The organism is uncultured Xylophilus sp. (assembly GCA_913776965.1).
In the GTDB taxonomy this organism is placed as follows: domain Bacteria; phylum Pseudomonadota; class Gammaproteobacteria; order Burkholderiales; family Burkholderiaceae_C; genus Xylophilus.
Genome location: CAJYQL010000007.1, coordinates 1 through 55,150, shown reverse-complemented (window position 1 = coordinate 55,150; position 55,150 = coordinate 1). Strand labels below are relative to the sequence as shown.

Below are 55,150 nucleotides of genomic sequence, written 5' to 3'. Positions count from 1 at the left end.
CGCGCGCTCGGCTGGTACGCCAAGCTGCAGCCCGAGCCCACCGGCATCGCCGACCAGCTCGCGCCGTTCGAGGCGCAGCCGGACATCCCGCTGCTGCTCGACCACATGGGCCGAGCCGATCCGGCACGCGGCGAGGACGACCCGAGCCTGCGCCGCATCCTGCACCTGCTCGATGCGCGCGACAACGTCTGGGTGATGCTGTCGCTGTCGGAGAAGCTGTCGCGGCAGGGCGCGCCGTGGGACGACGTGGTGCCGCTCGCGCAGCGCCTGATCGCCGCGGCGCCCGACCGCTGCGTCTGGGGCAGCGACTGGCCGCATCCGGTCTCGGTGAAGCAACCGCCCAACGAAGGCGAGCTGCTGGAACTGCTCTGGCGCTTCGCGCCCGACGACGCGACCCGTCGCAGGATCCTCGTCGACAACCCTGCCCGCTTCTTCGGATTCGAAAGCGCTCCCGCATGAAACTCGTCAGCTACCTCCACCAGAACCGCGCCGCCTGGGGCGCCGCCACCGACGCCGGCATCGTCGACCTGGGGCGCCGATTGCCCGCCTATGCCTCGGTCGCGGGCCTGCTCGCCGGCGGCCCCGCGGCGCTGGCGGCGGCCCGGCAAGCTGTCGCGGGCACGACCGCCGACCATGCGCTGGACGACGTGCGCCTGCAGCTGCCGGTTCCCGCGCCGCGCAAGATCTTCTGCATCGGCGTCAACTACGCCGACCGCAACGCCGAATACAAGGACGGCAGCGCGCTGCCGAAGTACCCCAGCATCTTCATGCGGGTGCCCGGCTCCTTCGCGGGCCACGGCGGCGACCTGCTGCAGCCGCTCGAATCGCAGCAGCTCGACTACGAGGGCGAAATCGGCATCGTCATCGGCCGCGGCGGCCGGCGCATCGCTTGCGAGGAGGCACTCGGTCACATCGGCGGCCTGACCTGCATCAACGAGGGCACGATCCGCGACTGGGTGCACCACGCCAAGTTCAACGTCACGCAGGGCAAGAACTTCGAATCCTCGGGCGCGATCGGGCCCTGGATCGTGACGGCCGACGAATTTCCGCAGGGCTACGGCGCGCTGCGGGTGCAGACGCGCGTCAACGGCGAGACCCGGCAGGACGACACCACCGCGCGGCTGATGTTCGACTTCGCCTACCTGATCCACTACCTCTCGACCTTTACCACCCTGGAGCCGGGCGACGTGATCGCCACCGGCACTCCGACCGGCGCCGGCATCCGCTTCGACCCGCCGCGCTTCCTGCAGCCGGGCGACGTGGTGGAGGTGGAGGTGGAGGGCGTAGGCACGCTGCGCAACACCGTTCGCCAGGAGGGCGCATGAGTCTTTCCGCCGAACAGCTCGAACAGGCCGCCGAGCGGCTCGAACAGGCCGAGCGCGACCGCGTGCCCTGCCGCCAGTTCTCGCTCGACCATCCCGGCATGGACATGGCCGACGCCTATGCGATCCAGCACGCCTGGATGCAGCTGAAGCAGCGCAACGGCCGCATCGTCAAGGGCCACAAGATCGGCCTCACCTCGAAGGCGATGCAGCGCGCGGTGAACATTGCCGAGCCCGACTACGGCACGCTGCTCGACGACATGTTCTACCGCGACGGCGCGGTGATCTCGGCCGGCCGCTTCCTGCAGCTGAAGATCGAGGCCGAACTGGCCTTCGTGCTCGCGCGGCCGCTCTCCGGCCCCGACTGCACGCTGTTCGACGTGCTCGACGCCACCGCCTACGTCACGCCGGCGCTGGAGATCCTCGACGCGCGCATCCAGCGGGTGGACCCGGACACCGGCCGCAGCCGCACGGTGCTCGACACCATCTCCGACAACGCCGCCAACGCCGCGCTGGTGCTGGGCGGCCGGCCGTTCAAGCCGGCCTTGGTCGATGCGGACATGCGCCGCATCGGCGCCATCGTCAGCAAGAACGGCGAGGTGGAGGAAACCGGCCTCGCCGCCGGCGTGCTGAACCATCCGGGCTACGGCGTCGCCTGGCTCGCCAACCGGCTGCACCGCTTTGGCGTGACGCTGCAGGCCGGCGAGGTGGTGCTGGCCGGCTCCTTCATCCGGCCGATCGACGTCGCCCAGGGCGACACGATCGTCGCGGACTATGGAGAATTCGGGACCGTGTCCTGCCATTTCGGTTGATGTCGTCGACCCGCCTGCCCATGTCCCTCCCGACCAATACCTTCAAGCACGCCCTGGCCGCCGGCCGGCCGCAGATCGGCCTGTGGTCCACGCTGCCGTCGCCCTATGTGTCCGAACTGGTGGCCGGTGCCGGCTACGACTGGGTGCTGCTCGACACCGAGCATTCCCCGAGCGACGTGCCGCTGATGCTGCAGCAGCTGCAGGCCGTCGCCGCGGCCGTGCCGGGCGGCGCCACTGCCACCGCGCCGGTGGTGCGGCCGCCGTGGAACGACCCGGTGCTGATCAAGCGCTACCTCGACATCGGCGCGCAGACGCTGCTGCTGCCCTTCGTGCAGAACGCCGACGAGGCGCGCGCCGCGGTGGCGGCGACCCGCTATGCGCCGGCCGGCATCCGAGGCATGGGCGGCTCGGTGCGGGCGTCGAATTTCGGCCGCACCGCCGACTACGTGGCCCGTGCGCAGGACGAACTCTGCCTGTTGGTGCAGGTCGAGACTCGCGATGCGCTGGCGCAGATCGAGGCGATCGCCGCGGTGGACGGCATCGACGGCATCTTCATCGGCCCGGCCGACCTGTCGGCCAGCATGGGCTACCCGGGCAATGCGGGCCATCCGGAGGTGCGCGCCGCGATCGACGATGCGATCCGCCGCATCCGCGCCTGCGGCAAGGCGCCCGGCATCCTGATGACCGACGAGGCGCGGGCGCGCGAATGCCTGGCGCACGGCGCGTTGTTCGTGGCGGTGGCGATCGACATGCTGCTGCTGCGCAACGGCGCGGACGCGGCGGTCCGGCGCTTCCGCAGCGCGGCCGGCGACGGGTCGCCGGCCGCGACGAACATCTACTGACCGACGCGCCGCACAGCCGGCGCGGTAGGTTTGTCACCACCGGTAAGGCCGCGCCGCGCCTGCCGGTGCGGCGAAGCGCAGGCTAAACTCGCACATTTTTTCGCCACCCCTTCCCGACTGCATCCATGGCCGCATCCCCAGGTTCCGCCCGCGCCAGCTTCGACCTGAAAAGCGCCACCCTGCCGCTGATCGCGGTGGTGCTGCGGACGGCGGATCTCCGGGCGCTGGCGGCCGAGCTCGACCGGCACCTGCAGGACGCACCCGACTTCTTCGACCAGGACCCGGTCATCGTCGACCTGTCCCAGCTGCCGTCCGAGGAGGCGGCGCAGGTCGATTTCGCGGCGCTGGTCGGCCTGCTGCGGCCGTTGCGGGTGGTGCCGGTCGCCGTGCGGGGCGCATCTCCCGCGCAGCTGGCAGCGGCCCGGGCGGCCGGCCTGGCCGAAGCGCCAGAGATGCCCGCCGCGCCCCGCGACACACCGCGTGCGGCCGCGCCCGTGTCCGCACCGGCGCCCGCACCCGCCCGCCCGCCGACGCCGCCGGCCGCCGGTGCCGCGCCGACCGTGGTCATCGACCGGCCGCTGCGCTCGGGCCAGCAGGTCTACGCGCGCAACGCCGACCTGATCGTGATGGCGGCGGTGAGCAACGGCGCCGAGGTCATCGCCGACGGCAACGTGCACGTCTACGCGCCGCTGCGCGGCAAGGCGATCGCCGGCGCCCGCGGCAACACCCAGGCCCGCATCTTCGTGACCTGCATGCAGGCCGAGCTGGTGTCGATCGCCGGCATCTACCGCACCGCCGAGAACGCACTGCCGGCCGAGGTGGACGGCAAGCCCGCGAAAATCCGGCTCGTCGGCGAGAAGCTCGTGATCGAGCCGCTCTGACCGCCGGCCCCGTTTCCCAACCATTCATCATCCTCCACAGAAGGACAGCATCAACATGGCCAAGATCGTCGTGGTGACATCCGGCAAGGGCGGCGTGGGCAAGACCACGACCAGCGCCAGCTTCGCCTCCGGCCTCGCGCTGCGCGGCTTCAAGACCGCGGTGATCGACTTCGACGTCGGCCTGCGCAACCTCGACCTGATCATGGGCTGCGAGCGCCGCGTGGTGTACGACCTGATCAACGTGATCCACGGCGAGGCCAACCTGCACCAAGCGCTGATCAAGGACAAGCAGTGCGACAACCTGTTCGTGCTGGCCGCCTCCCAGACACGCGACAAGGAAGCGCTGACGCAGGACGGCGTCGAGCGCGTGCTCAACGACCTGGCCGCGCAGGGCTTCGACTACATCGTCTGCGACTCGCCCGCCGGCATCGAGACCGGCGCGCTGATGGCGATGCACTTTGCCGAGGAAGCGCTGGTGGTCACCAACCCCGAGGTGTCGTCGGTGCGCGACTCCGACCGCATCCTGGGCATGCTCGGCAGCAAGACCAAGCGCGCGATGGAAGGCGGCACGCCGATCAAGGAACACCTGCTGATCACCCGCTACAACCCGACGCGGGTGGAAGACGGCCAGATGCTGTCGCTGCAGGACATCCAGGACATCCTGCGCATCCCGCTGCTGGGCGTGATCCCCGAGTCGGAAACCGTGCTGCAGGCGTCCAACCAGGGCACGCCGGCGATCCACCTGCAGGGCACCGATGTGTCCGAGGCCTACAAGGACGTGGTGAGCCGCTTCCTGGGCGAGGAAAAGCCGATGCGCTTTACCGACGCGCAGAAGCCCGGCTTCTTCAAGCGCATCTTCGGCGGGAGGTGAGCGCGATGTCCCTGCTCTCCTTCCTGCTCGGCGAGAAGAAGAAGACTGCCAGCGTCGCCAAGGAGCGGCTGCAGATCATCCTGGCGCACGAGCGCACCAGCAAGAGCGGCCCGCGCCCCGACTACCTGCCGGACCTGCAGCGCGAGCTGATCGCGGTGATCTCGAAGTACGTCGCTATCGACTCCAAGGACATCAAGGTCAACCTGGAGCGGCAGGACAACTTCGACGTGCTCGAAGTGAAGATCGAGCTGCCCGAAGCGGCCGCACCGCGGCCGGCCTGATCTTCTGGCCGGCGGGCCGTTCGTGCCCGCCTGTCGCCGTCACGGCAGCTTCGCCAGCCACTCGTCCAGGCAACGGGCCACACCGGCCTGCATCGCCGGCTGGAAGCGGGCGGTGTCCCGCCGCAGGGTGCCGATGCGCTCCGCCCGGTCCTCGCCTGCGAAGGAGGATTCGACCAGCCAGCCCTCGACGTTTGCGGCCGTCACCTCCGGATGGAACTGGAAGGCGAGCAGGTGGTCGCCGCGGGCATAGGCCTGGGTGGCGCACAGCGCGCTGCGGGCCAGCCGCGTCGTGCCCGCCGGCAGGTCGAAGGTGTCGCCGTGCCAGTGCATCACCGCCGGCGTCGTGTCCGGGGCCAGGTGCCGCACCGGCGACGCCTCCGCGCCGGGCAGCAGTTCGATCGGATACCAGCCGACTTCCTTCTGCGGGGCCGCGTAGACCCGTTCCCCTAGCGCCGACGCGATCAGCTGCGCCCCGAAGCAGATGCCGAGCGTCGGCCGCTCCGCCGCGAGCCGGCGCTGCAGCAGCGTGCGTTCGGCAGTGATGAACGGGAACAGCGCCTCGTCGTACACACTCAGCCCGGAGCCGAGCGGCAGCACCAGATCGGCCGCCAGCGGATCGATGCGCGACAGGTCGTCGTGCGGCGCCTCCACGAAGTCGATGTGCCAGCCGGCATCGCGGAAATAGCCTTCCAGGCTGCCCGGGCCGTCGAGTACCGAGTGGCGCAGGATGAGCAGGGTCTTCGTCGTCATGCCCGCGATTGTGGGCGGCGGCGGGCGGCGCGGCGGTTACAGCGGGTGAGGGCGATGGCCCGTCGTGGGGCCCGGTGTCGCGGCGCTACAGCGGATGCTCGGTATAGAACCGCCCGCCGTGGAACAGCAGCGGCGCGGCGCCCTCGCGGTGCCGGCAGGCCGTGACCCGGCCGACGAAGATGGTGTGGTCGCCTTCCGGGTGGCGGCTGCGGCTTTCGCATTCGAATACCGCTGCCGCGCCGTCGATCAGCGGCACGCCGTGGTGGCCTTCGGTGAAGGCCTGGCCGATCCAGCGTTCGGTGGCGCGGCCGGCGAAACGCTCGGCCAGCGCCCGCTGGTCGGCGGCGAGCACGTGGATCGCGTAGTGCTGGACGGTGGCGAAGGTACGCATCGCGCTGGCGGTGTGTGCCAGGCTCCAGAGCACCAGCGGCGGATCGAGCGACACCGAATTGAAGGAGTTGGCCGTCAGCCCCACCGGCGTGCCGTCGGTCGCCCGCGCGGTCACGATCGTCACGCCGGTTGCGAAGGTGCCGAGCGCCGTGCGGAATTCGCGCAGCGAGAAGGCGGGTGCGGCGGCGTCGGGCGGCGGTACGGGGGATGCGGTCACGGGCAGGCGCGGTGGCAGCCGCGGCGGAAGGGAAAGAGGGGCAGGGCGGAAGGCCGGGTGCAGGCGGTCATTATGGTGGGGACCGTCGTCGCGGGAGCCTCCCACACGGACCTCGGGCCCGGTGTTGGAAAGGAAATCGACGGTTTGCGCTCTACCCGTGAGCGCAGCCAGCTATGGTTTCGATAGCAGATCGGTGTCCAGCAACTGCCAGGGCCGGAACCCGGCCTGCTCGCCCTTGCCGGCGTAGCCGAGCGGATTGGCCACCACCCGGCAGCCGTGGCGCCAGTAGTCGCTGGGTGCATGCAGATGGCCGTGCAGCCAGAGCCGGGCATGGGGCAGCAGATCGTCGAGCGCGTTGCAGAAGCCGGCGGTGCCCGGCACCAGGCCGTAGCGCGGGTCGGCGCTCGCCAGGCTCGGCGCGAAATGGGTGACGACCACCGTCGCGCCGTCGAACGGCGTGGCGAGCGCCTGTCGCAGCCAGGCCTGGCAGTCGAGCGCCTGGGCCCGCAGGCCGTCGGCGAGCCAGGGTGCGCCACCGCGGGTGGTGCCGGTCTTCTGCAGGTAGAAGTTGGCGGCCCGCTAGGCCTTGCCGCGGGCCTTCAGGGCCGCGGCGGGCGTGGCATCGGCGGGCACCAGCGCCTCGAAATCGCTCCAGAGCGTCGTGCCCAGGAACCGCACCCCGGCGTGGACATGCGTCTCGCGCTCCAGCCAGACGATGCCCAGACGGTCGCAAAGCCTTCGCAGCCGGTCGTGGGCGGCGTCGAAGTCCTGCGCGTCGTATTCGTGGTTGCCGGGTACGAACAGCACCGGCTGCGGCCAGCCGCCGAACTGGGGCAGCGGCGAGAAGCGCGTCAGCCCGAAGTCGTCGTCCGGCAGGCGGGAGCCGGCCTGGTACGAGCCGATGTCGCCCGCCAGCACCAGCAGATCGGCGCCCGGGGCGGGCGCCACCGCGATGTCCGGCTGGGTTTCGAGGTGCAGGTCGGACAGCAGCTGGATCTTCATGGAATCGATTGTCGGAGCGTAGGGTTATGCAGGGACGGCATGGAAAGACGGCCCTGATCGGCTTGTGGATCTAGGGTTAACCCTTATTCTTGTATTCCAGTCACTCACACAACGGTATCCATCATGTTCGCCCTCATCGCCCGCCTCCTGTCGTTCGTCTCCGGTCGGAGCGCCGGCGCTCCGGCCGGCGACCTGCCCCGCGGTCTGCTGGAAAGCGCCGAAGCCCGGGCCGGCCGCGACCCGCGCGACGCCCAGTCGCTGCGCACCGCGGCCCAGGCCTACCTGCGCGTCGTGCGCTGAATCCGCGCCGGTTCAGCCGAACTCCGGCCGCTCCGCCGCACGCACGATCGACTGCCGCAGCCAGGCGTGGGCGCTCGACGGCTGCAGCCGTCGGTGCCAGAGCGCATCGACATGCACGCTCGGAACCGCGAACGGCAGCGGCCGCCACACGATGCGGTCGGCCAGCCCGGTCGCCCCGACGAAGTGCCGCGGCAACACGGTCAGCATGTCGGAATGTGCGACCACCCGACCGGCGGTAAAGAACTGGTTGACCGTGAGTACCACCCGCCGCTTGCGGCCCAGCAACGCAAGGGCTTCGTCGATGAAGCCATAGGGCCGGCCAGAAAAGCTCACCAGCATGTGCCGCGACTCGCAGAAGCGGTCGGTAGTGAAGTCCGCTTCGGGCAGTGCCGCCAACGGATGGTCGCGTCGCATGACGCAGACGTATTCGCCGTCATAGAGCCGCCGGTGGTCGTACGAATCCGCTTCCCCGGCCTGCTGGCGCGCGGTCAGGTCGGCCATCACCGCGGGGAAGTGGCCGACCGCCATGTCGGCCATCTCGTCGGCCAGCAGCTTGCGCGGGTCGCGGGTGGCGAGCGGCACCATGCGCAGCTGCACGCCCGGCGCCTCGGTTTCCAGGATCCGTACCAGGCCGGGCACCAGCACCGCGGCGGTCGCATCGGCCATCGCCAGCACGAAGGTCGCCTGTGTGTGGGCCGGGTCGAAGACCTCGGGCGCCAGGGCGACCTGGAGACGGCGCAGGGCCTCGCGCACGTCCGGCCAGAGGGCGAGCGCCCGCGGCGTCGGTTCCATCGCCGACCCCTGGCGGCGGACCAGTTCGTCGCCCAGCGCTTCGCGCAGGCGGCGCAGCGCATTACTGACCGCGGGCTGGGTAAGCGCGAGGTTGTGCGCCGCACGGGTCAGGCTGCGTTCGGCCATCACCTCGTCGAAGATGCGGAGCAGATTGAGGTCGAAGGTGCGGAAGTTGGGCGACGCCACGGCAAGTCCATCACTCCGGTGAATGCCCAGCATCATTCAAATAAAGTGGAATCGCACTGGGGTAAACCCTATTATTCCTTCACGCGCCGATCACTTCCCGGCGCACTGCAGGAGAAATCGCCATGACCAGCTTCGTACACCCCACCTATTCCGCCGAACACGTCGGTGCGCAGCGCGCCGTCAACGCCATCGAAAACGTCTCGTCGCTGTTCGACGGCGTGCGCGGCGTCGCCACCCTGCTGCTGGCCGCCACCGTCGCCGCCATCCTCGTCGCCGCCAATGCCCTGATCGACACCTGGTCGGACCAGCACCTGTTCGCCGGCTGGGTCGTGCTGTGGGCGGTCGCCTTCGCCGCACTGGCCCTCTTCGCCGGCCCGCTGCGCCGGATCGCCGCCCGCCTGCGCGCCGGTGCCGCCGTGCGCCGCGCCCGCAGCCAAGCCGCCGCCGCCGACCGCAAGCTGTGGGATCTTGCGCTGGACGATGCCCGCGTGATGGCTGACATCAACCGCGCCATGGGCAACGCCGCCCGCGGCTGATCGTGCCTTGCTAGCCGGGCTGTGGGCCCGGCTGCCCCGACGCCCGAGGAACCACCGGTTCCTCGGGCGTTGTCGTTGGTGGGTACGGCTCCTCTCGAGAAAGCGCCCCCCGGAAGGTGATCCACCGATGCTCGTGCGGGCGGCACACCGGGATGCCGCGATGACCCGGCATGCACCCGGCATGAGCCTCTACTTACCTGCCACACAGCAAAAAGGCCACCGCTCAGCGGTGGCCTTTTCGACTAGGGCAGCGTGAGGGCCGGATCAGGCGCCGATGCGGGCTTCCAGTGCGGCGCGGGTGTCCTTCAGTTCCTGCGGCAGGCCGGTGGCCAACTGCTGGAACAGGGCGTCGTGCAGCGCCAGTTCATCGCGCCAGGCGGCCGCGTCGCTGCGGGTCACGGTCTCGAACTCGGCCGGCGAGAAGTCCAGGCCTTCCCAGTGTAGGTCGGCATAGGCCGGGCTCAGGCCGGTCAGGTGCTCGACGCCGGCGCCGGCACTGCCTTCCAGGCGGTCGATCATCCATTTCAGGACGCGCATGTTCTCGCCGTAGCCGGGCCAGACGAACTTGCCGTCCTCGCCCTTGCGGAACCAGTTGGTCTGGAAGATCTTCGGCAGCGTGGCGCCGGCGGCTTCCATCTTGCGGCCCAGGTCGATCCAGTGCTGGAAGTAGTCGCTCATGTTGTAGCCGATGAACGGCAGCATGGCGAACGGGTCGCGGCGCACCACGCCCTGCTGGCCGAAGGCCGCAGCGGTGGTTTCGGAGCCCATCGTGGCGGCCATGTAGACGCCTTCGACCCAGTTGCGGGCCTCGGTCACCAGCGGCACCGTGGTGGAGCGGCGGCCGCCGAAGATGAAGGCATCGATCGCCACGCCCTTCGGGTCGTCCCAGGCCGGGTCGAGCGCGGGGTTGTTGGTCGCGGCGATGGTGAAGCGCGAGTTCGGGTGCGCGGCCTTGGCGCCGGTCTGCTTCGCGATCTCGGGCGTCCAGTCCTTGCCCTGCCAGTCGATCAGGTGGGCCGGCAGCGCCTTGCCCGGCACGTCCTGCTCCATGCCTTCCCACCACACGTCGCCGTCGTCGGTCAGGGCCACGTTCGTGAAGATCACGTCGCGGTCCAGGCTGCGCATGCAGTTCGGGTTGGTCTTCAGGTTGGTGCCCGGGGCCACGCCGAAATAGCCGGCTTCGGGGTTGATCGCGCGCAGGCGGCCGTCGGCGCCGGGTTTGACCCAGGCGATGTCGTCGCCGATGGTGGTGATCTTCCAGCCGTTGAAGCCTTCCGGCGGCACCAGCATCGAGAAGTTGGTCTTGCCGCAGGCCGACGGGAAGGCGGCCGCCACGTGGTACTTCTGGCCGGCGGGGTTCTGCACGCCCAGGATCAGCATGTGCTCGGCGAGCCAGCCGGGCGACTGTTCGTCGGCGTCCTGGCGGCCCATGGCCGAGGCGATGCGCAGTGCCAGGCACTTCTTGCCCAGCAGCGCGTTGCCGCCGTAGCCGGAGCCGTACGACCAGATCTCGCGCGTCTCGGGGTAGTGGACGATGTACTTGACCGTCGGGTTGCAGGGCCAGGCGACATCGGCCTGGCCGGCGGCCAGCGGTGCGCCCACGGTGTGCAGGCAGGGCACGAACTCGCCGTCCAGGCCCAGCACCTCGACCACCGCACGGCCCATGCGGGTCATGAGCTTCATGTTCACCGCGACATACGGGCTGTCGGACAGCTCGACGCCGATGTGGGCGATGTCGCTGCCCAGCGGGCCCATCGAGAACGGCACCACGTACATCGTGCGGCCGGCCATGCAGCCATCGAACAGCGGTTGCAGCGTGGCGCGCATCTCGGCAGGCGCCTTCCAGTTGTTGGTCGGGCCGGCGTCTTCCTGCTTCTCGGAGCAGATGAAGGTGCGGTCTTCCACGCGGGCCACGTCGCTCGGATCGGACAGCGCCAGGAAGCTGTTGGGCCGCTTGGCCGGGTTCAGGCGCTTGAAGGTGCCGGCGTCGACCAGCTGCTGGCAGAGGCGGGCGTATTCCTCGTCGCTGCCGTCGCACCAGTAGATGTCCTTCGGCTTGCACAGGGCGGCCATCTCGGCGACCCAGGCGATCAGGCGGGCGTTCTTGGCGTAGGCCGGTGCGTTCAGCGGGGCCAGACCTTGCATGGTGGGGGCGTTCATCGGAGTTCCTGGAAGTTGCAAATCGTCTTGTCGAAAGCGGCAAATGCCTGCCGTACGCAATCACGGCAGGACACGTGTCGGCTTCGACAAGAGGACTTCGGAAGCAGACCGGGTGACGATTTTATGAATCCGCTCACGGAACGCTACCGGGTTTCATTGCTATTCCATGCATAAAAAACATGGGGTTATGCGTCGGGATATGCATCCGCCACGCCGCGACGGTCCGCGCAGACGGCGGCTGGACATACGAAAACCGGGAAAACGCCCCCGTCGCAGCGCCGAACGGCTACGACGCCGGCCTGGTGGCCGGCAGGCGGACAAGGAGAGAAGAAGACGCTCGGTCCGGACGCGGCGTGCGCGTCCGGCGGGGCCGCGTCAGGCCATCGACACGGCGATGAACGCCAGCAGGAACATCAGCACGCCGCCCACGATCGGCAGCACGATCGGCATCAGCGGCACGATCTGCTCGACCGCGTCCTGCGACTGCTCCTCGGCGATGTGGGCGCGGTGGTCGTGCGAATTGTCGGGCGCGGGATCGTTGGTCGAGGCGTGGACGGGCAGGGCCATGGCGGTTCCTTCGGAGGGCGTTCTATGCGGGGAACCGGCGATTTTAGCGGCCGCTGCAGACACGCAGCACCTCGGCGCCGTAGGCCTCGAGCTTCTTCGCGCCGATGCCGCTGACACCCTGCAGGTCGTCCAGCGTGTGCGGCGCCCGCTCGGCGATCGCGGCGAGCGTGGCGTCGTGGAAGATCACGTAGGCCGGCAGGTTGTGCTCGCGCGCCACCTCGGCGCGCCAGGCCTTGAGATCGGCGAAGCGTGCCTGACCCTCCGAATCGAGCGTGGCGGCAGCGGCCGGCGTCTTGCCGGCCGCGCTGCGCTCGCGGCGTGGGCGCCGCTCGGCCGGCGCCGACAGCGACGCCCGCAGCCGCACCGGCACCTCGCCCTTCAGCACCGCGCGAGAGCCGGCGGTGAGCTGCAGCGTGTTGTAGGCCTCGGCGTCGACGTGCAGCGCGCCGGTGGCGATCAGCTGGCGCAGCACGCCGCGCAGCTGCACTTCCGCATACTGCGATCCGCGCCCGAAGGTGGACAGGCCGTCGTGGCCGTGCTGCCGCGTCTTCTCGGTCTCCTTGCCGCGCACGATGTCCATGATGTGGCCGGCGCCGAAGCCGATGCCCTGCTGTTTGCGGATCCAGTAGATGGTCGACAGCAGCATCTGCGCCGCCTCGGTGCCGTCCCACAGCTCGGGCGGCGACAGGCAGTTGTCGCAGTTGCCGCAGGCGTAGCGCGGCGCGCGTTTGCGGGGCGGTTCGGCGGCCGCATCGTCCGGGGCTGCGCCCGCGACCGGCTCCGGGCCGCAGCCGTAGCGCTCGCCGAAGTAGGCCAGCAGCCGCACCCGCCGGCAGTCGGTCGCCTCGGCCAGCGCCAGCAGGGCGTCGAGCTTGCCGACCATCACCTGCTTGAACTGCTCGCCCGCCGGGCTCTCGTCGATCATGCGGCGTTGGTTGACCACGTCCTGCAGGCCGTAGGCCATCCAGGCGTCCGACGGCAGGCCGTCGCGGCCGGCGCGGCCGGTCTCCTGGTAGTAGCCCTCGATGTTCTTCGGCATGTCGACGTGGGCGACGAAGCGCACGTCCGGCTTGTCGATGCCCATGCCGAAGGCGATGGTCGCCACCATCACGATGCCGTCTTCGCGCAGGAAGCGGTCCTGGTGGCGCTGGCGCACCGCGGCGTCGAGGCCGGCGTGGTAGGGCAGGGCGTCGATGCCGGCCGCGGCCAGCGTGTCGGCCAGATCCTCCACCCGCTTCCTCGACTGGCAGTAGACGACGCCCGCCTCGCCGGGATGCTCCTGCTCGATGAAGCGCAGCAGCTGGGTGGACGGGTCCTTCTTCTCGACGATGCGGTAGCGGATGTTGGGCCGGTCGAAGCTGCTGACGAACTGCCGGGCGTCTTCGAGCTGCAGCCGCTCGACGATGTCGGCGCGGGTCAGCGCGTCGGCGGTCGCGGTCAGCGCCACCCGCGGCACGCCGGCGTAGCGCTCGTGCAGCACCGACAGCGCCCGGTACTCCGGGCGGAAGTCGTGGCCCCACTGGCTGACGCAGTGGGCCTCGTCGATCGCGAACATCGCCAGCTGGCCGCGCTGCCGCAGGCCGTCGAGCAGGTCGAGGAAGCGCGGCGTGGTGATGCGCTCGGGCGCCGCGTAGAGCAGCGTGATCTCGCCGCGCGCGAGGCGCCGCTCCACGTCCTGCGTCTGCTGCCAGTCGAGCGTGGAATTGAGGAACGCCGCCTCGACGCCCGCCTCGTGCAGCGCCCCGACCTGGTCGTGCATCAGCGCGATCAGCGGCGAGACGACCACGCTGATGCCGTGGCCCGCCCGCTGCCGGGCGATCGCCGGGATCTGGTAGCAAAGCGACTTGCCGCCCCCCGTCGGCATCAGCACCAGCGCATCGCCGCCGGCGGCGACGTGCTCGACGATCGCCTGCTGCGGGCCGCGGAAGCGTTCGTAGCCGAACACCTCGTGCAGGATCGCCTGCGGATCGGCGGAAAGGGGGGCGTTCACCAGAGAGGACACGGCGGGAAAAATAGTTGCTATTATTTTGATAGCTTCAGGCGCAGGCGGTACCTGCGCAAAACCCCGATAAGGGCCGGAAATCCGGTGCGCGAGCGCGGAACCCCGCATTCTCCCGGATCGCCCGCAGCCGCGTGCGCGCTTCCTAGAATGGCGGGATGCAGCCCCTTGCCTATACCCGCGCCGCGCAGCTCCCGGCCATCCTCGCCGAGCGCATCGCCATCCTGGACGGCGCCATGGGCACCATGATCCAGCGCTTCAAGCTGGGCGAGGCGCAGTATCGCGGCGAGGGCTACATCGGCCCCGGCGCGGCGGGCGACCGGTTCCGCGACTTCCCGCGCGAAGTGAAGGGCAACAACGAACTGCTGTCGCTCACCCGGCCCGACGTGATCTGCGACATCCACGAGCGCTACCTCGCCGCCGGCGCCGACCTGATCGAGACCAATACCTTCGGCGCGACCACCATCGCCCAGGAAGACTACCGGATGGCCGACCTGGCGCGCGAGATGAACCTCGCCTCGGCCCGGCTGGCACGCGAGGCCTGCGACAAGTTCTCCACCCCCGACAAGCCCCGCTTCGTCGCCGGCGCCCTGGGCCCGACGCCCAAGACCGCGAGCATCAGCCCCGACGTGAACGACCCGGGCGCGCGCAACGTCGACTTCGAACAGCTGCGCGCCGCGTACTACGAGCAGACCGCCGCGCTGGTCGAGGGCGGCGCCGACGTGCTGCTGGTCGAGACGATCTTCGACACGCTCAACGCCAAGGCCGCGCTGTTCGCGATCGACGAATTCTTCGCCGACAGTGGCGAGCGGCTGCCGATCATCATCAGCGGCACCGTGACCGACGCCTCCGGGCGCATCCTGTCGGGCCAGACGGTGACCGCCTTCTGGCACAGCGTGCGGCACGCCCGGCCGCTGGCGATCGGCCTGAACTGCGCGCTCGGCGCCGCGCTGATGCGGCCCTATGTGCAGGAACTCAACCGCGTCGCCGAGGACACCTTCATCTGCTGCTACCCGAACGCCGGCCTGCCCAACCCGATGAGCGACACCGGCTTCGACGAGACGCCCGACGTCACCGCGCGTCTGCTGCACGAATTCGCCGCCGAAGGACTGGTCAACATCGTCGGCGGCTGCTGCGGCACTACGCCGGACCACATCGGCGCGATCGGCCGGGCGGTGGCGGACCAGCCGGTCCGGCAGGCGCCGCTGCGGCGCGGCGCGTTTTCCGGGCTGCTCGACAGCGCCGTGGCCTAGGACGACCGGGCCATGGACGCATCCCGACAGACGGGCACGACGCTGGCGTTGCAGTACGCCGCGTCGACCGTCGCTTTCCTGGTGGCGCTGGCGGTCCGCTTCGCCGCCCAGGGCCTGCTGCCGCCTACGGGATTCCCGTTCCTCAGCTTCTTTCCGGCGGTTCTGATCGTCTCCTTCCTGACGAGCCTCGGGCCGGCGCTGTGGTGCGCGGCGCTCAGCACCATCGCCGCCTGGTATTTCTTCATGCCGCCGATCGGCCGGTTCTTCCCGCTGGAAGGCCGCGACGCCTTCGCGCTCGCCTTCTTCGCGGTGATCCTGGTCATCGACTGCGTGGTCATCGCCCGCATGAAGGATTCGATGCGCCAGTTGCGCAAGGTCGAGGCGGACCTGCGCGCCGCCGACCGGCAGAAGGACGAATTCCTGGCGATGCTGGCGCACGAACTGCGTAACCCGCTGCATGTGATCCAGATGTCGGCCCGGGTGATGGGCGCGCGGCTGGAGGGCCGCGACCGCGAGCGCATCGCCCTGATGGAGCGCCAGGGCCGCCAGATGGAGCGGCTGGTGGACGACCTCCTCGACTCCGCCCGGATCAGCACCGGCAAAATCCACGTCGCGCAGACGCCGCTGGACCTGCGGGCGCTGGTGGACCAGGCCTGCCAGGCCTTCGTCGTCGTGGCCGCCCAGCGCGGCCAGACCGTCGCCTGGGACCTCCCCGCGGCGCCGGTGATGATCGCCGGCGACGCGACCCGGCTCACGCAGGTGGTGGAGAACCTGCTGTCCAACGCCTCGAAGTTTTCGCCCGCCGATGCCGAACTGAGGGTGGCAATGGACGCCACCGCCGACACCGCCCGCGTCGCGGTGATCGACCGCGGCCGCGGACTGACCGCCGCGCAGCGCGAGCAGGTGTTCGGCATGTTCGTGCAGGCCGAGGACGGCGACGCCCGGCTGGGCGGACTCGGCATCGGCCTCGCGCTGGCGCGCCACATCGTTGAGCGCCACGGCGGCACCCTCGACGTGGCGAGCGACGGGCCGGGCCACGGCGCGACGTTTACCTTCGTGGTGCCGCGGCTGGTCGAAGCTGCGCTGCATGGTCTCCGCCGCCACGATGCCGACGGCGGACCCGACACCGTGCCCATGCCGGCCTGACAGCTCTCGGCTCCGCCGGGCGGCCGCTGCACAGCCCGACGCCATGAAAAACGCCCGCACGGGGCGGGCGTTCCTCGAAGCACGGGCCGCAGGCCCGCGGCCGGTCAGGCCTTCACCGCTTCCAGCGCCGCATTGAACGTCGCGCTCGGCCGCATCACCGCCGCGGTCTTCTGCGGGTCGGTCAGGTAGTAGCCGCCAATGTCCACCGCCTTGCCCTGCACGTCGGCCAGTTCGCCGACGATCTTCTGCTCGTTCTCGGCCAGGGTTTTGGCGAGCGGCGCGAACTTGGCCGCCAGTTCGGCGTCCTCGGTCTGCGCGGCCAGTTCCTGGGCCCAGTACAGCGCCAGGTAGAACTGGCTGCCGCGGTTGTCGAGCTGGCCGGTCTTCGGGCTGGGGTTCTTGTTGTTGTCGAGCAGCTTGCCGGTGGCGGTGTCGAGCGTCTTCGACAGCAGCGCGGCGCGTGCGTTGCCGGTCTTCAGACCCAGGTCCTCCAGGCTCACCGCCAGCGCGAGGAATTCGCCCAGCGAATCCCAGCGCAGGTGGTTCTCCTCGACCAGCTGCTGCACGTGCTTCGGTGCCGAGCCGCCCGCGCCGGTCTCGTACATGCCGCCGCCGGCCATCAGCGGGACGATCGACAGCATCTTGGCGCTGGTGCCGAGTTCCATGATCGGGAACAGGTCGGTCAGGTAGTCGCGCAGGATGTTGCCGGTGACCGAGATGGTGTCCAGGCCGCGGATCACGCGCTCGAGCGTGTAACGCATCGCACGCACTTGGCTCATGATCTGGATGTCCAGGCCGCTCGTGTCGTGGTCCTTCAGGTAGGTCTTGACCTTCTTGATGACCTCGGCCTCGTGCGGACGGTACGGGTCGAGCCAGAACACCGCCGGCATGCCGGAGTTGCGCGCGCGGGTGACGGCGAGCTTGACCCAGTCGCGGATCGGCGCGTCCTTGACCTGGCACATGCGCCAGATGTCGCCCTGCTCGACGTCCTGGCTCAGCAGCACTTCGCCGGTGGCGAGGTCGACGATGTTGGCGGTGCCGTCCTCGGGCACCTCGAAGGTCTTGTCGTGCGAGCCGTATTCCTCGGCCTGCTGGGCCATCAGGCCGACGTTCGGCACCGTGCCCATGGTCTTCGGATCGAACGCGCCGTGCCACTTGCAGAAGTTGATGATCTCCTGGTAGATGCGGGCGAAGGTCGATTCAGGCATCACGGCCTTCACGTCCTTCAGGCGGCCGTCGGCGCCCCACATCTTGCCGCCGTTGCGGATCATGGCCGGCATCGAGGCGTCCACGATGATGTCGTTGGGCGAATGGAAGTTGGTGATGCCCTTGGCGGAATCGACCATGGCCAGTTCGGGACGGCCCTCGTGGCAGGCGTGCAGGTCGCGCTTGATCTCGTCCTGCTTGGCGCTCGGCAGCGTGGCGATCTTGTTGTAGAGATCGACCATGCCGTTGTTGACGTTGACGCCGAGTTCCTCAAAGACCTTGGCGTGCTTCTCGAAGGCTTCCTTGTAGAAGATCTTCACGCAGTGGCCGAACACGATCGGGTGCGAAACCTTCATCATGGTCGCCTTGACGTGCAGCGAGAACATCACGCCGGTCTTGTGCGCGTCCTCGATCTCCTTCTCGTAGAAGGCCAGCAGCGCCTTCTTGCTCATGAACATGCTGTCGATGATCTCGCCGTCCTTGAGCGACACCTTCGGCTTGAGCACGGTGGTCTTGCCGGACTTGCCGACCAGCTCCATCTTCACGTCGCGCGCCTTGTCGAGCGTCATCGACTTCTCGCCGTGGTAGAAGTCGCCGTGGTGCATGTGCGAGACGTGCGAGCGCGAGGCCTGGCTCCACTCGGCCATGCTGTGCGGGTGCTTGCGGGCGTATTCCTTGACCGCCTTGGGTGCGCGGCGGTCGGAGTTGCCTTCGCGCAGCACCGGGTTCACCGCCGAGCCGGTGCACTTGTTGTAGCGGGCGCGGATGTCCTTTTCCTCGTCCGTGGTCGGGTTCTCGGGGTAGTCCGGAATGTCGTAGCCCTTGTCCTGCAGTTCCTTGATCGCCGCCTTCAACTGGGCGACCGAGGCGCTGATGTTGGGCAGCTTGATGATGTTGGCGTCGGGCGTGAGCGTCAGCTTGCCCAGCTCGGCCAGGTTGTCCGGCACCCGCTGCGCTTCGGTGAGGCGCTCGGGGAACTGGCCCAGGATGCGGCCGGCGACCGAGATGTCGCTGGTCTCCACCGCGATGCCGGCCGGTGCCGCGAACGTCCGCACGATCGGCAGAAAGGCGGCGGTCGCCAGGGCGGGGGCTTCGTCGGTCAGCGTGTAGATGATGGTCGGTTGCGTCGTGCTCATGCGCTTGGGTTCCTAGGGAAGGGATCGGGTCAGCCCCCGATTTTCATCGTTTCTGGCCGCGGGGTTTTGGTGCACCGCACCAGGCCGGCGGATCGCCGCGCTGCGCGGGCGCCGGAAGGCCGTCTGCGGCACGGTCGAGGCTTCCGGGGCCACTCGCCCGGCGCGGGTGCCCACCCGGGCTGCGCGAGGCTCCTGAGACCCTTTGCGGATCCGGGTGCCCGTGCAGTGCTGCCACCAGGAGCACCCGTGGCCTCTGCCCCTTCCGGCGGTGGCCTGTCATGCGTTTTCCGTCGATCCATCTGCCGAATCCGCGGTTCACGGCGCGCCGTGCGGCGCCGATAGTCGCTCCCAGGCCCACCGCCCTGCCGCTGTCCGGCAGACCGGTTCCGGGCCCCGAACAGGGAGGGCTTCGGCCATGGACATTCAACGACGCAACATCGTCATCGGCGCTGCCGCCGCGGCGGGCCTCGGGCTCGCCGCCGGCCGCGCCTCGGCCCAGGCCGGCACAGCGGCCGCGCCGTCGGTCATCCGGCTCGGCGTAGCCCAGCCGGCGATCGGCAACCCGCCGGGCTTCTACGGCAGCTCGATCTCGATCGCCCATGCCAAGGGCTGGATCGAGGAAGAGTTCGCGAAGGACGCGAACACCAAGGTCGAGTGGTTCTTCTTCAAGGGCGCCGGCCCCGCGGTCAACGAAGCGCTCACCACCGGCCAGCTCGACTTCGCCTTCCAGGGCGACCTGCCGGCGATCATCGCGAAATCCGCGGGCCTGAAGACCAAGCTGGTGCTGGCCACCGGCATCCGCTCCAACATCTACCTGGCCGCGCCACCCGACTCGCCGATCCAGTCGGTGAAGGACCTGCGCGGCAAGCGCGTGGCGATCTTCAAGGGCACCAACGCCCAGCTGCCGATCAACCGGCTGCTGGAGGCGAACGGCCTGTCCGAGCGCGACCTGCGGGTGCTGAATCTCGACACCGCTGCCGGCAAGGCGGCGCTTGCCACCCGCGACATCGACGCGGTGTTCGGCGGCCTCGACCTGATCACGCTGCGCGAAAAAGGCACCGCCAAGATCGTCTACAGCAGCAAGAACGACTCGCCGATCTTCACCCGCCAGAGCCATGTGCTGGTGACCGAGGCCTTCGCGGCGAAGCATCCGGAGACGACCGGCCGCGTGGTCAAGGCGATCGTCAAGACCGCACGCTGGGCGTCCGACGACCGCAACCGCGACGAGGTATTCCGCATCTGGGCGCGCACCGGCTTCCCGCTGCCGGTCTGGCAGGAGGACTACGCCGGCGAGCCGCTGCGGGTGCGCTTCAACCCGCAGTTCGACCCGTTCCTGGTCGCCCGCTACAAGGACGCGGTCGAGCAGGCCTACAAGTTCAGGCTGACGCGTGCGAAGTTCGACGTGGACCCGTGGATCGACCGGCGCTTCCTGAACGCGGCGCTGAAGGACCTGCAGCTCGAGACCTACTGGCCGGTCTACCAGGCCAGCGGCCGGATCGACGGAGCCTGACATGACGCGCCAGCTCCACCTCAACGCCTTCCTGATGGCCACCGGCCACCATGTCGCCGGCTGGCGGCATCCCGATGTACCGCGCGATGCGGCGCTCGACTTCGCGCAGTACCGCCGCTTCGCGCAGACCGCAGAGCGGGCGAAGTTCGACGCGGTGTTCCTCGCCGACAGCGTCGGCATCCGCAGCGCCGACACCTCGAACACACTGCACCGTACCGCGCGGGTCTCCAACTTCGAGCCGCTGACGCTGCTGTCGGCACTCGCGTCGGTGACCGAGCGCATCGGCCTGATCGCGACCGTCTCCACCACCTACAACGAGCCGTACCACGTGGCTCGCAAGTTCGCCTCGCTCGACCACTTGAGCGGCGGCCGGGCGGGCTGGAACGTGGTCACTTCGTCGAGCGAGTCGGAGGCCCACAACTTCAATCGCGACCGCCATCCCGACCATGCGCTGCGCTACGAACGCGCCCGCGAATTCGTCGACGTGGTGAACGGCCTGTGGGACAGCTGGGAGGACGACGCCTTCGTGCAGGACGCGGCCGAGGGCACCTACTACGACGCCGACAAGCTGCATGTGCTGGAGCACCGCGGCCGGCATTTCCAGGTGCGCGGCCCGCTGAACGTGGCGCGTGCGCCGCAGGGCCGGCCGGTGGTGGTGCAGGCCGGCGCGTCGGAGCCCGGCCAGGCGCTGGCGGCGCAGACCGCCGAGGTGATCTTCACCGCCCAGCAGTCGCTCGCCGGCGCACAGGCCTTCTATGCCGGCATCAAGGGGCGGCTGCAGCAGTTCGGTCGGCACCCGGACGAACTGAAGATCCTGCCCGGCGTGTTCGCGGTGGTGGGCGAGACCGCGTCGGAGGCCGAGGAGAAGTGGGACGCGCTGCAGGGCCTGCTGCATCCCGAGGTCGGCGTGCAGCTGCTGTCGCAGGTGATCGGCGGCTTCGACCTGTCGGGCTATCCGGTCGACGGGCCGCTGCCGCGCGGCATCCCCGAGCCCAACGGTCCGAAGAGCCGCTTCCATCTGGTCACCCAGCTCGGCTACGAGGAAGGGCTGACGATCCGCCAGCTGTACCAGCGCATCGGCACCGCGCGCGGCCACTGGTCGATCCGCGGCACCGCGTCGCAGGTGGCCGACCAGCTGCAACAGTGGTTCGAGGAGGGCGCGGCCGACGGCTTCAATGTCATGCCGCCCACGCTGCCCGGCGGGCTGGACGACTTCGCCTGGCTGGTGGTGCCCGAATTGCAGCGCCGCGGCCTGTTCCGCACCGCATACACCGGCCGCACGCTGCGCGAGCACCTGGGGCTGCGGCGGCCGGAGCACCGCGCGGTGGCTGCTGCGGCGCGGCGGGCGGCGGCATGAGCACGCCGATCGCTCTGGCCGGCAGCCCGCCGGCGGCCGTCGCACGGCGGGGCGCCGGTGCGCAAGCACCGTGGGCGCCGCGGGGCCTGTCGCGCAGGCTGCGTCCGCTGCTCGCGTGGCCGCTGCCATTGGCGGTGCTGGCGGTCTGGTGGCTCGCGGCGCACCAAGGCTGGGTCGCGCCGCAGGTGCTGCCGTCGCCGGCCGCGGTCGCGCGCACCTTCGTCGAGCTGCTGGAGAGCGGCGAGCTGTGGGCGAACCTGGTCGTCAGCTTCTGGCGGGTGGTCTGGGGCTTTGCGGCCGGCGCGGGCGTCGGGCTGGCGCTGGGCGTGGCGATGGGCCTATCGCCGACGGTCAAGGACTACCTGCATCCGATCTTCAAGGCGTTCGCGCAGATCCCGGTGCTCGGCTGGCTGCCGCTGCTGATGCTGCTGGTGGGCATCGACGAGGCGTTGAAGATCATCCTGATCGCCAAGGCCGCCGCAGTGCCGGTGGCGATCAACACGCTGCAGGGCATCCAGAACGTGCCGACCCGCTACATCGAGCTGGCGCGGGTGTTCCGCTTCAGCCGCTGGCAGCTGCTGACCAAGGTGGTGTTTCCGGCGGCGCTGGCCCCGATCTGGAACGGCATCCGCTACGGGCTGACGCACGCCTGGCTGGCGCTGGTGGTGGTCGAGCTGCTGGCGTCGTCGGAAGGGCTAGGTTTCATGATCGTCTACGGCCGGCAGCTGTTCCAGCTCGACGTGGTGATGGCGGCGGTGGTGGTGGTGGGCGCGGTCGGCTTCGCGCTCGACCGGCTGCTGGCGCTCGCCGAGGCGCGGCTGTTGCGCTGGCGTCGGGTGGGGCTGTGATGCACCGGATTCTTGAAGCAAAAGCGGCTTCTGCGACCGTGGGATCTGCGCAAGCAGCTATCGATACCATAGCAAGGGGTCTGGCATGAACCCGTTCCTCCTGGTGCCGCGCCCGCTGCGCGGCTGGGTGATCCCGGTGCTGCTGCTGGCCGGCTGGTGGGCGGCGGTGCGTTTCGGCTGGTCCACCTCGCCGCTGCTGGTCGCGCCGTCGAAGGTGGCGGCGACCGCGGTGGAGCAGGTGGCGAGCGGCCAGCTCTGGACGGCGCTCGGCGCGAGCCTTGGGCGCAACCTGGCGGGCTTCGTGCTGGGCGCCTCGGCCGGGCTGCTGGTCGGCACGCTGCTCGGGCTGTCGCGGCTGTTCGAGGCCCTGGTCGGCCCCAGCTTCCACACGCTCAAGCAGATCTCGCTCTTCGCCTGGATTCCGCTGATCTCGGTCTGGTTCGGGCTGGGCGACCTGGCCAAGGTGGTGTTCCTGTCGCTGGCCGCCTTCTTCCCGATGGTGCTCAACACCTTCGAGGGCATCCGCAGCGTGCCGCGCGAGCAGATCGAGGTGGCGCGGGTGTTCGCCTTCAGCCGCTGGCAGCTGCTGCGCCGGGTGGTGCTGCCGTCGGCCGCGCCGTCGATCCTGGCGGGCGTGCACCTGAGCCTGATCTACGCCTGGCTCGCCACGCTGGGCGCGGAATACCTGCTGGTGTCGGGCAAGGGCATCGGCAACCTGCTGATCGACGGCCGCGAGCACTTCTGGCTGGACTTGGTGCTATTCGGCGTGGTCGTGGTCGGCCTGGTCGGCTTCGTCCTCAACTGGCTGGCCTCTCGGGTCGAGCGCCGCCTTCTCGCCTGGCGCGGTTCGAGCGTCGCCGGTTTTCACTAGGAGATTTCCATGCCCCACGCCGGCACCCTCGCGCTGCGCCACGTCCACAAGACCTATCCGGTCGACGGACGGCCGCTGCCCATCCTTTCGGACATCACGCTGTCGATCGCGCCGGGCGAGTTCGTCAGCATCGTCGGCGCCAGCGGCTGCGGCAAGTCGACGCTCTTGCGGTTGGTGATCGGCCTGGAGGACGACTACCAGGGCGAGATTCTGCTCGACGGCCAGCGCATCGTCGGCACCAGCCTTGACCGCGGCATCGTGTTCCAGGAGCACCGGCTGTTCCCGTGGCTCACGGTCGAGCAGAACGTGGGCCTCGGCCTGCTGAATTCGCCGCTGTCCGCGGCCGAGAAGCGCGAGGCGGTGCAGCACCACATCGCCCTGGTCGGGCTGCAGGGCTTCGAGAAGACGCATCCGCACCAGCTCTCGGGCGGCATGTCGCAGCGGGTGGCGATCGCGCGGGCGCTGGTCAACCGGCCGGAGATCCTGCTGCTCGACGAGCCCTTCGGCGCGCTCGACGCGATGACCCGCGCCCACCTGCAGCAGGAGCTGCACCGCATCTGGCAGGCCGAGGGCATCACCATGATCCTGGTGACCCACGACGTGGAGGAGGCGGTCTACCTCGGCGACCGGGTGGTGGTGATGGAGCCGCGCCCCGGCCGCATCCGCCGCATCGTGCCGGTCGGGCTCGCGCATCCGCGGCAGCGGGTCGATCCCGCCTTCGTGCGGGTCAAGGACGACGTGCTGCGCGAATTCGCCGGGCCGGCGAGCGCCCATGCCGAGCCGCCACTGCGGCCGGTGCCGCCGCACGCTGATGCGTCGATCGCGGGCTGGCATTTCGCGGTCTGACCGCGCGGCCTGCGCACCCTCGTTTTCCTTCCCTCCGTTCGTCCATTCGTTTGCCCACCCTCGCAGGAGATCCCATGAGCACTGCAGTCCTCCCGTCCCCCGTCGCGTTCCCGGACGCCTCCGGCGCCGCCGCACTCGACCTGCATCCGCTGGCCGGCCGCATCGGTGCCGAGGTCCGCGGCGTGCGGCTCTCCGGCCAGCTGGCCCCCGAGACCTTTGCCGCGGTGAAGGCCGCGCTGCTGCGCCACAAGGTGCTGTTCTTCCGCGGGCAACAGCATCTCGACGATGCGGAACACGAGGCCTTCGGCCGGCTGTTCGGCCCGATCGAGCCGCACCCGACCGTGCCGTCGCCCGACGGTCGCACGCTGCTGGAACTCGATTCGCGCCACGGCGGCCGGGCAAATTCCTGGCACACCGACGTGACCTTCGACGTCGCGCCGCCGCAGATCGGCATCCTGCGCGCGGTGACGTTGCCGGCGGTCGGCGGCGACACCGTCTGGGCGAACACCGTGGCCGGCTACGACAGCCTGCCCGCGCCGCTGCAGGCGATGGCCGCCACGCTGCGGGCCGTCCACGGCAACGACTACGACTACGCCGCGGTCCGCGCCGACGGCGGCGACGAAGAAGGCCGCAAGCGCTACCGGGAAGTGTTCACCTCCACCCTGTTCGAGGCCGAGCATCCGGTGGTGCGGGTGCATCCCGAGACCGGCGAACGCGCGCTGCTGCTCGGCCACTTCGCCAAGCGGCTGGTGGGCTACTCCACCCACGATTCGCAGCGGCTGATCGAGATCCTGACCGGCCACATCCTGCGGCTGGAACACACGGTGCGCTGGGGCTGGAACGAGGGCGATGTGGCGGTCTGGGACAACCGCGCGACCCAGCACTACGCGGTCAACGACTACGGCGACGCCCACCGCGTGGTGCGCCGGGTGACGGTGAGCGGCGACGTGCCGGTGGGGGTGGATGGGCGGCGGAGCACGAAGATCCGCTGACGCACGGCCGCCCTGCAGGCCGGCGGTGGCCGGCCTGCGCCAGGATCAGACCACCAGCTGCTCCACCGGCACCGGCCGCCCGAAGAACCAGCCCTGGAAACATTCGCAGCCGTTGGCCTGCAGGTATTCCCGCTGGCCTTCCGTCTCGACGCCTTCGGCCACCACCACCAGACCGAAGCTGCGCGCCAGCTGGATGATCGAGCAGGCGATCGCCGCATCGTGCGGATCGGTCAGCACGCCGCGCACGAAGGACTGGTCGATCTTCAGCTGGTCGAATGGCAGGCGCTTCAGGTAGCTGAGCGACGAATATCCGGTGCCGAAGTCGTCGAGCGACAGGCCGATACCCCGGCTGCGCAGCAGGTGCATCTTGGCGATCGTGTCCTGCATGTCGTGCACCAGCAGGCTCTCGGTGATCTCGAGCTTGAGCAGCCGCGGATCGGCGTCCGCCTGCTCCAGGGTCGCGATCACCTGCTGCACGAACTGCGGATGGCGGAATTCGCGGGCGCTGACGTTCACCGCGATGCTCAGGTGCCGGGTGTGAGCGCCGGTGCTCCAGGCCTTGAGCTGGCGGCAGGCGGTGCGCAGCACGTGCCGGCCGAGCGGCACGATCAGGCCGCTCTGCTCGGCGACCGGGATGAACTCCGCGGGCGAGACCGGACCGCGCAGCGGATGCTGCCAGCGCACCAGCGCCTCCACGCCGATCGCGCGGCCGTCGCGGCCGACCACCGGCTGGTAGGCCACCGACAGCGCGTCGCGCGCCAGCGCCTGCCGCAGGTCGGCCTCCAGCCGCAGCCGGCCGCTGGCGGCCTCCTGCATCGCCGGGGCGAAGAAGCAGTAGGTGTTGCGGCCGGCCGCCTTGGCCTGGTACATCGCGAGGTCCGCCCGCTTGACCAGTTCGTCGGCCGGCGTCAGGTGGTCGGTGAACTGCACGATGCCGATGCTGGGCGTGCTGACCACGTCGGCGTCGTCCACCGCATAGGGCTGACCGAGCGTCTGCTGCACCGCCTGCACCAGCTGCTCAACCTGGCGCTGGGCCTGCTCCGGCTCCGGCGGCAGGCCTTCGAGCAGCACCATGAATTCGTCGCCGCCCAGGCGCGCGACGGTGTCGTGCGGCCGGACGGAACTGCGCAGCCGGGCGGCGACCTGCTGCAGCAGCCGGTCGCTGTGCTCGGGCCCCAGCGTGTCGTTCACATCCTTGAAGTTGTCCAGGTCCAGCAGCAGGAGGGCGCCGCTGCGGCCCAGCCGGGTGCTGTCGGCCAGGGCTTCCTCGAGCCGGTCGAGCAGCCGGCGCCGGTTCGGCAGCGCGGTCAGGTCGTCGGTGAAGGCGAGCCATTCGATGCGGGCCTCGGCCAGCCGGCGCGGGGTGATGTCGCGGCCCACGCCCCGGTAGCCGCGGAAACGGCCGTCGGCGTCGTAGACGGGGGCGGCGCTCACCGACACCCAGTGCACGTCGCTGTCGCCGTTGCGGAATTCCAGCTCCAGCTCGTGCACCGTCTCGTGGGCCTCCAGCCGCTGGCGGTAGGCGCGGCGCTGAAAGTCGCTCAGGTTGGTGGCGAGCAGGTCCCAGGGGTGCAGGCCGACCCGCACCCGTTCGCCGACGATCCAGTTGCGGGCGAAGTTGCCTTCCACGCGCGAGAGGGTCAGGTGCTCGTCGAGTTCCCAGTACCAGTCGGAGGACAGCTCGGTCAGGTTGCGCCAGCGGGCTTCGCTGTCGCGCAGGCGTTCGGCGTTCTCGCTGCGCGCAGCTTCGGCCCGGCGCGCGCGCACCAGCTGGCCGACGGTAGTGACCAGCGGGGCGAGGAAGTCGATGTCGGCCGTGGTGTAGCCGCCCGTGCGGTTGGCCAGGCCCACCAGCGCCACCAGTTCGCCTTCGGCATGCGCCGGCAGGCACAGGAAGGCATCAAGCGGCGGATGGCCGGCCGGCAGGCCGCCGCTGCGTGGGTCGGCGGCCGGGCGGTTGGCGATGACCGGCTCGCCGGTCGCCATGCAGGAGCCGAACAGCGTATCGAGCCGCGCGAACACCATGCCCTGCGGGCTCTGCGGCAGCACCTCGCTGTGCTGCCGCGCGGTCAGCCCGCTGACGGCATAGCACTGCAGGACCGGCTGGCCGGCCGCGTCGCGGAACACCTCGCCGAGGAAACCGTAGACGCTGTGGCTGAGCGCGACGAAATCCGCGAGCAGCGTGTCGAAGGCGGCGCCCGGCGCGTCGTGCGTCATGAATTCCGAATGCGCCCGCGAGATCGCCTGTAGCAGCGCGTTCTGCCGTGCCAGCTGGGCGTTGGCGCTGCTGCGCTGCACCGTGTCGTGGCGGCGCTGGCAGGCGCGGGCGATCTGCAGCGGCAGCGCGATCGCATGGCGCTGCGCCTCGTCGTAGGTGTAGAAATCGGCGAAGCCCTGGCGCATTGCCCGCGCCGCGACGACTTCCTCGCCCGGCGCGATGCCGATCAGCCGCTCTGCGTCGCCGGTCAGGTCACGCAGATCGAAGGCGGTGCCGTCGGGCAGGCGGTGGCGCAGGGCCACCACGTCGAACGCCTGTTGCTGCAGGACGGCCCGGGCGTTCACCACGCTGCCTGCGGATCGCAGCTGCCAGGCCTGCCGCTGGCGGCCCGCCGCGGCCGCAATGCGCTCGGCCAGCGCGGGGTCGGGGTCGACCAGAAGAACGGAATACGCCATGGACGGAGGGGTGCAGGTTGGCGGCCACTTCGGGCAGGGCCGGTGACACCGCTCAGCGGACCATTATGCGCGTGCGTTGCGACTGGAAACGCCGGGTTACCGTCGCCCGGTGCCGCAGGGGCGCGCAGCTGTCGCGTGCAGGACTCAGGTGGACGCGACCCGGCGCCGCCGGTTGGCCAGCCGCTTGGCCATGACCGCCCCCACGGCCATCGCCACGCCGAGCGCCAGGGCCGGCTGGCGGTGCGAGAGTTCGGTGAAGCGGACTGGCGGCAGCGCCCACAGCCGGGCCGGACTGGCGGCCTGCACCGTGGCGCTGCGCGGCTGGTGCGAGAAGAAGGCGCCTTCGCCGACGACCGAGCCGGCGCCGACGATCGCCAGCCGCAGCCGGCCGGCCTCGTCCTCGACGTGCACGCTCAGGCTGCCGCGCTCGATGAAAAACATCGTGCGGTCCTCTGAGCCTTCCGAAAACAGGATCTGGCTCTGCGCCAGCGTGTGCGGCTGCAGGTACGGTGCCAGGCCCTGCCACTGCTGGGCGCTGAAGGCGGTGGAGAGAGCATCGTCCCCCTGGCTGACCGAGATCGCGTCGATCAGGCCCTGCAGGCCGACCGGCTGCTGCGACAGGGAAGAGTGGAAAAAGGAGGACGACTGCATGGTGGCGGGCACCTTAGCCATCATGCCGGGTGGCGACAAGTGCCGCAACATCCAGTTACGTCCATCGTGTCGGCTCCGTCTACTTGCCGATGCAGAAACGCGAAAAGATGACGCCAAGCAGGTCGTCCGCGCCGAACGCGCCGGTGATGGTGTTGAGCGCGTTCTGGGCCAGCCGCAGTTCCTCGGCCAGCAGGTCGAGGGCACCGTTCTCGCCGTGCAGGTGGCCGGCCGCTTCCATCAGGTGGCCGTCGACCGCCCGCAGCGCCTCGACGTGGCGCTCGCGCGCCAGATACAGCCCTTCCGGCGCCGACTGCCAGCCCGCGATCGCCAGCAGCCGGCGGCGCAGCGTCTCCAGCCCGGCACCGGTGCGCGCCGACAGCACCAGTGAATCGGCGCCCGGCGGGAGCGGCGCGCCGGCCGGCAGCGCGTCGTGCTTGTTCCAGAGGTCGAGCACCGGGACCGGCTTGTCCGCGAACCGCCCCGCCATGGAGGCGGCGATGGCGTCGTCGGCAGCACGGGTGGCCGCGTCGTCCATCCGGGTCAGGTCGTGCAGGAACAGCACCGCGTCGGCCCGGCCGATCTCGTCCCAGGCACGGGCGATGCCGATGCGTTCCACCTCGTCGTCGCTGTCGCGCAGGCCCGCGGTATCGACCACGTGCAGCGGCACCCCTTCGATCTGGATCGTCTGCGTGACCTTGTCGCGGGTGGTGCCGGCGACCGGGGTGACGATCGCCAGTTCCGCGCCCGCCAGTGCGTTCAGCAGCGAAGACTTGCCGGCGTTCGGCTGCCCGGCGATCACCACGGTGATGCCCTCGCGCAGCAGCGCCCCCTGGCGCGCCCGCTGCACCACGCGGCCGAGCGTCTGCTGCAGATGCGATAGCTGCCCGTGCGCGTCCGCCTTGCGCAGGAAGTCGATTTCCTCCTCGGGGAAGTCGAGCGTCGCCTCCACCAGCATGCGCAGGTGGATCAGCCGGTCGCGCAGCGCGTGGATTTCTTCGGAGAACGCGCCCGACAGCGACCGGCCGGCACTGCGCGCCGCCGCCTCGGTGCTGGCGTCGATCAGGTCGGCGACCGCCTCGGCCTGCGCCAGGTCGAGCTTGTCGTTGAGGAACGCACGCTCGGTGAATTCGCCCGGCCGCGCCAGCCGCAGCCCCTGCGCGCGGCCTGCCTCCAGGCAGCGGGCCAGGATCAGCTGCAGTACCACGGGCCCGCCGTGGGCCTGCAGTTCCAGCACGTCCTCGCCGGTATAGGAGTGCGGGCCGGGGAACCAGAGCGCGAGGCCCTGGTCGAGCGTGCCGCCGTCGGCCGCGCGGAAGGGCAGGTAGGTGGCCTCGCGCGGCGCGGGCAGCCGGCCGCAGACCGCCTGCGCGACGGCCGCGACCGCCGTGCCGGAGACCCGCACGATGCCGACCGCCCCGCGGCCGGGAGCGGTGGCGATGGCGGCGATGGGTTCGGTCCGGGAGGGCAGGGCGGTCATGGGCGGGTCTCCAAAGCACAAGGGCCGCAGAGCGGCCCTTGTCGTGGGGGAAGAACAGGTCTTACTTGAACTTCGGCAAATTGAATTGCGGCGGCACACCCATGCGGGTGTTGATGATCCACTGCTGGGCGATCGACAGGATGTTGTTCGTGATCCAGTACAGCACCAGGCCGGCCGGGAAGAAGAAGAACATCACCGAGAACGCCAGCGGCATGATCCACATCAGCTTGGCCTGCAGCGGGTCCGGCGGCGCCGGGTTCAGGGCGGTCTGCAGCAGGCTGGTGGCGGTCATCAGCAGCGGCAGGATGAACCAGGGGTCGGGCGCGGACAGGTCCTTGATCCACAGGATCCAGGGCGCGCCGCGCATCTCGACGCTCGACAGCAGCACCCAGTACAGCGCGATGAACACCGGGATCTGGATCATGATGGGGAAGCAGCCGCCCATCGGGTTGACCTTCTCCTGGCGGTAGATCGCCATCATCTCCTTCTGCATTTCCTGCGGCTTGTCCTTCAGCCGCTCGCGCATCGCCATGATCTTCGGGTTGATGGCCTTCATCTTGGCCATGCTGGCGTAGGCCTTGGCGTTGAGCCAGTAGAAGGCGATCTTCAGCAGCACCACCAGCGCGACGATCGACCAGCCCCAGTTGTGCAGCACGCCGTGCAGCTTGTCGAGCAGCCAGTAGAGCGGCTTGGCAAGGATGGTCAGCCAGCCGTAGTCCTTCACCAGCTCCAGGCCGGGGGTCAGCGCTTCGAGCTTGTTCTCTTCCTGCGGGCCGGCGTAGAAGGTGGCGTCGATGGTCTTCGCGGCGCCGGGGGCCAGCGTCCCGGCCGGCGTGATCATGCCGACGGCGTAGAGATTGGTGTCGACCTTGCGCATGAACAGGTCGCGCTGGATGCCGTCGGCCAGCACCCAGGCGGTGGCGAAGTAGTGCTGCACCATCGCGACGTAGCCGTTGGAGGCGTGCTTCTCGATGTCGACCTTGTTGTCCTCGATCGCCTTGAACTCGACCTTCTGGTACTTCTTGGCCTCGGTGTAGATCGCCGGGCCGGTGAAGGTGGAATAGAAGGACGACTCGCCCGGCGGCTTGTTGCCGTCGCGCACCAGCTGCAGGTAGAGCTGCGGCGTGACCGGCGCGGTGCCGGCGTTGACGATCTCGTGCTTCACGTCGATCGCGTAGCTGCCGCGGCGGATCGTGTAGGTCTTGGCGAGCTTCACGCCGCCGGACTCGGGCGATTCGAAGCGCACGGTCAGCGTGTCCTGGCCGTCGGCCAGCGCGCGCGGGCCGGGCACGGCGGTCATCACAGTCTTGTGGTTCGGGAAGGCACCGCCGATCAGGCCGGTCTGCGCCACGTAGACCCGGTTCTTGCTTTCGTCGAGCAGCAGGAAGTTCTGGTTCTGGTGCTCGAGGTCGTTATGCGCCAGCAGTTCGCCCTGCACCAGCGTGCCGCCGGCGGCATCGAACACCAGGCGCAGCAGGTCAGTGCGGACCTCGGTGCGCTGATTCGCGACCGTCGGCGTGGCCGGCGGCAGCGCGGTGCCGCCGGCGGTCACGGCGCCGCCGGATGCGGTCGGCACCGAGGGCACCGTGTCGATGGCCGAGGCGCCTTCCTGTCGGCCGGCCGCGGGCGACGGTGCGGTCGCCACCGGGGTGGTGGTCGGGAAGAAGGTGGGCTGGCGGCCGTTGTGGATCTGCCACTTGTCCCACAGCAGCACCATGGAAAAGCCAAAGATCACCCACAGGATCGTGCGGCGGATGTCGTTCATGAACAGGTCTTCTTTTCTGCAGGAGGAGAAGCGGTGCCGGTCAGGCGGGAGAACAGGCGGGGCGCGGTGTCGGGAACCGGATCGCAGCCCCCGTCGCACCAGGGCTGGCAGCGCAGGATGCGCGCCGCCGCGAGATAGCTGCCGGCCGCCGCCCCGTGGCGGTCCAGGGCCTGCATGGCGTAGGCCGAGCAGCTGGGTTCGAAACGGCAGTTGCTGCCGAGCCAGCGGCTGAGCAGCAGCTGGTAGCCGCGCACCAGGCCCATCAGCAGGCGGCGCGCGGTCATGGCGCGCCTCCGGGGGCAGTCGCGGAAGCGACGGCTACGGCGGCCCCGGTAGCGGGACGCGCCACGCGCGCCAGCAGCTGCTGCAGTTCGGCGCGCACCGCCTGCTTCAGCACGTCGGAGGTCGCGCTGACGAACTGCTTGCGGTCGAAGGCGGTGCGCAGCCGCACCACGTAGGCCGCCTGCGGCAGCTGCGCATGCGCGGCGCCGCCGACGGTGTAGATCTGCCGCTTGATGGTGTTGCGTGTCACCGCACGGCGGGCCCAGCGCTTGGGCACCATGGCGCCCAGCCAGACGACGTCGGTCGTTGGGAACAGCGGACGTGCGGCGGCGCGGGTGCTGCTGTCGCCGGTGCCGGCGTTGTGCGCCGCTTCGACTGCCGGCAGTCGGTCGAAGCCGAGCCGGTGCAGCGCGAAATGCGGGGTGCGCGAGACGATGCCGCCGGCCATCGCAGCCTGGAACTGCGGCCGGGTCTTCAGGCGCTGCATGCGGTCACCACGCGAGGAGGGCGCAAACGACAAAACGCTCCGGACCCGAGGGTGCCGGAGCGAGAAGAGGTGCAGGAGCCGCCACGTACCGCGAAAGCCGCGGCCATGCGACGGATCGGTGCGCCTTGCTTCCCAGCCGTATCAGACGGCCAGACGCTTGCGGCCCTTGGCGCGGCGGGCGTTGATGACGGCGCGGCCGCCGCGGGTCTTCATGCGGGCCAGGAAACCATGGGTGCGCGCACGGCGGACTTTGGAGGGCTGGTAGGTACGCTTCATGATGGAAATCCTCGGGAAATCGGTCCGGCCAACGGCCAGGGGTTTGGAAATGCCCCTGAACGCTTTTCAGGGAAACCCGCGATTGTCGCCAGGATCGTGCTCCTTGGCAAGACAGGCCGCGCAGCGGGGGCTTGCCGCCGCGCCGCCGCGCCTTGTGGACAAGGTCTTGATAATCTAGACTCCTCCGGTTTCACCTCCGGGCCTGTCCACACCTCGCCCCGACCCGAATCCATGACCCAGGGACACCCCTCCGGCGCGCCTTCCGCCGCCGACGACGCCGGCCACAGCCTCTGGCAGGCCTGCGTGGAGCAGATGGCCCAGGAGATGCCCGAGCAGCAGTTCAACACCTGGATCCGGCCCCTCGTCGCCAGCGTGGCGGACGACTTCTCCAAGGTGACGCTCTACGTCGCCAACCGCTTCAAGCTCGACTGGATCCGCGCCCAGTACGCCGGCCGCATCGCCCAGACGCTGGAGCAGATCTACGGCCAGCCGGTGGCGCTGGAACTGGCCCTCGCCCAGCGGGAGGCCGCGCCGCGCACGGTGCTGCCGGTGTCCGCCCCGACGCCCGAGGCCGCTGCCGCGCAGCCTGAGCCGGCCGGCCTCGCCGAGACCGACACCGCCAACACCTTCAAGAACCGGCTCAATGCCGGCCTGACCTTCGACACCCTCGTCGAGGGTACCGCCAACCGCATGGCGCGCGCCGCCGCGATGCACGTCGCCGGCATGCCGGGCCACCTGTACAACCCGCTGTTCATCTACGGCGGCGTCGGTCTCGGCAAGACCCACCTGGTCCACGCGGTGGGCAACAAGCTGCTCGCCGACCGGCCCGACGCGAAAGTTCTCTACATCCACGCCGAGCAGTTCGTGTCGGATGTGGTCAAGGCCTATCAGCGCAAGACTTTCGACGAGTTCAAGGAGCGCTACCACTCGCTCGACCTGCTGCTGATCGACGACGTGCAGTTCTTCGCCAACAAGGACCGGACGCAGGAAGAATTCTTCAACGCCTTCGAGGCGCTGCTGGCCAAGAAGAGCCACATCGTGATGACGTCCGACACCTACCCCAAAGGACTGGCGGACATCCACGAGCGGCTGGTCTCGCGCTTCGATTCCGGCCTGACCGTCGCGATCGAGCCGCCCGAGCTCGAGATGCGCGTGGCGATCCTGATCAACAAGGCGCGGTCAGAGGCGACCGAGATGCCCGAGGAAGTCGCCTTCTTCGTCGCGAAGAACGTGCGCTCCAACGTGCGCGAACTCGAAGGCGCGCTGCGCAAGATCCTGGCGTATTCGCGCTTCAACCAGAAGGAGATCTCGATCCAGCTGGCCCGCGAGGCCCTGCGCGACCTGCTGTCGATCCAGAACCGGCAGATCGGCGTGGAGAACATCCAGAAGACGGTGGCCGACTACTACAAGATCAAGGTCGCCGACATGTATTCGAAGAAGCGGCCGGCGAGCATCGCGCGGCCGCGGCAGATCGCGATGTACCTGGCCAAGGAGCTCACGCAGAAAAGCCTGCCCGAGATCGGCGAACTCTTCGGCGGCCGCGACCACACCACGGTACTGCACGCGGTGCGCAAGATCGCTGCCGAACGCCAGCAGCTGACCGAGCTGAACCAGCAGCTGCACGTGCTGGAGCAGACCCTCAAGGGCTGACCGGCGTCCGCCGGGGCCGTGCCGCGAAAGCGGCGAAAATACAGGGTTTGCCGCTGCTCACAGCGCGACCCGCACAGACTCGTAGAACGCATTGGAGAAGAGGTTGTCATGATCGTCCTGAAGGCCCCGCAATCGGAACTGCTGGCTGCGCTGCAGTCGGTCGCCGGCATCGTGGAGCGGCGCCACACGCTGCCCATCCTGGCCAACGTGCTGATCCGCAAGACCGGCCCGTCGCTGCAGCTCACCACCAGCGACCTGGAGATCCAGATCCGCACCACCGCGCAGTTGGGCGGCGACGACGGCGCGTTCACCACGACCATCGGCGCGCGCAAGCTGATCGACATCCTGCGCACGCTGCCGCCGGACCAGACGGTGTCGCTCGAATCGACCGGCGGCAAGCTGATCCTGAAGGGCGGCAAGAGCCGCTTCACGCTGCAATCGCTGCCGGCCGAGGACTTCCCGCTGGTGCAGGAAGCCGCCAACTTCGGCCCGTCGTTCAGCGTGCCGCAGAAGACGCTCAAGAGCCTGCTCGGCCAGGTCAGCTTCGCGATGGCGGTGCACGACATCCGCTACTACCTGAACGGCATCCTGTTCGTCGCCGAAGGCAGGACGCTCTCGCTGGTCGCGACCGACGGCCACCGCCTGGCCTTCGCCTCGGCCCAGCTCGACGTGGACGTGCCGAAGCAGGAAGTCATCCTGCCGCGCAAGACGGTGCTGGAACTGCAGCGCCTGCTGACCGACGCGGGCGACGCCGAGAACCCGCCGCGCATCGAGATGCAGTTCGCCAACAACCAGGCGAAGTTCGGTTTCGGCGGCATGGAGTTCGTCACCAAGCTGGTCGAGGGCAAGTTCCCCGACTACAACCGCGTGATCCCGAAGAACCACAAGAACAGCGTCACGCTCGGCCGGGCGCCGCTGCTCTCCACGCTGCAGCGCACCGCGATCCTGACCTCCGAGAAGTTCAAGGGCGTGCGGCTGAACCTGGAGCCGGGCACGCTGCGCGTCGCGTCGAACAACGCCGAGCAGGAAGAGGCGGTCGACGAGCTCGACATCGACTACGGCGGCGACACGATCGAGATCGGCTTCAACGTCACCTACCTGATCGACGCGCTGGCCAACATGCCGCAGGACATGGTGAGCATCTCGCTGGCGGACGCCAACAGCTCGGCGCTGGTCACCAACCCCGAGAACGCCGACTTCAAGTACGTCGTGATGCCGATGCGCATCTGACGGACATGCTACAGATTGCATAGCTGCTTACGCAGACAGGACGGGCGCTACAGCCCGTTTTGTCATTGAAAGATTGCCCGAAACCGCAGCGCCGCGGCGCCGCCGGAGCCCGAACATGAGCCAAGACTCCCTGCCCCAGCCCCACAGCGAACCGGTCTACGAGCCGGAGATCCAGGCGGCGATCCCCGTCGAGGTGACCTCCGACAGCTACGGCGCCGGCTCGATCACCATCCTCGAAGGCCTGGAGGCGGTGCGCAAGCGCCCCGGCATGTACATCGGCGACACGAGCGACGGCACCGGCCTGCACCACCTGGTGTTCGAGGTGGTCGACAACTCGATCGACGAGGCGCTGGCCGGCCACTGCGACGACATCGTCGTCACCATCCACACCGACAACTCGATTTCCGTCACCGACAACGGCCGCGGCATCCCGACCGGCATCAAGTTCGACGACAAGCACGAGCCCAAGCGCAGCGCCGCCGAGATCGCGCTGACCGAGCTGCACGCCGGCGGCAAGTTCAACCAGAACAGCTACAAGGTCTCCGGCGGCCTGCACGGTGTGGGCGTGTCGTGCGTCAACGCGCTGTCGAAGATGCTGCGGCTGACCGTACGGCGCGAGGGTAAGGTCCACGTGCTGGAGTTCAGCAAGGGCGCGGTGCAGAACCGCCTGCTGGAGACGAAGGACGGCGTCGAGGTCTCGCCGATGAAGGTGACGGGCGACACGGAGAAGCGTGGCACCGAGGTGCACTTCCTGCCCGACACCGAGATCTTCAAGGAAAACCACGACTTCCACTACGAGATCCTGGCCAAGCGGCTGCGCGAACTCAGTTTCCTGAACAACGGCGTGCGCATCCGCCTGAAGGACGAGCGCGACGGCCGCGAGGACGACTTCTCGGGCGCCGGCGGCGTGCAGGGCTTCGTCGAGTTCATCAACAAGGGCAAGACCGTCCTGCACCCCACGCCGTTCTACGCCGCGGGCGAGCGGCCGGCCGAGAGCTACGGCGGCATCCCCGGCACCCACATCGGCGTGGAAGTGTCGATGCAGTGGAACAGCAGCTACAGCGAGCAGGTGCTCTGCTTCACCAACAACATCCCGCAGCGCGACGGCGGCACCCACCTGACCGGCCTGCGCGCGGCGATGACCCGCGTCATCAGCAAGTACATCGAGCAGGAAGAGCTGGCCAAGAAGGCCAAGGTCGAAGTCACCGGCGACGACATGCGCGAAGGCCTGTGCTGCGTGCTGAGCGTGAAGGTGCCGGAGCCCAAGTTCTCCAGCCAGACCAAGGACAAGCTGGTGTCGAGCGAAGTGCGCGCGCCGGTGGAGGACATCGTCGGCAAGCTGCTGACCGACTACCTGCAGGAACGCCCGGCCGACGCGAAGATCATCTGCGGCAAGATCGTCGAGGCCGCCCGCGCCCGCGAGGCCGCCCGCAAGGCCCGCGAGATGACGCGCCGCAAGGGCGTGCTCGACGGCATGGGCCTGCCCGGCAAGCTGGCCGACTGCCAGGAAAAAGACCCGGCGCAGTGCGAGATCTACCTGGTCGAGGGCGACTCCGCCGGCGGCAGCGCCAAGCAGGGCCGCGACCGGAAGTTCCAGGCGATCCTGCCGCTGCGCGGCAAGATCCTGAACGTGGAGAAGGCGCGCTACGAGAAGCTGCTGACCTCCAACGAAATCCTGACCCTCATCACCGCACTCGGCACCGGCATCGGCAAGGCCGGCGGCGGCACGCCCGACGGCAAGAGCGGCGCCGACGACTTCGACGTGGCGAAGCTGCGTTACCACCGCATCATCATCATGACCGACGCCGACGTGGACGGCGCACACATCCGCACGCTGCTGCTGACCTTCTTCTACCGGCAGATGCCCGAGCTGGTCGAGCGCGGCCACATCTACATCGCACAGCCGCCGCTCTACAAGGTGAAGGTCGGCAAGGAAGAGCAGTACCTGAAGGACGCCCCGGCGCTCGACGCCTTCCTGCTGCGCATCGCGATGAAGGATGCAAGCGTGACCACCGGCGGCGACGCCCCGCGCGTGCTGACCGGCGACACGCTGGACGACCTGGCCCGCAAGCACCAGGCGGCCGAGGCCGTCATCGCCCGCCTGGGCGGCTTCATGGATGCCGAGGCGCTGCGCGCCATCGCCGGCGGCGTGTCGCTCGACCTGGACACGGTGGACGCCGCCGAGCGCAGTGCCGTCGCGCTGCAGTCCCAGCTGCGCGAACTGGCGACCAACGGCGTGCCGGCCGAGGTGGCGAGCGAATTCGACACCCGCACCGACAAGCCGATCCTGCGCATCAGCCGCCGCCACCACGGCAATGTGAAGAGCAGCGTCATCACCCAGGACTTCGTGCACGGCGCCGACTACGAGGCGCTGGCCAAGGCGGCCGAGACGTTCAACGGCCTGCTGTCCGAAGGCGCGACGGTCAAGCGCGGCGAAGGCGAGCGGGCGAAGGAAGAAAAGGTTTCCGATTTCCGCGGCGCGATGGCCTGGCTGCTGCACGAAGCGGAACGGGCCACCGCCCGCCAGCGCTACAAGGGCCTGGGCGAGATGAACCCCGAGCAGCTGTGGGAAACCACGATGGACCCCGAAGTGCGCCGCCTGCTGCGCGTGCAGATCGACGACGCGATCGAGGCGGATCGGGTGTTCACGATGCTGATGGGGGATGAGGTGGAGCCGCGAAGGGATTTCATTGAGACGAATGCGTTGCGAGCGGCGAATATTGATGTGTGAGCTCTGTGAAGCTAGCGTAAGACGCGAAACTAAGGCCTATAAGATGAGAAATCCGGCAAATTGGTAACCCCCTTGCGTTGCCGGCCAGTTCAATGGCTCGTGACTTCGAAGTGCTGTAAGCCGTAGTCCTGACTCTGTGAATGCGGTGTGCGTGCAGAGATGGCTGTATTTATGTACAGTATTTCATGGCCACTTCACTCAGCGCCGCACGAGGCTCCTTGGTGCCGCATAGGCTCGGCCGACTCAAGACGTACTCCGCCATATCCAAGTCGGAACGCCTAGCCTGGGGACTGTTCGCTTTACAAGCAACAATCTGTATCGAACAATGGCTGGAAACCACACACCGCGCAGTATGTTGGCGCAGCTTCTGCAGCGGTAGCAATCTGGGAGGACCGCTTGCGCGTAGGGCTGAACGCTTCAATTGGCATTCGCCGGACTACGTCCTCACCGCTTTTGTCAAAAGTGGTGGGCATCGGTGTATCCGTGTCGGATCGCAGCTAAAAGCTAGCGACTACGCCGCCGTGTTCCATACTGCCTATGGCGCATTCGACGGGAATAGCTGGGAGCGGCTGTGCCAGTTGGTCTTCAAGCGCAAGTTCACGGACGACGGCTACACCCACATCCCAGCCACTCCCGGCGACTACGGTTTGGAAGGCTTCACCAAGACCACCGGATATGGGTATCAGTGCTACTGCCCTGATAAGGTCTACCCGCCGAAAGAGCTCTATGAGAAGCAGCGCGACAAGATAACAACGGATCTGAAAAAGCTTCAAACCAACGAAGCCGACCTCACGAAGATTCTGGGCGTGACCAAGGTGCAGCGCTGGCACTTGGTGACGCCGACCATTGCCCATAACGACCTCATCAAGCATGCACAAGCGAAGGAGGCCGAAGTTCGCGGGTGGAATCTGTCGATCCTGGCGTCCGACTTCCAGGTGCTGGTGCATGACGCCGACCACTACGCGACAGAGATTCAGGAGATAAAGCTTGCTGTCGGCCAGGCGCTCGATTTCGGCGGCTTGCCGGCGGTCTTGCCTGAGTTGACCGATAGCTCCGAGACCTACGAGAAGAACGTCATGCGTAAGACGCGTACGCGACTTGCGAATTCTCCGGCAGACAAACTAGAGGGCAAGGTCGCTCGCCTCTACACGAAAACCCTGCGCGAGTTCCTCGACCACGGGCTCCACCTCAAGCGGATCAATGACACGGCACCGACCGTCCATTCGAGGCTAGCGCGACTCATAAATGGTTATGAAGCCGACATCGGCGAGACGTGCGACACATGGGTGGGGACGCCTCAGGAGCTGACAGAGAAAATCCGGGATGGCCTGACGGAGCGAATCGTCAACGAGCTCGCACCGGCCATCGACCTTACCGGCGCGGCTCATATCGCGCGCCTTATTGTCGCGAGATGGATAGCAGTTTGTGAGGTCGACTATGACTGAAGCTGCCGTCGTCGAGCCTCAACGTCTGCGCTTCGTCCGGCGCCCTTCTCCAGTGCTGGTTGAGCACCGGCCGCTCTACAAGATCACGCAACTGCTTCTGGTTCTCCAAATTTCGTCTCGCGGCGGGAAGTCGACGCTGCCACGCCTGCATCTTTTCAACTGGGCGCTGAAGAGTACCGAACGGATTCAGAAACTGGTTGATGCGGCAAAGGCCAAGGTATTGAAAATGACGGCGTGGGGCTTCGACCCCGCCCTCGCTATCGCCATTCGGTTTGCCGTGGCCGAGAACTTGGTTGAGGCAACATCAACCGGATACCAATTGACCGAAAAAGGCCGAGCCTTCATTACCGAGGTCCTCAAGGATGACGACGCCTTCGCACCCGAGCGCAAGCTTTTAACGCAGATCGGTAAGGACATCACCGAAGGAATGGTGGAGAAAGTCGCGAAGGGATGGGAGTCGGCATGAAGATCAGAGCCGTAACACTAAGAATCACGGCTTCCCAAGGAAAGTTCGGGTTCAAGTTTGAATTTAGCCGTGGCCTGACAGTTATTCGGGGTAGCAACTCGAGCGGCAAGAGCACGTTCTACAACACCCTCATCTACGGCTTGGGTATGGAAGAGCTCATCGGCGGCAAAGGTGAAAAGGTTCTGCCCTACGCGGTCAAAGAGTATTTCGTACAAGGCGAAAGTCGCGTCACCGTGGAGAGCTCCGAGGTTCTTGTCGAGCTGGAAAATGCCTCTGGGCGCAGCGTTACGCTGCGTCGGGCAATCCGTGATTCCGTCCGCCAGTCGAAGCTTGTGGAAGTTTTCGAGGGTGCCCATCTCACGGAGGGCACCGAGCTCGGTACACCGCGGCCGACCTACCTCTTTGACCCTGGTAGCGCCCAGAAGCAGGAGGGCTATTTCCAGTTCCTTGAAGGGTTCATGGGCTACCAACTGCCTCAAGTCCCAACGACGAATGGCGGTATGGCCAAGCTGTATCTGCAAACGATCTTCGCGGCGCTCGCCGTGGAGCAGAAGCGCGGGTGGACTGACTACATCGCCAATATCCCCTTCTTCGGAATTCGTGACGCGCGTATTAGGGTCACCGAGTTCTTGCTGGGCTTGGGAGTGTTCGAGCGACAGGCCAAACGAGCAGAACTCGATGCCGATTCCCTGGCGATTGACTCGGATTGGCGCAAGGCCTACGACACTCTGCGGCAGGCCGCAACTGCAAACGGCATTGTCATTGAAGGCCTGTCTGCCACGCCGGTCTCGATGTTCGACCCCACGACCGTCCTGCTCGTGAAGTCCGATGGCAAGACCAAGACCTCCCTGGTGGACCAAGTCAGCCACCTTCGCGCTGAACACAGTACGCTGGGAGCGAAGGCAGAGGCATACGGAAAGGCCTCCGGCGCAGAGGCTCTCCACGAACTCGAGGTTGCCTCGTCTGAACTGCAGCGGCTCAGCGTGCTGCATGAACGTGCGACTACGAATCTGACGCTTCAGAAGGCTGCGCTGGATGAGCTGCGCCTCCTTCTAGCCGAAGCCAGTGAGGACCTGGAGCGAAACAAAACGGCTCTAAAACTGCGGAATCTTGGCGCTCAGATGGAGGTCGAGGTCGCAACGGACCATTGCCCAACCTGCCATCAAGCAGTCGACGACACGCTGCTGCTGGGCATCGTGACGGGTCCACAGATGGACCTGAACACCAACATCGCCTATCTCGACAGTCAGCGGAAGATGCTGCAGAACCAGATCAATGGGGCAGTAGAGGAGATTCGTCAGTCTGAGATTACCGTCGCCGATGTAGCTGCCCGCCTGGCAGCAACTCATGACTACCGTAACTCTCTGCGCGGCGACGTGAGCACCGGCGTAGCTGAATCTCGCGCCATTGTCCGCCGCCAGATTCAGATCGAACTTGAGCTGTCGAACTTGCAAGCATTCGACGCGCAGGCGGCTGCCCTCATAGCTACCTTCGGGGAGATTGCCGATCGTCTGGCCGCAAACCAAGCCAACCGGCGCGCGCTTCCAAAAGAGGCCTACAGCGATGCCGACGTGTCGAGAATTTCTCTCTTCGAGAAGAACTTCAGAGCCAACGCTAGTTCGTTCGGATATGAGAGCGCAGAGATTGCTGACATCCGCATCAGCCTAGACACGCTGACCCCCATTCTCTCTGAGTTAGAGCTGCGCGAGATTCTTCGCCCGAAGATGCAGACTAGCCTCACCGCGGACTCGAGCGCGAGCGACTTCGTCCGCCTCATCTGGAGCTACCTGCTGGCCCTATACCAAACGTCTGCGACCCGTGGGTTCGAAGGGCAACACCCTGGGCTTCTGCTGATGGATGAGCCGGGTCAACATTCAATGCGCTCCGCCAGTCAGCGTGCGCTGCTTCAGCTGCTGATTGCGCAGCGAGGGCTTCAAGCCATCGTTGCGGCATCGTTCGACGAGAACGAATCGGTATTCAAGGAAGCAACCTCTGGACTGGAATTCCAGCTGATCCAATGGGAAGGCAAGGTCATTCAACCCTTGGCCTCTTGAACGGAGCAAATCCGGCCAAGCGACGCAATCAACATTTCAGCCGGAACTGCTGATCCCGCGCTTCCTTGCGACGTGCACTGATCCAGTCCTGCATCGGCGCACTCTGCGGCTGCCGTGCTTGAGCGTCATAGGCGGCGATGGCTTGGTCCAGCGCGGCGCAGGTAACGCGTGGGTCGTAAGCGTAGGGCTGGGCAGCACCCATCGGAAACAGGGCTCCAGCGGGTTGCGCGTTGGCATAGGTCGACCGTTGTTGCGCCAGCGGCACCGGCTCTGCGTCTGCCACATTGATGTCGCGCCGGGCCTCCACGCGCGATGCGCGCTCTCCGGTGGCGCAGGGGCCGTCGGAATAGGCAGTGCGGCCACGTGCATCCACGCATTTGCTGACTGTCACTGCAGGAGGCGGACGTATCGCTGTCGGGGCGACAGAGCCGGTAGCTGGATGGTCGGGCGCGCCGGGAAAATAGTCGGAATTGGGACGACGTATCGCGGCTGGCTCTGTGCGGCTGGCGGCAGCCGCTGCGGCGGCTTGGGCACGACGGCGCGCATCTTCCTGCGCAGCACGGTGTTCCAGGTATACGTCGGCAGCGCGGTACAAACCTGCAAGCACGGCACAGCAGATCAGGGTGATCGCCCAAGCAGACAACGGCCGGCGGCGTGGCGGGCGGAAATTAATGTCTTCCGGCCGGCGTTCACGCATGTAGTCGCGGTCTATCAAACCCATCGCCAATTCCTCCTGGCGCGCAGTGTAGGGGCCGCGGTAGGGCGTTGGCGCCTGACGCATTTGCCATGTCCGCCCCTGTCCACCCTCGTCCAGCTCCGCTCCGGCCCCCGGCCGGCATCCGCCGGTTCGACCTATCCTGTGCCTAACCGCTTTTCCGCCCAAGCTCTACGGCCTAGCTAACACGCCGCAGATCGTGGATGCTGGCATGGTTCTGCCCGTGAGCAACTGGTACCCCCCTCGGTGGTTGAACTAATCCCACAGTTCGGTGGTGCAAGGGAGGTGAACCAAGAGAGCACTGGACACGACCGGCGCAGTGCCGCTCTACCGACATACCGTAAAGTCGCAAAAAATGTCGCAGAAACCATGTTTTTATCTTTAAGCACATAGACTTGGAGATGGCAGAAAAGTCGCAAAAATTCCGGCTCTACGACGATCCCGCGGACATGGAGCCGCTGCTGCCGGGCGAACATCGCCTGCGCCCGCTGCTGGAGCAGGCCCATGACCTGCAGCGCGAGGCGCTCGCTCTGCAGGCCGCCGGCGCACCGCTGGAACTGCGCCAGCTGCTGCGGGCGATGAACTCCTATTACAGCAACCGCATCGAGGGCCAGCACACACTGCCGCGCGACATCAAGCGGGCGTTGAGCGACGACTACTCGTCCAATGCCGACGAGGCACGTCGCCAGCGGTTGGCCCTGGCGCACATGGCGACCGAGGCGGAACTGGAGCAACGCTGGCCGCAGTGGTCCGACGCCGAGGTCTGGTCGCCGCAGATGGTGCGCGACATCCACCAGGACCTGTTCGCGCGGCTCGATGCGGCCGACCGCGTGATGGAGGATGGTCAGCCGCTGGCGCCGGGCGCATTGCGCGACCGCGAGGTGAGCGTCGGCATCCATGCTGCGCCGGCCCATGCGGCGTTGGGCGCACTACTGCAGCGTTGGAGCAGCTTCTATGGCGGCGTGCGGCGCGGCGAGTTGCGGCTGGTGGCGATCGCGGCGTCGCACCACCGGCTGGCGTGGATCTATCCTTTCCAGGATGGCTATGGCCGGGTGGCGCGGCTGCACACCTACCTGGCGCTGGGCGCGGAGGGCCTGACCAATGGCTTGTGGTCGCCGCTGCGCGGCTTCGCCCGCACCCAGCAGCGCTATTACCAACTGCTGGCCGATGCCGACAACCCGAGGCGGGGCGACCTGGACGGGCGCGGACAGCTGTCGGAAGCGGCCTTGGTGGACTGGATCGGCTACGTGCTGTCACTGTGCCGGGACCAGGTGCGCTTCATGGCGGGGCTGCTCGACATGGCCGGCATGCAGGAGCGCATCGCCGCCTGTCTGGCCTACGAAGAGAACGTTGTACGCCAGGGCGTACGGACGGAATCGCTGCGCGCGCTGCATTACCTCTGGCTGAGCCGGCTGGAGCTGGAGCGCGGCGAATTCAAGACGTTGCTGGGTCTCGGCGACCGGCTGGCTACGGCGCAGATCAGTGCATTGCTCAGGCGGGGGCTGGTGGTGGCTGACTCACCTTACGGCCGGCTGCGCTTCGGTGTGCCGCAGCATGCGTTGCGCTTCTACTTCCCCCATCTTTGGCCGGAGGCGGAAGCGGACTGAAAGCGCCGCTCGCTCGCTGCGCAAATCGCATCAGGCCGTGACTTCCCCTTGCAGCATCCGACCCGACATCCCCTGCGGCGCCCCCTTCGCAGCCTTCCGCAGCGCCACCGCATCCCCCGCCGCCCCGGCATCCCCGTCCACCCGGAACACCTGCACGCTCTCGTTCACCGCTCCGGCCGTCGCGGTCAGGGCCTGCGCGGAGGCGGCCATCTGCTCGACCAGCGCGGCGTTCTGCTGGGTGATGGTGTCCAGCTGCGCCACCGCGGCGTTGATCTGCGAAATGCCGGTCAGCTGTTCCGACGCCGCCGCGCTGATCTCCTGGACCAGCGCGGTCACCCGGTTCACGCCGTCGACGGTCTGCGTCATCGTCTTCTGCGCCGCGCCGGTCTTGCTCTGGCCGGTGGCGATGGTGCCGATGGCGGTGTCGATCAAACCCTTGATCTCCTTGGCGGCGGTGGACGTGCGCTGCGCCAGGGTGCGGACCTCGGCGGCGACGACGGCGAAGCCGCGCCCCTGTTCGCCGGCGCGGGCGGCTTCCACCGCGGCGTTCAGCGCCAGGATGTTGGTCTGGAAGGCGATGCTGTCGATCACTTCGGTGATCTCGCCCACGCGGGCGGAGGCGGCCTGGATGTCCTGCATCGTCGTCGCCAGTTCCTGGACGGCGGTGTCGCCCTGCCGGGCCATGTCGCGGGCGTCGCGGGCGAGCGCTGCGGCCTGCGCGGCGTTGTCCGAGGTCTGCTGGACGGCGCCGGTCATCTGCTCCACCGCGGCGGCCGTCTGCTGCAGGCTGCTGGCCTGCGACTCGGTGCGCTGCGACAGGTCGCCGTTGCCCTGCGCGATCTCGCGGGCGCCGTGCAGCATCTCGCGGCTCTGGTCGCGGGCGTCCCGCACGACGGAGAACAGGTTGACGCCGAGCTGCCCCAACGCGCGGTCCAGCCGGCCCAGGTCGTCGCTGCGGCGGCTGCTCGTGGTGCGGGTCAGGTCGCCGGCGGCCAGCCGGTTGGCAGACTGCACGACCGCGCCCAGCGGCGCGACCAGCATGTGCGCCAGCAGGCGCCATCCGCCCACCAACACCGCGAGCACCACCGCACCCGCCACGCCGAAAGCCCCCGGGCCACCGTGCCGGGCGGCCAGCCCGACGCCGAGCGACACGACGAGCAGCATCGCGCACAGCACCGCGAGCAGCTTGGCCGACAGGCCCAGCCGTGCCGCTTCGGCGAACCGGCCCGCCAGCGTCTGCTGCACCAGCCGGCCTTCGCGCAGGACCAGCGTCTGCCGGCCCCGCGCCGCTTCGTCGCGCATCCGGGCATAGAGCTTCTCGGCGCTGTCGATCTGTTCGCGCGTTGCCTCTGTGCGGACGGACATGTAGCCGGTGGGCGTGCCGTGTTCGTCCAGCAGCGGCGTCGCGTTGGCCATGACCCAGTAGTGGTCGCCGTTGGCCCGCCGGTTCTTTACCGGAGCCGACCAGGGCTTGCCGGCCGCGATCGTCTCCCACATGTCGCGGAAGGCTTCGGACGGCATGTCCGGGTGCCGGATGATGTTGTGGGGCTGCCCGAGCAGCTGTTCCTTGGTGAAGCCGCTGACCTCGATGAACAGCGGATTGCAGTAGAGGATGCGGCCCTTCACGTCGGTGGTGGACACCAGGGTGCTGCCCGAGGGAAACGGATACTCGCGCTGGGTGACGGGAAGGTTCTGTCGCATGGTCAACGCTCCTGGAATCGACGGGTTCCGGCATGGGTTCACTGCTGGGCGACGCCTGGCTCCTGCGGCGTGAACGAAGCCATCCGCCAGTCGATGAATGCGAGTGTTAGCGGCGACTATCGATCCGCGTTCCCCGTGCCGTGCCGGTCTGACCAGAAATATTAGCCACAAAATATGTAGGGTTGAATTTTCTGGAGAGCGGCTCTTGGATGTCATGGCGCCGTCAGACTGCTGTGCATGGCCTGGCAGGGCGCGGCCTCGTGCGCCGGCGCCAGCGCACAGACAATCCGACGGGAGCGATCAACCGGCGTGGCCGTCGACCGGAGGCGCTCCCTCCGCATCGGGCCACTGGCCGCCCAGCGTCGCGGTCGCGTCCCGGCAAGCCGCCAGCAGTGCCGGCGCCAGCCGGCGCACCGAGGGTGCGTCGAAGCGGTCGAGCGGGCCGGACAGCGACAGTGCGCCCAGCAGCACATGGCCCGGGCCGAACACCGGCCCGGCGACGGCCGCGCAGTGCGGATCGCGCTCGCCGAAGGAGAGCTGCAGCCAGGGGCTGATGTCGCGCAGGCGGGCGTCGGGCGGCGCCTGCCGCAGCACCTTGCCCGGTGCGCCGGCCGCCAGCGGCAGCAGATCGCCGACCCGCACCCGGTCCAGGGTGGAGTGCAGCGAGTCCATGCGCAGCAGGCACAGGCGGGTGGCGCTGTCGTGCGGCACGTGGAACGAGGGGCTTTCCATACCGTCGCGCACCAGCCGGTCCATCAGCGGGCGTAGCGTGGTCTCGAGCGGCGCCTGCGCGTCGTAGGCCTTGCCCAGCCGGAAGGCGAGCGGCCCGAAGGTGTAGCTCTGGTCGGCGCGCCGCACCACCAGTCCGCAGCGCTCCAGGCTCACCGCCAGCCGCAGGATCGCGCTCTTGTAAAGGCCGGTGGTGCGGGCCAGTTCGGCCAGCGACAGCGGTCGGCGGGCCGTCTCCAGCGCCTGCACGACGGCCATCGCACGGTCCACCGCGGCGACGCCGTTCATGTTGGCGGCATAGCCGGCAGAGACGCCGGGGGCATCCGCGTCGTGCGGATCGGAGTCAGGGAGCAAGTTCATGCCGTCATTCTGCCAAACAGAACAATGGTTCTGTAATGGAAAACCCGGGGTCAAGAGCGGGCAGTGCCAGCCTAAACTGCGGTAATTGCAGAACATATGTTCTGCTTGGCAGAACTAATCCGGTGAACCGCACCGGCAACAGATGACACAAGACACCCTTCGACAGATGTGGATCGGCGGCGAAACCGCCGACGGCGAAGCGGGCGTGGCGCCGCTCGTCTCGGTGAATCCGGCCACCGGCGAGACCAACCACACCGTCGCCGCCGCAGGCGCGCAGACGACCGACGCGGCGGTGCGCAACGCCCACGACGCCGCGCGGGACCGCACCTGGCGCGGCATGCAGCCGCCGCAGCGTGCCCGCATCCTGTCGCGCATCGCCGACGGCATGGAGGCACGCAGCGACGAACTGGCGCGGCTGCAGATGCTGGAGAACGGCAAGGTCTGGCGCGAATGCCAGGTCCAGGTGAAGAGCGCCGCGGCCACGTTCCGCTACTACGCCGGCGTCTGCGAGACGACCGGCTCCGAGGTCACCCCCTCGCGCGGCGACTACCTGTCGATGGCGGTGCACGAGCCCTACGGCGTGGTCGCGGCGATCACGCCGTGGAACTCGCCAATGACGATGGAGGCGCAGAAGGTGGCGCCGGCGCTGGCCGCGGGCAACGCGGTGGTGCTGAAGCCGTCGGAGATCACGCCCTCGACCGCGCTGCTGCTCGGCCGCATCGCCCACGAGGCGGGCCTGCCGCCGGGGTTGCTGAACGTGCTCCCGGGCACCGGGCAGCAGGTGGGCGCGGCGCTGGTCGCGCATCCGCTGGTGCGCATGGTGTCGTTCACCGGCGGCACCGAGAGCGGCCGCCGGATCGCCGAGGTGGCGGCCCGCAAGCTGATGCCGGTGGCGCTGGAGCTGGGCGGCAAGTCGCCGCACATCGTGTTCGACGATGCGGCGGTCGATGCGGCCGTCGCCGCGATCGCCGGCGGCATCTTCGAGGGCAGCGGCCAGTCGTGCGTATCGGGCTCGCGCGCCTTCGTGCAGCGCGGCGTGTACGACCGGGTGGTCGCGCAGCTGGTGGCCACCGCCCGCGCGCTGCGGGTGGACCTGCCGGACGCGCCCGGCGCCGAGATGGGGCCGCTGGCCACCTTCGCGCACCGCGACCGGGTCGCCGCGATGGTCGAGGCCGCCCGGGTCGCCGGCGCCGACATCCTGACCGGCGGCACACGGCCGGACGGCGACCGGCTGACCCGCGGCGCGTACTACCAGCCCACCGTGATCGCCGGCATCGACAACCGCGCGGCGATCGCGCAGCAGGAGATCTTCGGGCCGGTGCTCTGCGTGATTCCGTTCGACGACGAGGACGACCTGATCGCCCAGGCCAACGATTCGGCCTTCGGCTTGGCCTCCGGCATCTGGACCGCGGACTTCCCGCGGGCCTGGCGGGTGGCGCGGGCGCTGGAGGCGGGCACCGTCTGGATCAACACCTACAAGCAGCTGTCGGTCGCGACGCCCTTCGGCGGCTTCAAGGACAGCGGCCTCGGCCGCGAAAAGGGCATCGGCGGCATGCGGCTGTACCAGCAGACCAAGGGCATCTACGTCGGCATGGGCGCCACGGCGTGACCACCGCCGCCGCCCGCACTTCTTTTCCATCCCACCATGCACACACAGCAGCAACACATCGGATTCATCGGCTTGGGCGTCATGGGCGAGCCCATCTGCCGCAACCTGGCCCGCAAGTCGGGCGCGCGGGTCTCTGCCTGCGACCTGGACGACGCCCCCCTGCAGCGGCTCGCTGTCGATGGCGTGCAGCGCGCGGCTTCGCCCGCGGACCTGATGGCGCAGTGCGACGTCGTCTTCCTGTCGCTACCCTCGGGCGAGGTGGTGGCGCAGCTGTGCCGCGAGGACGGCGGCCTGCTGGCCCATGCGCGGCCCGGGCAGACGGTGGTCGACCTGAGCACCTCGCCGGTCGACACCACCCGCGCCCTGGCCCAGGCCTTCGCCGCCCGCCAGGCGCATTTCATCGACGCGCCGGTGGCCCGCACCCGCGCCGCGGCCGAGGCCGGCACGCTCGCCGTGATGGTCGGTGCCGCGCCGGAGCAGTTCGCCGCGGTGCAGCCGCTGATCGCCACCTTCGCCTCCGACATCGCGCTGTGCGGCCCGGTCGGCTGCGGCCAGGTGCTGAAGATCCTCAACAACATGGTGCTGTTCGAGACGGTCGTCGCGATCAGCGAGGCCAAGGCGATCGGCGAACGCGCGGGCGTGGACCCGCAGGTGCTGTTCGACACCCTGTCGAAAGGCTCGGCCGACAGTTTCGCGCTGCGCAACCACGGCATGAAGGCGGTGCTGCCGGGCGCGTTCCCGGAGCGGGCCTTCTCGGTGCGTTACGCCCGCAAGGACCTGCACTACGCGCTGAAGCTGGCCGAGGAGAGCGGCGTGGACGCCCGCGGCGCCCGCGTGGTGGACCAGTGGTTCACCGAGGCGATCGACGCCGGCTTCGGCGAGCAGTACCACCCGGTGATCAGCCGCCTGATGGCACGCGACCGCGGCTGACGCGCCCTGCCGTGCGCTGCCCCGGCCACCCGGCGCGCGGCGCCACCGACCGTCCGGCCTCGCCGGAACCATTCCTACAGGAGACCTCGTCCATGACCCCACGATCCCTTTTCGCCACCCGCCGCCGCCTGCTGCAGGCGCTGGCCGTCGCCTCGATCGGGCCGGCCGCACTCGGCGCGGCGCACGCCCAGGGCGACGTCGCCGCCTTCCCGGCCAACCCGGTGAAGATCATCGTGCCCTACGCCGCGGGCGGCGCGACCGACATCGTGGCGCGCGCCGTTTCGGACAAGATGGCCACGCTGTGGGGCAAGCCGGTGGTGATCGAGAACAAGCCGGGCGCCGGCACCACGCTGGCCGCGGCCCAGGTCGCGCGCATGCCGGGCGACGGCTACAACCTCTACATGACCACGTCGGCCCACACGATCAGCGGCAGCATCTACAAGAAGCTCGACTTCAACCCGGTCACCGACTTCGCGCCGCTCACGCTGATCGCCAAGGTGCCGCTGGTACTTGTGGTGCGGCCCAGCCTCAACGTGCGCACCCTCGACGACTTCGTGCGCTACGTAAAGGCCAATCCCGACAAGGCGTCCTATGCGTCGCCCGGCAACGGCACCGCTCAGCACCTGGCGGGCGAGATGTTCAACGTCAAGGCCAAGACCAAAATGGCCCACGTGCCGTACCGCGGCGACGCGCCCGCCATCACCGACATGATGGGCGGCACGGTGGACGCGATGTTCGCCACGCTGACCGTGGTGCTGCCGCACATCGCGGCCGGCAAGCTCACCCCGATCGCGCTGGCCAACGGCAGCCGGGTCGAGAAGGTGCCGGAGATCCCGACCTTCGCCGAGGCCGGCATGCAGAACTTCGAGGCCGCGACCTGGTTCGGCGTGCTGGCGCCCGCATCGATGCCGACGGCTTTGCGCGAGCGGATCAGCAAGGACATCCGCGGCGTCGTGGCCCAGCCCGACATGCGTGCCAAGCTGATCGACCTGGGCGGCGAAGTGGTCGGCAACACGCCGGCGGCCTTCGGCAGCTTCATGCAGGCCGAAACGGCCAAGTGGCAGGAGATCGTGAAGACGTCCGGCGCGACGGTCAACTGACCGTGCCCCCCGAGGGGCGAAACGTGCACGCCCGGGCGAACCAGGCAGTGCGGGCGGCGCGGCCGGCTATCGCCGGTGCCGCCCATGCGATGCTCCGCCCCCCATGCACACCCTCGACCAACTCCGCTCCGGCGCCCTGGCCGGCATCCGCCGGCTCGACCTGTCCTGCGGCCTGACCGCCTTCCCGCCCGAGATCTACGGCCTGGCCGACACGCTGGAGGTGCTGAACCTCTCCGGCAACGCGCTCGACGCCCTGCCGCACGACCTGGGGCGGCTGCACCGGCTGCGGGTGGTGTTCTGCTCCGACAATCGCTTCACCGCGCTGCCCGAAGTGCTGGGCGACTGCCCCGCGCTGGAGATGGTGGGCTTCAAGGCCAACCGCATCGCCCATGTGCCGGCTGCCTCCCTGCCGCCCGCGCTGCGCTGGCTGATCCTGACCGACAACGCGGTCGGCATGCTGCCCGCGGCGCTGGGCGCGCGGCCGCGGCTGCAGAAGCTGATGCTGGCGGGCAACCGGCTGCAGGCGCTGCCGGAGGGGCTGGCGGGTGCGGCGCGGCTGGAGCTGCTGCGCATCTCGGCCAACGCGTTCGAGGCGCTGCCGCCGTGGCTGGCCGACCTGCCGCGGCTGGCGTGGCTGGCCTGCGCGGGCAATCCGGCGCTGGCGGCGGTGGAGGGTGGTGACAGAACCGGAATCGGCATTGGCGCGGGCGGGAGCACAAGCCACATGGGCGGCGGTGACGGTCACGGTGGCGCAGGGCGCGCAGCACCGGGTGACGACGGCGCGGTGCCGGAAGTCCCCTGGTCGCAGCTGACGCTGGGCGAGCGACTCGGGGAGGGCGCCTCGGGCGAGATCCACCGCGCCGTCTGGCGGCCCGATACGCCCGATACCGCCGGTGCAACGGCGCACGACGGGCAGCCTGTCGCCGTCAAGCTGTTCCGCGCCGCCGTCACCAGCGACGGCTGGCCGCAGCGCGAGATGGCGGCCTGCATGGCGGCCGGCACCCATCCGCAGCTGATCGGCGCGCGGGGCCGCATCGTCGGCCATCCGGCGGGCCGGCAGGGGCTGGTGATGCCGCTGGTCGATCCGGCGTTCGGCGTGTTGGCCGGGCCGCCGTCGCTGGACTCCTGCACCCGCGACGTGTATGCGCCGGGGCTGCGGCTGGCGCCGGGGGCGGCGCTGCGGATCGCGACCGGCATCGCGGCGGTGACGGCGCACCTGCACGGGCGCGGCATCGTGCACGGCGACCTGTATGCGCACAACGTGTTGGCGAGGGCCGACGGCGCGGCGCTGCTCGGCGACTTCGGCGGGGCATGGCAGGTGCCGGCGGCGTTCGGCACACCCACGGCGCCAGGGACGGTCGGCGCGGCCCGGTGGCAGGCGCTGGACGTGCGGGCGCTGGGCTGCCTGCTGGAAGAACTGGCGGCGGTCCGCGACCCGGCGGACGCGGCCGATGCGGCCGTGCTGCGGACGCTGGCCGGGCGGTGCCTGCAGGACGTGCCGGGGCACCGCCCGTCGGCGGCCGACGTGCATGCGGCGCTGGCTGCGCACATCGACGCGGCCGCCTGACGGATTTCGCCAAGAAAAGTGCCGTTTGCGCAGGTGGCGCGTGCGCAGACAGCTATCGAAAAGATAGCGAATCGACCTGGGATGGCTGGCGAGGTCGATCCGGGTTGCCGAGCAGCGTGGATGGCAGCGGGCCGCACTGTCTGCCGACCGCCGCTCGCCCCGCGTTGGTGACCTCTCGCACCGGAACGAGGCGATCCCGCGCCGTTCATGGGTGCGCCCCCTGGCATTCAAGGACGGCATCCCTGCCGCAGCACCGCGGCACGGAAGTTGCTCGACTCCCCGCATCCGCAGGTAACGCCGCCGCGGACCGATTGTTTTCCCTCCGCCAATGACGGCGGAACCCCGCGTGCCGCATCAACCGCGGCGCCCGGACGTTCCAACCCCTTCATTTCCGTATCACCTGCGGAGGGTCGTCGGCGCATCGCCCGTCCCCCGCCATCCGCGAGAGAGGACCCCCGATGAAAAACCCCGCCCGCAAGATCGTCGTCGTCGGCCACGGCATGGTCGGCCACAAGTTCCTCGAAAGCCTGGCCGAGCAGGACCTGCCCGGCGGCGTCGAGGTCACCGTGCTGTGCGAAGAGCCGCGCGCCGCCTACGACCGCGTCCACCTGTCCGAATTCTTCAGCGGCAAGACCGCCGACGAGCTGTCGGTGGTGGAGCACGGCTTCTTCGAGCGCACCGGCTATTCGCTGCGGCTCAAGGCCCGCGCCATTGCCATCGAGCGGCGCAACAACACCGTCACCACCGCCGACGGCGAGGTGCTGCCCTACGACAAGCTGGTGATCGCCACCGGCTCCAACCCCTTCGTGCCGCCGGTGCCGGGCCGCGACCGGCCGCACTGCTACGTCTACCGCACCATCGAGGACCTGGAGGGCATGACCGCCGCGGGCAAGGTCTCCAAGTCCGGCGTGGTGGTCGGCGGCGGTCTGCTCGGGCTGGAATGCGCCAAGGCGCTGCGCGACCTGGGCCTGCAGACGCACGTGGTCGAGTTCGCGCCGCGGCTGATGGCGGTGCAGGTGGACGAGGGCGGCGGCCGGGTGCTGCGCGCCAAGATCGAGGAGCTCGGCGTGCAGGTGCACACCGGCCGCAACACGGTCGAGATCACCGACGGCGCCACCGCCCGCCACCGCATGGTGTTCGCCGACGGCACCTGGCTGGAGACCGACATGATCGTGTTCTCCGCCGGCATCCGGCCGCGCGACGAGCTGGCGCGCCAGTCGCTGCTGGCGGTCGGCCCGCGCGGCGGCGTCGCGATCGACAGCGCCTGCCGCACCAGCGACCACGACATCTACGCGGTCGGCGAATGCGCCTCCTGGAACGAGCAGACCTTCGGCCTGGTGGCACCCGGCTACGACATGGCCCGCGTCGCCGCGAAGCACATCGCCGGCCAGACGGATGCCGCCTTCGTCGGCGCCGACATGAGCACCAAGCTCAAGCTGATGGGCGTGGACGTGGCGAGCATTGGCGACGCCCACGGCCGCACCGCCGGCAGCCGCAACTACCAGTACGTGGACGAGCGCCGCAACGTCTACAAGAAGATCGTCGTGAGCGAGGACGGCCAGCAGCTGCTCGGCGCGGTGCTCGTCGGCAACGCCGACGAATACGGCACGCTGCTGCAGATGGCGCTGAACGGCATCGCGCTGCCGGAAGATCCGGAATTCCTGATCCTGCCGTCGTCCGACGGCAAGGCCAAGCCGGGCCTCGGCGTGGACGCGCTGCCCGACACCGCCCAGATCTGCTCCTGCAACAGCGTGACCAAAGGCCAGATCTGCGCGGCGGTCGGCGAGGGGAACTGCACCATCGCGCAGATGAAGGCCTGCAACAAGGCCGGCGCCACCTGCGGCGGCTGCGTGCCGCTGGTCACCCAGGTGATGAAGGCCGAGATGGCGAAACGCGGCATGGCGGTCAACAACCACATCTGCGAGCACTTCCCGTATTCGCGCCAGGAGCTGTACCACCTCATCCAGGTCGGGCAGATCAAGACCTTCGACGACCTGCTGGCGCAGCACGGCAGGGGCCTGGGCTGCGACATCTGCAAGCCGGCGGCGGCGAGCATCATGGCCTCCTGCTGGAACGAGTTCGTGCTGAAGAAGGAGCTGGCCAGCCTGCAGGACAGCAACGACTACTACCTGGGCAACATCCAGAAGGACGGCACCTATTCGGTGGTGCCGCGCATGACCGGCGGCGAGGTCACGCCCGAGGGGCTGATCGCCATCGGCCAGGTCGCGAAGAAGTACGGCCTCTACACCAAGATCACCGGCGGCCAGCGGGTCGACATGTTCGGTGCCCGGGTCGAGCAGCTGCCGCTGATCTGGGAGGAGCTGATCGCGGCCGGCTTCGAATCGGGCCATGCCTACGGCAAGTCGCTGCGCACGGTGAAGAGCTGCGTCGGCTCGACCTGGTGCCGCTACGGCGTGGGCGACAGCGTCGGCCTCGCGGTGGAGATGGAGAACCGCTACAAGGGCCTGCGCGCGCCGCACAAGATCAAGTTCGGCGTCTCGGGCTGCACCCGCGAATGCGCCGAGGCGCAGGGCAAGGACGTGGGCATCATCGCCACCGAGAAGGGCTGGAA

Annotated in this window: 46 protein-coding genes and 1 pseudogene; 29 read left to right on the top strand and 18 right to left on the bottom strand. The window is 68.7% G+C overall.

Annotation, left to right across the window (positions count from 1 at the left end; all coding sequences use genetic code 11):
• The 7 genes from QZ500_RS00990 to minE all read left to right on the top strand — a co-directional run.
• Nucleotides 1-459, top strand: a 459-nt coding sequence (locus QZ500_RS00990; protein WP_295849737.1) for an amidohydrolase family protein, incomplete at its 5' end; no start/stop codon positions are given.
• Entirely contained in the window at nt 456-1,325 is an 870-nt protein-coding gene (locus QZ500_RS00985; RefSeq protein ID WP_295849735.1) for a fumarylacetoacetate hydrolase family protein, read from the top strand. The genes QZ500_RS00990 and QZ500_RS00985, both read left to right, overlap by 4 nt.
• Nucleotides 1,322-2,134 carry a 2-oxo-hept-4-ene-1,7-dioate hydratase gene (hpaH, locus tag QZ500_RS00980; RefSeq protein ID WP_295849733.1) on the top strand — a complete coding sequence of 271 codons (813 nt, stop codon included), beginning with the start codon at nt 1,322-1,324 and terminating at the stop codon, nt 2,132-2,134. Before QZ500_RS00985 ends, hpaH begins: the two co-directional genes overlap by 4 nt.
• Before the next feature lie 20 nt (nt 2,135-2,154).
• On the top strand, nt 2,155-2,976 hold the full coding sequence (locus QZ500_RS00975) for an aldolase/citrate lyase family protein (protein ID WP_295849731.1): 822 nt from the start codon (nt 2,155-2,157) through the stop codon (nt 2,974-2,976).
• A 125-nt stretch (nt 2,977-3,101) separates the two neighbouring features.
• Nucleotides 3,102-3,857, top strand: a complete 756-nt coding sequence (minC, locus tag QZ500_RS00970) for a septum site-determining protein MinC (protein WP_295849729.1) — start codon at nt 3,102-3,104, stop codon at nt 3,855-3,857.
• A gap of 55 nt (nt 3,858-3,912) precedes the next feature.
• On the top strand, nt 3,913-4,728 hold the full coding sequence (gene minD, locus QZ500_RS00965; RefSeq protein WP_295849727.1) for a septum site-determining protein MinD: 816 nt from the start codon (nt 3,913-3,915) through the stop codon (nt 4,726-4,728).
• 5 nt (nt 4,729-4,733) lie between these two features.
• Entirely contained in the window at nt 4,734-5,009 is a 276-nt protein-coding gene (gene minE / locus QZ500_RS00960) for a cell division topological specificity factor MinE (protein WP_295849725.1), read from the top strand.
• A gap of 39 nt (nt 5,010-5,048) precedes the next feature.
• Here minE and QZ500_RS00955 read toward each other — a convergent pair whose 3' ends face one another.
• The 3 genes and pseudogenes from QZ500_RS00955 to QZ500_RS00945 form a co-directional block, all read right to left on the bottom strand.
• The gene (locus tag QZ500_RS00955) at nt 5,049-5,759 is read right to left on the bottom strand and encodes a glutamine amidotransferase (RefSeq protein ID WP_295849723.1); all 711 of its coding nucleotides are present in this window, start codon (nt 5,757-5,759) and stop codon (nt 5,049-5,051) included.
• 85 nt (nt 5,760-5,844) lie between these two features.
• Nucleotides 5,845-6,366, bottom strand: coding sequence for a flavin reductase family protein (locus QZ500_RS00950; RefSeq protein WP_295849721.1), 522 nt, complete (start codon nt 6,364-6,366; stop codon nt 5,845-5,847).
• 171 nt (nt 6,367-6,537) lie between these two features.
• Nucleotides 6,538-7,368: pseudogene (locus QZ500_RS00945) on the bottom strand (metallophosphoesterase).
• 123 nt (nt 7,369-7,491) lie between these two features.
• On the opposite strand from QZ500_RS00945, the gene QZ500_RS00940 reads away from it, so the two are divergent.
• Nucleotides 7,492-7,668: a hypothetical protein gene (locus QZ500_RS00940; RefSeq protein ID WP_295849719.1), complete on the top strand. Its 177-nt coding sequence runs from the start codon at nt 7,492-7,494 to the stop codon at nt 7,666-7,668.
• 12 nt (nt 7,669-7,680) lie between these two features.
• Here the strand turns inward: QZ500_RS00940 and QZ500_RS00935 are convergent, their stop codons facing one another.
• Complete coding sequence (locus tag QZ500_RS00935; protein WP_295849717.1) at nt 7,681-8,646, bottom strand: LysR family transcriptional regulator; 966 nt, start codon at nt 8,644-8,646, stop codon at nt 7,681-7,683.
• 122 nt (nt 8,647-8,768) lie between these two features.
• On the opposite strand from QZ500_RS00935, the gene QZ500_RS00930 reads away from it, so the two are divergent.
• Complete coding sequence (locus QZ500_RS00930) at nt 8,769-9,182, top strand: hypothetical protein (RefSeq protein ID WP_295849715.1); 414 nt, start codon at nt 8,769-8,771, stop codon at nt 9,180-9,182.
• Between the two features lie 264 nt (nt 9,183-9,446).
• On the opposite strand, the gene QZ500_RS00925 is transcribed toward QZ500_RS00930, so the two are convergent.
• The 3 genes from QZ500_RS00925 to QZ500_RS00915 form a co-directional block, all read right to left on the bottom strand.
• Nucleotides 9,447-11,342 (bottom strand): phosphoenolpyruvate carboxykinase (GTP), encoded by a 1,896-nt coding sequence (locus tag QZ500_RS00925; protein ID WP_295849713.1) that lies wholly within the window; start codon nt 11,340-11,342, stop codon nt 9,447-9,449.
• A gap of 375 nt (nt 11,343-11,717) precedes the next feature.
• Nucleotides 11,718-11,909, bottom strand: a complete 192-nt coding sequence (locus QZ500_RS00920; protein WP_295849738.1) for a hypothetical protein — start codon at nt 11,907-11,909, stop codon at nt 11,718-11,720.
• 43 nt (nt 11,910-11,952) lie between these two features.
• Entirely contained in the window at nt 11,953-13,899 is a 1,947-nt protein-coding gene (locus tag QZ500_RS00915; protein WP_295849712.1) for a RecQ family ATP-dependent DNA helicase, read from the bottom strand.
• Nucleotides 13,900-14,066: 167 nt separating this feature from the next.
• On the opposite strand from QZ500_RS00915, the gene QZ500_RS00910 reads away from it, so the two are divergent.
• Together QZ500_RS00910 and QZ500_RS00905 are read left to right on the top strand one after the other, a co-directional pair.
• On the top strand, nt 14,067-15,161 hold the full coding sequence (locus QZ500_RS00910) for a homocysteine S-methyltransferase family protein (protein ID WP_295849710.1): 1,095 nt from the start codon (nt 14,067-14,069) through the stop codon (nt 15,159-15,161).
• A 12-nt stretch (nt 15,162-15,173) separates the two neighbouring features.
• Nucleotides 15,174-16,307, top strand: coding sequence for a HAMP domain-containing sensor histidine kinase (locus QZ500_RS00905; RefSeq protein ID WP_295849708.1), 1,134 nt, complete (start codon nt 15,174-15,176; stop codon nt 16,305-16,307).
• A 104-nt stretch (nt 16,308-16,411) separates the two neighbouring features.
• On the opposite strand, the gene QZ500_RS00900 is transcribed toward QZ500_RS00905, so the two are convergent.
• Nucleotides 16,412-18,649, bottom strand: a complete 2,238-nt coding sequence (locus QZ500_RS00900) for an NADP-dependent isocitrate dehydrogenase (RefSeq protein WP_295849706.1) — start codon at nt 18,647-18,649, stop codon at nt 16,412-16,414.
• Nucleotides 18,650-19,064: 415 nt separating this feature from the next.
• Between QZ500_RS00900 and QZ500_RS00895 the strand changes: the two genes are divergently transcribed.
• The 6 genes from QZ500_RS00895 to QZ500_RS00870 all read left to right on the top strand — a co-directional run bounded on the left by QZ500_RS00895 (nt 19,065) and on the right by QZ500_RS00870 (nt 25,073).
• Entirely contained in the window at nt 19,065-20,159 is a 1,095-nt protein-coding gene (locus QZ500_RS00895; protein WP_295849704.1) for an aliphatic sulfonate ABC transporter substrate-binding protein, read from the top strand.
• A gap of 1 nt (nt 20,160) precedes the next feature.
• On the top strand, nt 20,161-21,516 hold the full coding sequence (locus QZ500_RS00890; protein WP_295849702.1) for an LLM class flavin-dependent oxidoreductase: 1,356 nt from the start codon (nt 20,161-20,163) through the stop codon (nt 21,514-21,516).
• Nucleotides 21,513-22,364: an ABC transporter permease gene (locus QZ500_RS00885; RefSeq protein WP_295849700.1), complete on the top strand. Its 852-nt coding sequence runs from the start codon at nt 21,513-21,515 to the stop codon at nt 22,362-22,364. The genes QZ500_RS00890 and QZ500_RS00885 overlap by 4 nt, the downstream gene beginning before the upstream one ends.
• Before the next feature lie 85 nt (nt 22,365-22,449).
• Nucleotides 22,450-23,235 (top strand): ABC transporter permease, encoded by a 786-nt coding sequence (locus tag QZ500_RS00880; protein WP_295849698.1) that lies wholly within the window; start codon nt 22,450-22,452, stop codon nt 23,233-23,235.
• A 9-nt stretch (nt 23,236-23,244) separates the two neighbouring features.
• Nucleotides 23,245-24,081, top strand: coding sequence for an ABC transporter ATP-binding protein (locus QZ500_RS00875; protein WP_295849696.1), 837 nt, complete (start codon nt 23,245-23,247; stop codon nt 24,079-24,081).
• A 74-nt stretch (nt 24,082-24,155) separates the two neighbouring features.
• The gene (locus tag QZ500_RS00870; protein ID WP_295849694.1) at nt 24,156-25,073 is read left to right on the top strand and encodes a TauD/TfdA family dioxygenase; all 918 of its coding nucleotides are present in this window, start codon (nt 24,156-24,158) and stop codon (nt 25,071-25,073) included.
• 45 nt (nt 25,074-25,118) lie between these two features.
• On the opposite strand, the gene QZ500_RS00865 is transcribed toward QZ500_RS00870, so the two are convergent.
• From QZ500_RS00865 to rpmH, 7 genes are all read right to left on the bottom strand, one after another.
• Nucleotides 25,119-27,746, bottom strand: a complete 2,628-nt coding sequence (locus QZ500_RS00865) for an EAL domain-containing protein (RefSeq protein WP_295849692.1) — start codon at nt 27,744-27,746, stop codon at nt 25,119-25,121.
• Nucleotides 27,747-27,890: 144 nt separating this feature from the next.
• Nucleotides 27,891-28,397 carry a cyclic nucleotide-binding domain-containing protein gene (locus QZ500_RS00860; protein ID WP_295849690.1) on the bottom strand — a complete coding sequence of 169 codons (507 nt, stop codon included), beginning with the start codon at nt 28,395-28,397 and terminating at the stop codon, nt 27,891-27,893.
• A 79-nt stretch (nt 28,398-28,476) separates the two neighbouring features.
• A complete protein-coding gene (gene mnmE, locus QZ500_RS00855; RefSeq protein ID WP_295849687.1) occupies nt 28,477-29,874 on the bottom strand; it encodes a tRNA uridine-5-carboxymethylaminomethyl(34) synthesis GTPase MnmE in 1,398 nt (465 codons plus the stop codon).
• Between the two features lie 61 nt (nt 29,875-29,935).
• Nucleotides 29,936-31,639 carry a membrane protein insertase YidC gene (yidC, locus tag QZ500_RS00850; protein WP_295849685.1) on the bottom strand — a complete coding sequence of 568 codons (1,704 nt, stop codon included), beginning with the start codon at nt 31,637-31,639 and terminating at the stop codon, nt 29,936-29,938.
• Nucleotides 31,636-31,923 (bottom strand): membrane protein insertion efficiency factor YidD, encoded by a 288-nt coding sequence (gene yidD, locus QZ500_RS00845; RefSeq protein WP_295849683.1) that lies wholly within the window; start codon nt 31,921-31,923, stop codon nt 31,636-31,638. Before yidD ends, yidC begins: the two co-directional genes overlap by 4 nt.
• Nucleotides 31,920-32,408 carry a ribonuclease P protein component gene (locus tag QZ500_RS00840; protein WP_295849681.1) on the bottom strand — a complete coding sequence of 163 codons (489 nt, stop codon included), beginning with the start codon at nt 32,406-32,408 and terminating at the stop codon, nt 31,920-31,922. Before QZ500_RS00840 ends, yidD begins: the two co-directional genes overlap by 4 nt.
• Nucleotides 32,409-32,549: 141 nt before the next feature.
• Complete coding sequence (gene rpmH / locus QZ500_RS00835; RefSeq protein WP_295849679.1) at nt 32,550-32,684, bottom strand: 50S ribosomal protein L34; 135 nt, start codon at nt 32,682-32,684, stop codon at nt 32,550-32,552.
• A gap of 231 nt (nt 32,685-32,915) precedes the next feature.
• Between rpmH and dnaA the strand changes: the two genes are divergently transcribed.
• The 6 genes from dnaA (at nt 32,916) to QZ500_RS00805 (ending at nt 42,260) form a co-directional block, all read left to right on the top strand.
• Nucleotides 32,916-34,334 carry a chromosomal replication initiator protein DnaA gene (gene dnaA / locus QZ500_RS00830; RefSeq protein WP_295849677.1) on the top strand — a complete coding sequence of 473 codons (1,419 nt, stop codon included), beginning with the start codon at nt 32,916-32,918 and terminating at the stop codon, nt 34,332-34,334.
• Nucleotides 34,335-34,442: 108 nt separating this feature from the next.
• A complete protein-coding gene (gene dnaN, locus QZ500_RS00825) occupies nt 34,443-35,564 on the top strand; it encodes a DNA polymerase III subunit beta (protein WP_295849675.1) in 1,122 nt (373 codons plus the stop codon).
• Between the two features lie 115 nt (nt 35,565-35,679).
• Complete coding sequence (gene gyrB / locus QZ500_RS00820; protein ID WP_295849673.1) at nt 35,680-38,295, top strand: DNA topoisomerase (ATP-hydrolyzing) subunit B; 2,616 nt, start codon at nt 35,680-35,682, stop codon at nt 38,293-38,295.
• 185 nt (nt 38,296-38,480) lie between these two features.
• The gene (locus QZ500_RS00815) at nt 38,481-39,740 is read left to right on the top strand and encodes a hypothetical protein (protein WP_295849672.1); all 1,260 of its coding nucleotides are present in this window, start codon (nt 38,481-38,483) and stop codon (nt 39,738-39,740) included.
• Nucleotides 39,733-40,206 carry a hypothetical protein gene (locus QZ500_RS00810; RefSeq protein ID WP_295849670.1) on the top strand — a complete coding sequence of 158 codons (474 nt, stop codon included), beginning with the start codon at nt 39,733-39,735 and terminating at the stop codon, nt 40,204-40,206. The genes QZ500_RS00815 and QZ500_RS00810 overlap by 8 nt, the downstream gene beginning before the upstream one ends.
• A complete protein-coding gene (locus QZ500_RS00805; protein WP_295849668.1) occupies nt 40,203-42,260 on the top strand; it encodes an ATP-binding protein in 2,058 nt (685 codons plus the stop codon). Before QZ500_RS00810 ends, QZ500_RS00805 begins: the two co-directional genes overlap by 4 nt.
• 28 nt (nt 42,261-42,288) lie before the next feature.
• On the opposite strand, the gene QZ500_RS00800 is transcribed toward QZ500_RS00805, so the two are convergent.
• A complete protein-coding gene (locus QZ500_RS00800; protein WP_295849666.1) occupies nt 42,289-42,981 on the bottom strand; it encodes a DUF4124 domain-containing protein in 693 nt (230 codons plus the stop codon).
• 395 nt (nt 42,982-43,376) lie between these two features.
• On the opposite strand from QZ500_RS00800, the gene QZ500_RS00795 reads away from it, so the two are divergent.
• A complete protein-coding gene (locus tag QZ500_RS00795) occupies nt 43,377-44,582 on the top strand; it encodes a Fic family protein (RefSeq protein ID WP_295849663.1) in 1,206 nt (401 codons plus the stop codon).
• 30 nt (nt 44,583-44,612) lie between these two features.
• On the opposite strand, the gene QZ500_RS00790 is transcribed toward QZ500_RS00795, so the two are convergent.
• The gene (locus QZ500_RS00790) at nt 44,613-46,283 is read right to left on the bottom strand and encodes a PAS domain-containing methyl-accepting chemotaxis protein (protein WP_295849661.1); all 1,671 of its coding nucleotides are present in this window, start codon (nt 46,281-46,283) and stop codon (nt 44,613-44,615) included.
• A 300-nt stretch (nt 46,284-46,583) separates the two neighbouring features.
• The gene (locus QZ500_RS00785; protein ID WP_295849659.1) at nt 46,584-47,372 is read right to left on the bottom strand and encodes a helix-turn-helix domain-containing protein; all 789 of its coding nucleotides are present in this window, start codon (nt 47,370-47,372) and stop codon (nt 46,584-46,586) included.
• A gap of 142 nt (nt 47,373-47,514) precedes the next feature.
• On the opposite strand from QZ500_RS00785, the gene QZ500_RS00780 reads away from it, so the two are divergent.
• The 5 genes from QZ500_RS00780 to nirB form a co-directional block, all read left to right on the top strand.
• Entirely contained in the window at nt 47,515-48,981 is a 1,467-nt protein-coding gene (locus QZ500_RS00780; protein ID WP_295849657.1) for an aldehyde dehydrogenase, read from the top strand.
• A 36-nt stretch (nt 48,982-49,017) separates the two neighbouring features.
• Complete coding sequence (locus tag QZ500_RS00775) at nt 49,018-49,911, top strand: NAD(P)-dependent oxidoreductase (RefSeq protein WP_295849655.1); 894 nt, start codon at nt 49,018-49,020, stop codon at nt 49,909-49,911.
• Nucleotides 49,912-50,003: 92 nt separating this feature from the next.
• Nucleotides 50,004-51,011, top strand: a complete 1,008-nt coding sequence (locus QZ500_RS00770) for a tripartite tricarboxylate transporter substrate binding protein (RefSeq protein ID WP_295849654.1) — start codon at nt 50,004-50,006, stop codon at nt 51,009-51,011.
• 103 nt (nt 51,012-51,114) lie between these two features.
• The gene (locus QZ500_RS00765) at nt 51,115-52,578 is read left to right on the top strand and encodes a leucine-rich repeat-containing protein kinase family protein (RefSeq protein WP_295849652.1); all 1,464 of its coding nucleotides are present in this window, start codon (nt 51,115-51,117) and stop codon (nt 52,576-52,578) included.
• A 458-nt stretch (nt 52,579-53,036) separates the two neighbouring features.
• On the top strand, nt 53,037-55,150 hold a 2,114-nt coding region (nirB, locus tag QZ500_RS00760), incomplete at its 3' end, for a nitrite reductase large subunit NirB (protein ID WP_295849649.1).

Bases quoted from the DNA above. Each gene is read 5' to 3' on its own strand.
- QZ500_RS00985 (WP_295849735.1), top strand. From the start codon at position 456: ATGAAACTCGTCAGCTACCTCCACCAGAACCGCGCCGCCTGGGGCGCC.
- hpaH (WP_295849733.1), top strand. From the start codon at position 1,322: ATGAGTCTTTCCGCCGAACAGCTCGAACAGGCCGCCGAGCGGCTCGAA.
- QZ500_RS00975 (WP_295849731.1), top strand. From the start codon at position 2,155: ATGTCCCTCCCGACCAATACCTTCAAGCACGCCCTGGCCGCCGGCCGG.
- minC (WP_295849729.1), top strand. From the start codon at position 3,102: ATGGCCGCATCCCCAGGTTCCGCCCGCGCCAGCTTCGACCTGAAAAGC.
- minD (WP_295849727.1), top strand. From the start codon at position 3,913: ATGGCCAAGATCGTCGTGGTGACATCCGGCAAGGGCGGCGTGGGCAAG.
- minE (WP_295849725.1), top strand. From the start codon at position 4,734: ATGTCCCTGCTCTCCTTCCTGCTCGGCGAGAAGAAGAAGACTGCCAGC.
- QZ500_RS00955 (WP_295849723.1), bottom strand. From the start codon at position 5,759: ATGACGACGAAGACCCTGCTCATCCTGCGCCACTCGGTACTCGACGGC.
- QZ500_RS00940 (WP_295849719.1), top strand. From the start codon at position 7,492: ATGTTCGCCCTCATCGCCCGCCTCCTGTCGTTCGTCTCCGGTCGGAGC.
- QZ500_RS00930 (WP_295849715.1), top strand. From the start codon at position 8,769: ATGACCAGCTTCGTACACCCCACCTATTCCGCCGAACACGTCGGTGCG.
- QZ500_RS00925 (WP_295849713.1), bottom strand. From the start codon at position 11,342: ATGAACGCCCCCACCATGCAAGGTCTGGCCCCGCTGAACGCACCGGCC.
- QZ500_RS00920 (WP_295849738.1), bottom strand. From the start codon at position 11,909: ATGGCCCTGCCCGTCCACGCCTCGACCAACGATCCCGCGCCCGACAAT.
- QZ500_RS00910 (WP_295849710.1), top strand. From the start codon at position 14,067: ATGCAGCCCCTTGCCTATACCCGCGCCGCGCAGCTCCCGGCCATCCTC.
- QZ500_RS00905 (WP_295849708.1), top strand. From the start codon at position 15,174: ATGGACGCATCCCGACAGACGGGCACGACGCTGGCGTTGCAGTACGCC.
- QZ500_RS00900 (WP_295849706.1), bottom strand. From the start codon at position 18,649: ATGAGCACGACGCAACCGACCATCATCTACACGCTGACCGACGAAGCC.
- QZ500_RS00895 (WP_295849704.1), top strand. From the start codon at position 19,065: ATGGACATTCAACGACGCAACATCGTCATCGGCGCTGCCGCCGCGGCG.
- QZ500_RS00890 (WP_295849702.1), top strand. From the start codon at position 20,161: ATGACGCGCCAGCTCCACCTCAACGCCTTCCTGATGGCCACCGGCCAC.
- QZ500_RS00885 (WP_295849700.1), top strand. From the start codon at position 21,513: ATGAGCACGCCGATCGCTCTGGCCGGCAGCCCGCCGGCGGCCGTCGCA.
- QZ500_RS00880 (WP_295849698.1), top strand. From the start codon at position 22,450: ATGAACCCGTTCCTCCTGGTGCCGCGCCCGCTGCGCGGCTGGGTGATC.
- QZ500_RS00875 (WP_295849696.1), top strand. From the start codon at position 23,245: ATGCCCCACGCCGGCACCCTCGCGCTGCGCCACGTCCACAAGACCTAT.
- QZ500_RS00870 (WP_295849694.1), top strand. From the start codon at position 24,156: ATGAGCACTGCAGTCCTCCCGTCCCCCGTCGCGTTCCCGGACGCCTCC.
- QZ500_RS00865 (WP_295849692.1), bottom strand. From the start codon at position 27,746: ATGGCGTATTCCGTTCTTCTGGTCGACCCCGACCCCGCGCTGGCCGAG.
- QZ500_RS00860 (WP_295849690.1), bottom strand. From the start codon at position 28,397: ATGCAGTCGTCCTCCTTTTTCCACTCTTCCCTGTCGCAGCAGCCGGTC.
- mnmE (WP_295849687.1), bottom strand. From the start codon at position 29,874: ATGACCGCCCTGCCCTCCCGGACCGAACCCATCGCCGCCATCGCCACC.
- yidC (WP_295849685.1), bottom strand. From the start codon at position 31,639: ATGAACGACATCCGCCGCACGATCCTGTGGGTGATCTTTGGCTTTTCC.
- yidD (WP_295849683.1), bottom strand. From the start codon at position 31,923: ATGACCGCGCGCCGCCTGCTGATGGGCCTGGTGCGCGGCTACCAGCTG.
- QZ500_RS00840 (WP_295849681.1), bottom strand. From the start codon at position 32,408: ATGCAGCGCCTGAAGACCCGGCCGCAGTTCCAGGCTGCGATGGCCGGC.
- rpmH (WP_295849679.1), bottom strand. From the start codon at position 32,684: ATGAAGCGTACCTACCAGCCCTCCAAAGTCCGCCGTGCGCGCACCCAT.
- dnaA (WP_295849677.1), top strand. From the start codon at position 32,916: ATGACCCAGGGACACCCCTCCGGCGCGCCTTCCGCCGCCGACGACGCC.
- dnaN (WP_295849675.1), top strand. From the start codon at position 34,443: ATGATCGTCCTGAAGGCCCCGCAATCGGAACTGCTGGCTGCGCTGCAG.
- gyrB (WP_295849673.1), top strand. From the start codon at position 35,680: ATGAGCCAAGACTCCCTGCCCCAGCCCCACAGCGAACCGGTCTACGAG.
- QZ500_RS00815 (WP_295849672.1), top strand. From the start codon at position 38,481: ATGGCCACTTCACTCAGCGCCGCACGAGGCTCCTTGGTGCCGCATAGG.
- QZ500_RS00810 (WP_295849670.1), top strand. From the start codon at position 39,733: ATGACTGAAGCTGCCGTCGTCGAGCCTCAACGTCTGCGCTTCGTCCGG.
- QZ500_RS00805 (WP_295849668.1), top strand. From the start codon at position 40,203: ATGAAGATCAGAGCCGTAACACTAAGAATCACGGCTTCCCAAGGAAAG.
- QZ500_RS00800 (WP_295849666.1), bottom strand. From the start codon at position 42,981: ATGGGTTTGATAGACCGCGACTACATGCGTGAACGCCGGCCGGAAGAC.
- QZ500_RS00795 (WP_295849663.1), top strand. From the start codon at position 43,377: ATGGCAGAAAAGTCGCAAAAATTCCGGCTCTACGACGATCCCGCGGAC.
- QZ500_RS00790 (WP_295849661.1), bottom strand. From the start codon at position 46,283: ATGCGACAGAACCTTCCCGTCACCCAGCGCGAGTATCCGTTTCCCTCG.
- QZ500_RS00785 (WP_295849659.1), bottom strand. From the start codon at position 47,372: ATGAACTTGCTCCCTGACTCCGATCCGCACGACGCGGATGCCCCCGGC.
- QZ500_RS00780 (WP_295849657.1), top strand. From the start codon at position 47,515: ATGACACAAGACACCCTTCGACAGATGTGGATCGGCGGCGAAACCGCC.
- QZ500_RS00775 (WP_295849655.1), top strand. From the start codon at position 49,018: ATGCACACACAGCAGCAACACATCGGATTCATCGGCTTGGGCGTCATG.
- QZ500_RS00770 (WP_295849654.1), top strand. From the start codon at position 50,004: ATGACCCCACGATCCCTTTTCGCCACCCGCCGCCGCCTGCTGCAGGCG.
- QZ500_RS00765 (WP_295849652.1), top strand. From the start codon at position 51,115: ATGCACACCCTCGACCAACTCCGCTCCGGCGCCCTGGCCGGCATCCGC.